Raw genomic sequence first — 56,956 nt, forward strand, 5'->3', positions numbered from 1 at the left:
CGTTGCGCATCCTTGACCACGTCGAGCCGCATGACCGTCGACGCACCGAGCCCGACCTGCGTCAATCGCCGGTCCATGCTCGTCGCCTCTCGTCGATGATCGACCGCGGCAGTCGACACCCGACGCCGCTGATTCACTGTCGTCAGCAAGCACTCTAAGCTTTAAGTCGACTTCAAGGTCAAGGCCCGGAATAGAGGAACACGTCGGACTTCGTTCGTGCGGCGCTCCGGCGCTCGGCGCCGCGCCGGGCGATCATGCGGCCGTCGTGCGAAAGCCGCTACCAAAGTTCGCGCAGAAACCCGGGAACGGCTTCCCCGATCGAAGCAAGATACGCCGCCATCGCACCGGCCACCTTGCGCACGGCGGGGCGAGCCGTCATCCGTTCGCGCCACGCGAGCAGGTTCGGCGTGTCGTCGGTCATCGGCGCGCCCTTGCGTGCGCCGAACAATTGCGCCATGTAGAACGCGATGTCGGCATAGGAGTAGGCGCCGGCCAGAAAATCCCGATCCGCGAGCACGCGCTCCATGCGTCGATAGTATTGCGCCGCCTCGGCACGCGCGGCCTGCGCCGCCGGGTCGTCCGGCGTGCGCTCGAGCCCCATCAGCCGGACGACGTGCGGGGAATAGACTTCGTCGCTGCCGTGTTCGAGCTGACGCGCCACGGCGCGCGCCGCCGGTTGCGCGGGCCACAACGCGGGCTGCGGCTTCAGGTCCTCGAGATACTCGAAGATTTGCGTGGAATCGAAGATCTCCAGATTGCCGTCGATCAGCACGGGCACCTGGCGCTTCGGGTTGATACGCAAGACGTCCGGATGCTTCGGTTCGTAACCGCGCTGTTGACTGAACGGCACCATCACCCGCTCGAAATCGATGCCTTTCTCGTGCGCCGCAATCTCGACCTTGGCGCCGAACATGCTCAGCGGTCCTGAAATGATCTTCATGGTTCGTCTCCGCTACAGTGGAACGGGTTCAGTGATGCGACGAAGCATATGCTTGAAAACATGACATCCAGTGTCAGGTATTTGAGGTAACGTGTCGCGTATGAAAGCGAGCCGCCTGTTGTCGATCATGATGATGCTGCAAGCGCGCGGCCGAATGACCGCGCCGGCGCTTGCCGAAGCGCTGGAAGTGTCCGAGCGCACGATCCTGCGCGATATCGACCAGCTCTCGACGGCCGGTGTGCCGATCTGGGGCGAGCGCGGCCGCAACGGCGGATTTCAATTGCGCGACGGCTGGCGCACCGATCTGACGGGGCTCACCGAACACGAAGCGCGCGCGCTGATCCTCGCGGGCTTGCCCGGGCCGGCGAGTGAACTGGGGCTCGACGGCATGGCGGCTTCCGCGCGGCTGAAGATGATCGCCAGCCTGCCGCCGGCCTCGCGCGAGCAGGCCGATCGCGTCGCGAGCCGGCTGCACGTCGACACCGTGGACTGGTACCGCGCGCAGGAAACGCCCGCGTTCCTGCGTGAAGCCGCCGATGCGGTGTGGGGTGCGTATTGCATCGACGTGACGTACCAGAGCTGGCACGGTGTGTCCCGCCGCGCGCTCGAACCGCTCGGCCTCGTGCTCAAGGGCGGGGCCTGGTATCTGATCGCGAGGGTAGTCGGCAAACCCGCCGCGCTCACTTTCCGGCTCGCGAACATCCGCGAATTCAACACGACGCGCCGCCGTTTCAGGCGCCCCGCGCGATTCGACCTGGCCGCGCACTGGCGTGACGCGATGAACCGGGTCGAAGCCGATCTCCACCGGCTCACCGCCCATGTCGCCCTATCGCCGCGCGGCGCAACCTGGCTGGCCAATGCGCGGATCGAGGCCGCGCCGGCCGGGCATGAGGCCGGCAACGCGGACGTACCGCCGGGATGGAACGCATTCCTGATGCCCGTCGAATCGATCGAGCACGGCGCGCGCAAGTTGCTGGGCTTCGGCGCGCACGTGAAGATCCTCGGGCCGCAGGCGCTCAAGGACCGGTTCCTCGACGAGTTGTCGCAGCTGAACGCGCTGTATCGATCCGTCGGCGATTGAAGCGGCGCCCTCAGATCTCGTCGAAAAACGCGTCGAGAAAGCGTTGCAACCGCTCGCGACGAACGTTCGCCATGCGCGTACCGGTGACGGTCTGGAAACCGGTTGCCAGCTTCAGCAGCTTCGTGCGGAAGTGGTCGATCGCGAATCGCGTGTCGTCGAGCGCCCGATTCGCGGCATGCGGATCGGCCGGGTCATACAACGCGCTGCCCATCCGGCCCGCGACATAAAAGCAGCGCGCGACGCCCACCATGCCGATCGCATCGAGCCGGTCGGCATCCTGCAGCACCTTGGCTTCCAGTGTCCTCGGCGCGATACGGGCAGAGTAACTGTGCGCTTCGACCGCGTGCGCGACGGCGTCGATCTTCGCATCCGGCCAGCCAAGCGACTTCAGCACCCGACGCGCCTTTTCCGCCGACAGCCGCGACGCCTGTGCGCGCAACGGGGCATCTTTCTCGACCGCGACGCAGTCGTGCAACAGCGTTGCCGCACACAGCACTTCGGCGTCGCCGCCCTCCTCGGCATGAATCGCGGCGGCATTCTTCCACACGCGCTGCAGATGCGACGTGTCGTGGGCGCCGTCGCCATGAGCGTCGGACCACTGAGCGAGCAAGGTATGAGCCAGATCCTGAAAGGGGGCGAACGCAGAAGTCGTCACGGGCGCGGAGGGTCGAAGAGGGGACGCCGATTATCCCCCATGCTCGGCACGTTCACGACCCGACGTCGAGTCCTGTTGCCTCGCCGCCCGCGCATCAGGCAAACGACTGCCTCCATCGGCAACGGCCGGCACGCGTACCGCTTCGGCCATGCATTACCCGGCAACGCGCAGTGTGGCGCTCACGGCGATACCGCCACACGATCCCGCCTCACGCGACGGCCTCGTCGCGCAGACGGAATTGCGCGACCGCCGCGCTCAGCCGCGAACCCTGTTCATCGAGCGACAGCGCCGCGGCGGCGGCCTCCTCGACCAGCGCCGCATTGCGCTGCATCGTCTGCTCCATCTGGATGACCGCGGCGTTCACCTGCTCGATCCCCGCCGACTGCTCTTCGAACGCATTGCTGGTCTCCCCCATGATCGCGTTGACACGCTCGACCGCGGCGACGAGCTCGCTCATCGCCGAGCCGGCCAGCGTGACGAGGCCGCTGCCGTCTTCGACCCGCCGCGCGGCACTGCCGATCAGGTCGCGAATTTCCTTCGCCGCCGACGCGCAGCGCTGCGCGAGCCCGCGCACCTCCGTCGCGACGACCGCGAACCCGCGCCCCTGCTCGCCCGCGCGCGCGGCTTCGACCGCCGCGTTCAACGCGAGGATGTTGGTCTGGAACGCGATGCTTTCGATCGTGCCGACGATGCCGGAAATCCGCGCGGAGCTGGTCGAAATCGCGGACATCGTCTCGACGACGCGCTGCATCGCCTCGCCGCCGCGCGACGCGATGCCGGCCGCCCCTTCGACGTAAGTCCGCGCATCGCGCGCGTTGTCCGCGTTCTGGCGCACGGCCGCCGTCAGTTGTTCGACGCTCGCGGCCGCCTGCTGCAGCGACACGGCCTGTTGCTCGGTGCGCGCGGACAGGTCGACGTTGCCGCTCGCGATCGTGCGGACGTCGCCGACGATCGTCTCGGTGCTCGCGCGCACCTGGTTCACGGTGTCGACCAGGCCGTCCTGCATCCGCTTCAGCGCATTCAGCAGGTAGGCCATTTCGTTTTCGCCCGCGACGACGACGGTGCCCGTCAGGTCGCCTTTCGAAATTTTCTCGAACTGGCCGACCGCGAGATGGATCGGTTCGATGATCGCCTTCGCGAGCAGGCGTTGCGCGAAAAAGCCGACGACGAGGGCCAGCCCGGCGACCGCCGCCATCCCCCACACGATCCGGTGGAAACGCACGCCGGCCGCCTCGTAGCGGGCCTTCTGGCGCGCGACCTGGAACGATTCGAGCGCGTCGATCGCATCCTGGTAGGCGGCGAACAGCGCCGGCGGCGCGGTGCGCTGCGTGTCGAGGAAGTTGAACGCGTCGTCGCCGTCGAGCTGCGACAGCGCTTTCAGGAACACCCGATCGAGCAGCGCGCGCCGGCGGCTCTGCAGCGCGTCGAACAATGCCTGCTCGTTCGCGTCGCGCGCATGCAGGCGCGTGTACGCCTCCAGTTCGTCATTGCTCTGCTTGAGGAGCGTGTGAAGCTGCGCGGTGCCCTCCTTGCCCGATTGACCCGCGCTGATGATCTGCGCCACGTCGCTCATGCGTTCGCGCAACACGAGCATCCGCTCGGAGCTGGTCTTCAGGTGCAGCAGCGAAGCGGTGTCGTCGCGGTACATCGCCTCGAGCGAATCGTTACCCATATAAAGGGCCGCGATACAGGCGCCGACCACCAGCACGAGCAGCACGGTATAACCGGCGATGGTCGCGACGAGTCCACCGCGGATGGTGAGTTGTTTTCGCATGACGTTCCCTTGCGCGGGCCGGGTGCGGGCCGCGGCGGATGTGGATTCCGGATCACGAACGACGAGCGCCGCGTCACGGCTCGTGAGCACGCGGCGCGGGGCTACGAACCGGATAACGGCGTGGGGAACGAGAAGGTTTTACCTGGACGCGACATGAATCTTGACGATTGCGACAGACTAGGCAGCAAAAATTGCGGCTATTCCCCGCCGGCGAGCCTTGCGCGGATCTCGTCGGCCGACAGGTCGCGCCGATGCGTGGCGATCTGCCAGAGGTTTCCCCACGGATCCTTCACCATCGCGCGCCGGTCGCCGTACGGCATGTCGGCGGGCGCTTCCAGCGAGATCGCGTGCGCCGCGACCGCTCGCCGATGGATCGCGTCGGTATCCTCGACGTACACGTACAGGAACGCCGGCATCGGATCGCGCAGACCGTCGCCGCCGCTGATCATCACGACCGAATCGCCGATGCGGATGTCGGCCGGCAAGCCGGCACGGTATTCGCCGCGGGCGTCGAACACCGTCCGGACGAATGCGATCAGGTTTTCCGGATCCGCTACGACGATCCGTGGCGTGACGGTATGCCATCCGCCGGGCTGGAATGTGGCCATGGTGCGCAACCTCCGATGCGTGCGTCAGCGGTATTGTCCTCCGCGCACCGGCAGCCTGCAAAGGAATCCGAAAGGTTGATCAGATACCGTCCGCTCTCTTCTCCGCTCGTCAAAGGCCGACGTTCGAATCCAGCCACCGCGGTTCATACGCGCCCAACGCGCGTGCCGGATGGAACCACGCGAGCGGCGCCCCCTCGATCCGCAACGGCGGGAGCAGCCGTGTTGCGGGGCCCCACGACGTCGCTTCGACGTGATTCGCGCGATCGTGCTCCGTCTCGGGAACCAACGCAACCACGTCGCTCATCGGCTCGGAACGCAGCTGCAACACGGCCGACGTACGCGCCAGCGAAGCGCGAACCTCGGTGCCCGCACCGTCCTTCAGTCGCGCCGTCAGGCCGCGTACGGCCGACGCCGCCATCAGGTAACCCGTCGCATGGTCGATCGCCTGGACGGGCAGATTCACCGGCGCGTCGCTTCCCGCCGCGCGCATGCCAGCGTCGGCGATTCCCGCGCTCATCTGGATAAGGCTGTCGAAGCCGCGCCGGCAACGCCAGGCGCCACTCCAGCCGTATGCATCGAGCGATACGTCGACGAGCGCGGGATTGAGCTCGCGCCGTCGCGCGGCATCGAGACCAAGACGCGCGAGCGCGTCGGAGCGGTAGCCGTGGACGACGATATCCGCGCCGCGCAGCAGCCGCTTGAGCGTAGCGAGATCCGCGGGCTGCTTCAGGTCAAGCCGGGCGCAGCGCTTGCCCAGAACGACGTCGGGCACCGTGCCCGGCTCTTCCCAGCCATACGGATCGATGCGCAGCACGTCGGCGCCGAGCCCTGCCAGAAATCGCGTCGCGACGGGACCGGCGAGAATGCGCGTCAGGTCGAGCACGCGAATGCCGCGCAACGGCCGGTCTCGCGCCGGCTGCCAGTCGCGCGACGCTACCGCCTTCGTGGCGTGAACGTGCAGCAACGGTTCGGCAGCAACGGCCTTGCCTTGCGGATGCGCGGCCCATTCCTCCCGCGAGTACATCACCGCCGCGCAACCGCCGCGCCCGACGATCGCGTCTTCGAGCGCCTCGGCGTCCCAGCGGCCGACCGCCCGGGCAACTGCCTGTGCATCCGCCGCGCAGCCGAGCACCGTCAACGCGGCTTGCCGGTGATGCGGTGCGTTGGTGTGCAGACGGATCCAGCGATCGCGCGCCCGATAGTTGCCGGCCACCGGATCCCACTGAGGCGGCAGCGTCCATCCCGACGGGCGCAGCGACGTGCCGAACCACAGCGACGCCATGCGCCGGTCGACGTGAACGGCCGGCGATGTGCCGGTCGATTCGCACACCAGTTCGGCAACGGCCGCACCTGCCGCGCCAATCGCCGCACTGGCCAGGTCGGTCACGCGAAACGCGGACGGCAGTTCGCCCGACCCGCTGAAGCGGCAACGCTCGAGAAAGTGCGGCGCGCCACCCAGCGCGGCCCAGAGTGCCTGCAGATGGCGCGATATCGGCCCCTCGCCGGCCGTCGTCGCAACACGGGAAATTTGATCGGCACGCATGTTCGCCTCGAATCGTTTCGGTGACGCAACGATCGGCTCGCTCGCATTTGTTGTCAACGTTGATTATCCTGATCAACCTGTCGAACGATTCGAGCCTGATGCCATGTCGCCCTACCTGAATTCGATCGAAGCGGCCGCAAAGCTGGGCGTCTCGCGGCAGACGCTTTACGCCTACGTCAGCCGCGGCCTGCTTCGCGCGGAGCCCTCGGGCAATCCGCGCGAAAGCCGCTACTTCGCGGCGGACGTCGACCGGCTCGCGGCCGAACGTGCGCGCGGCCGCAAACCGAAGGAAGTCGCGAAAGCCGCGCTGAACTGGGGGGCGCCCGTGCTCGAATCGAGCATCACGTTGATCGAGGGCGGCCAGCTTTTCTATCGCGGCGCGAACGCGCTCGATCTCGCCGGCCACGCGAGTCTCGAGGAAGTCGCCGCGCTGCTCTGGCAATGCGACGAGCGCACCGCGTTCGGTCCTCGCGTTCCCCGCGCACCCGCGGTGTTGCGCACCCTCTTCAAGCACTACGGCGATCAACGCGCGGAGCAAGCGCTCCTGCCGCTGTTCGCCGTCGCCACCGACGACGCACCGACGGCGGTGTGGCAGCAAGCGGCCGACAGCCGGGCGCAGGGTTGCGGCGATCTGGTACGGATCCTCGCCGCGTGCCTGTTGCGCACCGGGTTCGATGCGGCGCCCGTTCACGAGCAATGCGCGCGCGCATGGGGCGTGGGCCCGGCGGGCGCGGAACTCATCCGGATCGCGCTCGTCCTGTGCGCGGATCACGAACTCAACGCATCGAGTTTCACGGGCCGATGCGTGGCATCGACGAATGCGAGCCTGCGAGCGGTCGTGATCGGCGGCCTCGCCGCTCTGTCCGGCGGGCGGCACGGCGCCACCACCGCGCGGGTCGAGGCGATGTGGGATGAAATCGGCAACCGGGACGTCGCGCGCACGATGCGCGAGCGCCTGCACCGCGGTGACGACCTGCCGGGGTTCGGACATTCGCTGTATCCGGGTGGCGACGTGCGGGCGGCGGCCCTGTTGTCGCGCATGCTGCCGCGCCATCCGCAATGGAAAACGATGATCGAGGCGGGCAGTTCGCTGGTTGGCCAGAAGCCTTCGGTGGATTTCGCGCTCGTCGCGCTACGCCGGCATTTGCGGCTGCCTGTCGGCGCCGCGTTCGGCCTGTTCGCGCTGGGCCGCTCGATCGGCTGGATCGCGCACGGGCTCGAACAGCGCGAACATCCCGACCTGATCAGGCCTCGCGCGGTTTATACGGGAGTGCGGTCAAGCGAAACGCATGCCGGCTCGGGTCCGCTTCGATCGCGCGGGCGGCCGGAAAAGCGCACCGTGTCGCGGCAAGGGGCGCCGGAAAACGACATCCTTGCCACGTTTTTCAGCGCGCGATAGCGGAGCGTGTGACGCGGGCGTGGCGTGCCATGACATGCGCAAGCCCGCACTCTTCGCGGGAGCGGTCGCCGGCGCCGGACCATGACAAACCGACCTCGAAGCGGAGGATGGTTCGACGACCTTCTGTCAAAATATCAGCCCGATCCTTCTGACCAATCGCGGAATGGAACTCAGACAACTGCGCTATTTTCTCAGCGTCGTGGAACACGGAAGCATGGGCAAGGCAGCGCTGGAGCTCGGCGTGGTGACCTCGGCATTGAGTCAGCAGATCAGCCGCCTCGAAGGCGAGCTGTCCACGCGTCTGCTGCAACGCACCTCGGCGGGCGTCGTCCCGACCGACGCAGGTTTGGCGTTCTGGCGTCAGGCGCAACTCGCGCTGCGTCATATCGACGATGCCGCGCTAGCTGCACGCTCAGCCCGTCTGTCGGGCCACGTCAGCGTCGGCATGGCGCCGAGCACGGCGAGCGTGATGGGTGTCGCGTTCATGCAGGCCATGCGCGCGCGCTATCCCGATGTCCGGTTGCACATGGTCGAAAGTCTCTCCGGCTATCTGGCGTCCATGTTGAGCGCGCGTCAGATCGACCTCGCGGTGCTGTTCCGCGAGGAGTCCGCGCAACGCTGGAGCGTGCTGCCGCTGCTGGACGAGCGGCTGTTCCTGATCGGCGCGGGCGATCTCGATGGCATGCCGACGAGCGCATCCGTCCGGCTCAAGCATCTCGGCAGGCTTCCGCTGATTCTCCCCAGCGGCACGCACGGGCTGCGTTCGCTGCTGCTGTCCGCATTCAGGCGCGCCGAGTACGAGCCGAACATCGTCGCCGAAGTCGACGGCCTCGCGCTCCTGATGGACTTCGTCCGCGCCGGCATCGGCGCGACGATACAGCCGGGCGCGGCGCTCGCAAGGCCCGAGAACGTGATACTCACGAGCGTGCCCGTCGCCGAGAAATACGCCACGCGGCCCAACATGCTCGCCAGCATCTCCGATGACGAACTGTCTCCCGCCGGTCTCGCCGCGCGCGTGGTGCTCGCCGATGTCGCCCGTCAACTGGTGCGGGAAGGCCGTTGGCCCGGCGCACGGCTGCGGGAACCGCAGCCTTCACAAAAAGTGAACACCCGTTGACGGCTGGCTGGTAGCGGCGCGTGCACGAGGCCTTTACGATTTGCCCAAAAGGAGGCAAGTCTGATGGTCGATGTGCTCGTAATCGGAGGAGGCAATGCCGCGCTGTGTGCCGCATTGATGGCGCGCGAAGCGGGCGCCTCGGTCCTGCTTCTCGAATCCGCGCCGCGCGCATGGCGCGGCGGCAACTCGCAACACACGCGCAATCTGCGCTGCATGCACGATGCCCCCCAGGACGTTCTCGTCGATGCCTATCCGGAAGAGGAATTCTGGCAGGACCTGTTGAAAGTCACGGGCGGCATCACGAACGAGCATCTCGCGCGGCTGACGATCCGCGCGTCGTCGTCGTGCCGGCCGTGGATGCGGAAGCACGGCGTACGGTTCCAGCCGCCGCTGTCCGGTGCGCTGCACGTGGCCCGCACCAATGCGTTCTTCATGGGTGGCGGCAAGGCGCTCGTCAATGCGTATTACCGCAGCGCCGAAGCGCTCGGCGTCGATATCCGCTATGAAACGCCCGTCGATTCGCTCGAACTCGACGGCAGCCGCTTCATCGCGGCGCGCAGCGGCAGCCAGCGCTTCGAGGCGCGCGCCTGCGTGCTGGCGGCCGGCGGTTTCGAATCCAATCGCGAATGGCTGCGCGAAGCGTGGGGGCAAAACGCGCGCGGCGAATGGCCCGCCGACAACTTCCTGATTCGCGGCACGCGCTTCAACCAGGGCGTGCTCATCAAGCATATGGCCGACGCCGGTGCCGACATGATCGGCGACCCGTCGCAGTCGCATTGCGTCGCGATCGATGCACGCGCTCCGCTGTATGACGGCGGCATCTGTACGCGCATCGACTGCGTGTCGCTGGGCGTCGTGGTGAATCGCGACGCCCAGCGCTTCTACGACGAAGGCGAGGATTTCTGGCCGAAGCGCTATGCAATCTGGGGACGGCTCGTTGCGCATCAGCCGGGGCAGATCGGCTATTCGATCATCGATTCGAAAGCCATCGGCCGCTTCATGCCGCCGGTGTTTCCGGGCGAAAAGGCCGACACGCTGCCGGAACTCGCACGCAAGCTCGGGCTGCCGGAAGCACGCTTCATGGAAACGCTCACGCGCTATAACGATGCGTGCCGCGACGGCACCTTCGATCACACCGCACTCGACGACTGCCACACCGAAGGGCTCGCGCCGCCCAAGACGCATTGGGCGCGCCGCATCGAGACGCCGCCGTTCTACGGTTATGCGCTGCGGCCGGGCATCACGTTCACGTACCTCGGACTGAAGACCAACGACCACGCGCAGGTTCACTTCGGCGGCACCGCCAGCGAGAACCTGTTCGTGGCCGGCGAAATGATGGCTGGCAACGTGCTCGGCAAGGGCTATACAGCGGGCGTCGGCATGTCGATCGGCACGGCCTTCGGGCGCATTGCCGGGACGCAGGCCGCGCGCGCCGCACTCAAAACAACGGAGGCAACCCGTGCAGCAGTCTGACCCGCTCGCGCCCGAACACACGCGCACGGCCTTTTCGGTCGAGACGAAAAAAACGCCACGCGACAGCACGGCGCGCGTGATTCCCATTGTGCCGATGAGCGCCGGCGAAACCGAAGTCGCCCGGCAGATGCAGATCTGCAACGCCTGCCGCTACTGCGAGGGCTTCTGTGCCGTGTTCCCGGCCATGACGCGCCGCCTGGAATTCGGCAAGGCGGACGTCAACTATCTGGCGAATCTCTGCCACAACTGCGGTGCGTGCTATCACGCGTGCCAATATGCGCCGCCGCACGAGTTCGGCGTGAACGTGCCGAAAGCGATGGCCGAAGTCCGGCTCGAAACCTACACCGAATATGCGTTTCCCGCGTCGTTCGGCGCGCTGTACAAGCGCAACGGCCTGACCCTGTCGGTCGCGCTGGCGGCCGGACTCGCGCTGTTTCTGCTGCTCGGTACGGCATTGCACGGCGGCTTGCCCGGCGGTGTCGCGCCCGCGAACTTCTACGCGATCTTTCCGCACAACCTGCTCGCGGCGATGTTCGGCATCGTTTTCCTGTTCGCCATGCTCGCGCTCGGTATCGGCGTCACGCGCTTCTGGCGCGATGTGTCGGCAGGAACGGCGAGCGCGAGCGCGCCGGCCGTCGCGGAAGCGGCCCGGAACGCGCTGACGCTCAAGTACCTGGACGGCGGCCATGGCGACGGCTGCAACGAGGAGAACGATACGTTCACGCTGGCGCGGCGCCGGTTCCATCACCTGACGTTCTACGGCTTCATGCTGTGCTTCGCGGCGACCGCCGTCGCGACGCTCTATCACTACGCCTTCGGGCTGGAAGCGCCGTATCCGTTTCTGAGCGTGCCGGTGCTGCTGGGAACCGCGGGCGGCATCGGACTGATCGCCGGACCGGCGGGACTGCTGTGGCTGAACCTGAAACGCGCTCCGGCGCGCGGCGACGCCCGTCAGCGTCCGATGGACCGCGGCTTCATCGCGCTCCTGCTTCTGACGAGCACGTCCGGTCTCGCGCTGCTCGCACTCCGCACGACCTCGGCGATGCCGTCGCTGCTCGCGATTCATCTCGGCATCGTGATGGCGCTGTTCGCCACGCTGCCTTACGGCAAGTTCGCGCACGGCATCTTCCGTTCGGCGGCGCTGCTCAAATCGTCGATCGAGAAGCGTCAACGCAGCACACTGAGCCTCGGTTCGGATTAGCCAGTCACCCGGGCGCCCGTTGGGCGCCCATCACTACAGACAAGAAGCAGGAGACGCAATGAACCGTACCGAACCGATCGCCGCGACACCCGGCGTTTCGCCCACGACAAGGGCCGCCGCCGTGTTGCGTGTGACGAGCGGCAATTTCATCGAACAGTTCGATTTCTTTCTGTTCGGCTTCTACGCGACGTCGATCTCGAAGATCTTCTTCCCGTCCACCAGCGAGTTCGCGTCGCTGATGCTCACCTTCGCGGTGTTCGGCGCGGGCTTTCTGATGCGTCCGCTCGGTGCGATCTTTCTCGGCGCGTACATCGACAAGGTCGGACGGCGCACCGGGCTGATCGTTACGCTGTCGATCATGGCGAGCGGCACCATTCTGATCGCCTGCGTGCCCGGGTACGCGACCATCGGCCTGCTCGCGCCGGCGCTCGTGCTGCTCGGGCGTCTGTTGCAGGGCTTTTCGGCAGGCGCCGAACTCGGCGGCGTATCCGTCTATCTCGCGGAAATGGCGACGCCCGGCAACAAGGGTTTCTACACGAGCTGGCAGTCGGCGAGCCAGCAGGTGGCCATCGTCGTGGCGGCGGCCATCGGTTACAGCCTGAACGCGTGGTTGTCCGCACAGCAGATCGCCGCATGGGGCTGGCGCGTGCCGTTCTTTATCGGTTGCGCGATCGTGCCGTTCCTGTTCGTGTTGCGCCGCTCGCTGCAGGAGACCGCGGCATTCGAAGCGCGGCGGCATCATCCGCAGGCACGCGACATTTTCGCGATGCTGCTCGCCAACTGGCGCACCGTGATCGGCGGCATGCTGCTGACCGCCATGACCACCACCACCTTCTATCTCATCACGGTCTATACGCCGACCTTCGGCAAGTCGGTACTGAAGCTGTCCACCTCCGACAGCTTGATGGTGACGCTGCTCGTGGCTGCATCGAATTTCATCTGGCTTCCGATCGGCGGCACGATCTCCGACCGCATCGGCCGCAAGCCGGTGCTGCTCGCCATTTCCGTGCTGGCGATCCTCACGGCTTATCCGGCGTTGTCCTGGCTTGCCGATGCGCCGAGCTTTGCGCGCATGCTGATCGTGCTGCTGTGGTTCTCGTTCTTCTTCGGCATGTATAACGGCGCGATGGTCGCCGCGCTCACCGAAGTGATGCCGGTCGAAGTGCGCGTCGCGGGTTTCTCGCTGGCGTTCAGTCTCGCGACGGCGCTGTTCGGCGGCTTTACGCCGGCGGTATCGACGTATCTGATTCAGGTCCTGCACGACAAGGCCGCACCCGGCTACTGGCTGAGCTTCGCCGCGCTCTGCGGCTTGTGCGCGACGCTCGGGCTGTACCGTCGCCGCGCCGACGGCAACGCGTCGGCGGCATCGTCGGCCTGACAGCGATTGCATCGGCGCGTGCCGGTCACCCCGGCTTCGCGCCGGGCTTTCGTTTTTCCAGCGGCGGCAAGAACGGGCGACGCGCGCCCGCTTGCGCGGCAACGCAGGCCGCGCCCGCTTGCCGTTGGAGCGGCATGTCCGGGCGCGGGCAAGCCGGTGTGATACAGGTTGCTTCAACCGCCGTTGGGAAACACGCCCCTGCTCATCGCATCGAGCTGGCGCACGATCTCCGCGCGCAGCTCGGCCGATACCTCGACGCTGTCCAGCAATTCCGAAATCCACAGCCCGTCGGCCGCGAGCCGGCAGATCATCAGCGTCGCAGCCTGCTCGAGCGGCACCGGATCGGGCCGCGTCCATTCGCGCATCGGCACCGACCATCGTTCGCGCGTGTCCTGCTCGGTAATCATCGACGCGACCAGCACGCGCAGCACGTCGGTACTCGCGGCCGGATTGGCCGCATCGAGCACCGCATGCAGATAAGCGCGCGCCGCCGCGCCGTCGCCGCTCGGATCCGCCGCCATGCGCGCGTCCATCTGCGCGCCGAACCGCGCGGTCGCCTGGCCGAACAACGCATCGAGCAGCCCCTGCTTGTTCGCGAAGTGATATTGCAACGCGCCTTTCGTCACGCCGGCACGCTCGGCCACCGCATCGAGCGTCAACGCGGCCACGCCGTGATGTGTCGCGATTTCCGATGCGGCCGCCAGCAATTGCGCGCGCACCTGATCCGGCGCTTTTTTTCGCCGCACGCCGGCGGCGACGGCGGCGGGCGCTGACGATCCTTCAGACGCCCGCACACCGGCCGTTCCAGCCGGTTCGACGGGCGCGGACACATCGTGCGGCGCGGGTTCGAGACGTTTTTTCATGGTGCGGATGGTAGCACCCGGGTGTCTCGATATAAACATTCCGGCTGGATGGTATGATCCGCCGCATGAACAAAACCGCCCCCTCTTCCTGGTCCGCGCTCGACACCGCGATCGCCCGTGGACGCGATGCGCTCGCGCGCCTTCAGCAGCCCGACGGCAGCTGGTGTTTCGAACTCGAATCCGACGCGACGATCACCGCGGAATACATCCTGATGATGCATTTCATGGACAAGATCGACGACGACCGCCAGGAGAGGATGGCGCGTTACCTGCGCGCGAACCAGCGGCTCGACACGCATGGCGCCTGGGCACTGTACGTCGACGGCGCGCCGGACGTGTCGTGCAGCGTGAAGGCGTATTTCGCGCTGAAGGCGGCCGGCGACAGCGAACACGCACCGCACATGATCCGTGCGCGCGAGGCGATCCTGACGCTCGGCGGCGCGGCGCGCGCGAACGTGTTCACGCGCATCCTGCTCGCGACGTTCGGCCAGGTGCCGTGGCGCGCGGCGCCGTTCATGCCGATCGAATTCGTGCTGTTCCCGAAGTGGGTGCCGATCTCGATGTACAAGGTCGCGTACTGGGCGCGCACGACGATGGTGCCGCTGCTCGTGCTGTGCTCGCTGAAGGCCCGCGCGCGCAATCCGCGCAACATCTCGATCCGCGAGCTGTTCGTCACGCCGCCGGACGAGGAGCGCCGGTACTTCCCGCCCGCGAGCGGCATGCGCAAGGTATTCCTCGCGCTCGACCGCACGGTCCGCCATGTCGAGCCGCTGATGCCGAAGCGCCTGCGGCAGCGCGCGATCCGGCACGCGGAAGCCTGGTGCGCGGAACGGATGAACGGCGAGGACGGGCTCGGCGGCATCTTCCCGCCGATCGTGTACAGCTACCAGATGATGCAGGTGCTCGGCTACCCGGACGACCATCCGCTGCGGCGCGATTGCGAACACGCGCTGGAAAAGCTGCTGGTCACGCGGCCGGACGGCAGCATGTATTGCCAGCCGTGCCTGTCGCCGGTGTGGGACACCGCGTGGAGCACGATGGCGCTCGAACAGGCACGCGGCGTCGCCGTGCCGGACGCCGGCGAGACGGCGTCGGGCGCGCTGCGCGAACTCGACGCACGCATCGCACGCGCGTACGACTGGCTGGCCGAGCGTCAGGTCGACGACCTGCGCGGCGACTGGATCGAGAACGCGCCGGCCGATGTCGAACCGGGCGGCTGGGCATTCCAGTACGCGAACCCGTACTACCCCGACATCGACGACACGGCGGTCGTCACCGCGATGCTCGATCGCCGCGGCCGCACGCACCGCAACGCGGACGGCACGAACCCGCACGCGCCGCGCGTCGCACGCGCGCTCGACTGGATGCGCGGGCTGCAATCGCGCAACGGCGGCTTCGCGGCATTCGACGCCGACTGCGACCGCATGTACCTGAACGCGATCCCGTTCGCCGATCACGGCGCGCTGCTCGATCCGCCGACCGAGGACGTGTCGGGCCGCGTGCTGCTGTGCTTCGGCGTGACGAACCGCCCGGAAGAACGCGCGTCGCGCGCGCGCTGCATCGACTACGTGAAGCGCACGCAGCAACCCGACGGCAGCTGGTGGGGCCGCTGGGGCACGAACTACATCTACGGCACGTGGAGCGTGCTGGCCGGCCTCGCGCTCGCCGGCGAGGACAAGTCGCAGCCGTATATCGCACGCGCGATCGACTGGCTGCGCGCCCGGCAGCATGCGGACGGCGGCTGGGGCGAGACCAACGACAGCTATCTCGACCCGAAGCTGGGCGGCACGAACGGCGGCGAAAGCACGTCGAACTTCACCGCGTGGGCGCTGCTCGCGCAGATGGCGTTCGGCGACCACGAATCCGATTCGGTGAAACGCGGCATCGCGTACCTGCTGTCGGTGCAACAGGACGACGGCTTCTGGTGGCACCGCTCGCACAATGCGCCGGGTTTCCCGCGCATCTTCTACCTGAAGTATCACGGCTATACCGCGTACTTCCCGCTGTGGGCCCTCGCGCGTTACCGGCGGCTGGCGGGCGCCGCCGCCCCGGCTCGCGCCGCGGCGGAAGCCACCGACACGGCAATCGCTTGAACGATCACGCGCCGCAGTGCCCCGGGGTACCCGGCGCGGTCGTGACGGATCATCCTCCGCCCTGCTCCCGCATCCTGACGAACGCGTCGCGCAGATCCGCGCAGAACGCGTCGCCGACCATCGACAGCGGCTGCGACGCAGACGTCACCAGATAGAAGTGATCGGGCACGGCCGGCTCGAACGGCTTGACCGCCACGCGCCGGCCCGCGTACGCGGCCGTCACCGGATCGATCAGCGCGACGCCCGCGCCGTTCGCGACGAACGCGACGATCGTCTGCGACAGTTGCGCCTCGATCGACAGCACGCGCGGCACGCCGGCCTCGACGAACACGCGGTCGATCGCGCTGCGCGCCTCGAAGCTCGGCGGAAACGAGATGAACGATTCGTCGCGCAGGTCGGCCGGCTGCACGATGCGCTTGCGCGCGAGCCGGTGCCCGCGCGGCACGATGCAGCACATCGCGCTTTCCGCGAGCCGCTCGCCGCGCACGGCCGGATGCGGGACGGGTTCGGCGATCAGCCCGACATCGCACTGCCCTGACGCGACCTTGTCGACGACGGTGGATGCGCTGTGCGCGAGCAGCGTGATGTCGACGCCCGGATGCGCATGCGAGAAACGCGTGACGAGCGCCGGCAGCAGGTCGAGCGCGACGGCCGGCGAGCCCGCCACGCGCAGCGTGCCGCGCCGCATCGCGCGGATCTGTTCGGCGGCCTGCGCGACGCGATCGAGCCCGACGAACGCGCGCTCGACCTCCTCGTACAGCACGCGCGCCTGCGCGGTCGGCGTGAACCGCCCCTGCTGCCGCTCGAACAACACGAAGCCGATCCGGTCCTCGAGATCGGCGATCAGCCGGCTCACGGCCGGCTGCGAGATATGGAGATCGCGTGCGGCGCGCGTGACGGTATGGCGCTGCATCACCGCACGGAACGCTTCGATCTGACGGATTCTCAGCGATGGCATGGTCATAACACTGGATTATGGAGCATTGATCAAGCTGTATTGGACAGTGCATTTTGCCTGCCCGAACATCGGTTCCACAACGTATTGAACGTAGGGAGCCGCACCGTCATGGGATATAACACGGAACCGTCTTGCCCACGACACCGGAGCCGCGCATGACCGTGCGCCGCTTCGACGTCGTGGTGGCCGGCGGCGGCCTCGTCGGCATGGCCATCGCGTGGGGCGTCGCGCGTCTCGGCAAGCGCGTCGCGGTCTGCGACGGCGACGACATCGCGTTTCGCGCGTCGCGCGGCAATTTCGGGCTCGTGTGGGTACAGGGCAAAGGCAGCCGTTGCCTGCCGTATGCGCGCTGGTCGCGCGAATCGTCCGAGCGCTGGCACGCGTTCGCCGCGCAGTTGCAGCGCGCAACGGGCGTGAACTGCGGTTTCGAACGCCCTGGCGGCATCGAGCTGTTCGAGCATCGCGCCGAGCTCGACAGCGCAACGGCTCTGCTCGAATCGCTGCACCGGCAGGAAGCGGCGCTGTCGTACGAAGTGCTCGATCCGGCGGCGCTGCGCCGGCGCATCCCGTCGGCATCGCGAGCGCTGGCCGGCGCGCTGTGGTCGCCGAACGACGGCCACGCGAATCCGCTCTACACGCTGCGCGCGATGCTGCAGGCATTCCAGCAGTGCGGCGGCGTCTATCTGCCGCGCAGCGAAGTCACCGAGATCCGCCCGCGCGCCGGGCGTTTCGAGATCGACACGCGCGACGCGCGGCTCGACGCCGGGCGCGTGGTGCTCGCGGCCGGCCTCGACAATGCACGGCTCGCGCCGATGGTCGACCTGCTCGCGCCGATCGCGCCGTTGCGCGGCCAGATCATGGTCACCGAGCGCCTCGCCCCGTTTCTCGACTACCCGACGCTCGTCGTCCGTCAAACGCCGGAAGGCACGGTGCTGCTCGGTGACTCGGCCGAAGACGTCGGCTTCGACGACGGCCAGACGCGCCCCGCGATGGTCGACATCGCACGCCGCGCGCGCACCGCGTTCCCGGCGCTCGTGCATGCGCGCATCGTGCGCGCGTGGGGCGCGCTGCGCATCATGACGCCCGACGGGCTGCCCGTCTACGAGGCGTCGGCCACGCATCCCGGCGCGTTCATCGCGATCTGCCACAGCGGCGTGACGCTCGCGGCGGCCCACGCCGATCTCGTCGCGCCGTGGATCGCGGGCGGCGCCGCGCCGGCCGACCTGTCCGCCTTTACCACCGCGCGCTTCGCCGCGCCCACGGAAGTCCGGCATGTTTGAATCCCTCATTCCCGCCGCCGCGACGGTCGAACGCGTGCGCATCCATATCGACGGCACGCCGCACGAGGTGCCTGCGCACTACAGCGTCGCGGCCGCGCTGCTCGCCACCGGTCCGGCCGCGTGCCGCGCGAGCGCCGTGAGCGGCGCGCCGCGCGGCCCGTTTTGCATGATGGGCGTGTGCTTCGACTGTCTCGTCGAAGTCGATGGCGTACCCAACGTGCAAGGCTGCATGACACCCGTTTCCGACGGCATGCAGGTGCGCGCGATGCAAGGCAAGGCGAGGCTCGCATGACGCGCCGCCAGTGCGACCTGCTGATCGTCGGCGCCGGGCCGGCCGGGATGGCGGCGGCTGCCGCCGCGCGCTCGGCCGGACTGTCGGTCGTCGTCGCGGACGAAGGCCGCGCGCCCGGCGGCCAGATCTACCGCAACGTGGCCGATGCGCCGGCGCCGCTCGCGCAATGGCTCGGCACCGACTACACGGCCGGCCGGCCGCTCGTCGACGACCTGCTCGCGAGCGGCGCGCACTACCTGCCGCGCAGCGTCGTCTGGCAGGTCGCGTTCGAGCCTGAACCCGTCGCGATGCTCACGCAAGGCGGCCCGTCCGGCGGCACGCTCGAAGTCGGCGCGCGCGCCGTGCTGATCGCGACCGGCGCGCAGGAGCGTCCGTGGCCGGTGCGCGGCTGGACGCTGCCCGGCGTGATGGGCGTCGGCGCCGCGCAGACGCTGCTGAAATCGTCGGGCCTCGCGCCGTCGGCCGACGCCGTGCTCGCGGGCAGCGGCCCGCTGCTGTGGCTGTTCGCCGCGCAATTGCTGAATGCGGGGCGGCGCGTGCGTGCGCTGATCGACACGACACCGCGCGACGCCTGGCGTCGTGCGCTCCCGCATGCGCTGCCGGCGCTGCGCGGCGCCGACTATCTGCTCAAGGGCTGGCGCATGCTGCGCGCGATACGCCACGCCGGGATTCCCGTCTATCGCGGTGCGACCGATATCGGCATCGACGGCGACGAGCGCGCCGAACGCATTCGCTTTCGCGATGCTCGAGGCGTCGTGCACATGCTCGACACGTCGCTCGTGCTGCTGCATCAGGGCGTCGTTCCGTCGACGCAGCTCGCGCGCGCGCTCGGGTGCGCACACGAATGGGACGAACGGTCGGCATGCTGGCGGCCGCAATGCGACGCGCGCGGCCGCAGCAGCGTGCCGCACGTCTGGATCGCGGGCGACGGCGCGGGCATCGGCGGCGCGCGAGCGGCGGCACTCGCCGGCGAAGTGGCGGCGCTCGGCATCGCCGCGGAACTCGGCACGCTCGACGCGCAGCGGCAGGCCGCACGCGAGCGCCCGGTACTGCGCGCGCTGCATCGTCATCTCGCGGTGCGCCCGCTGCTCGATGCGCTGTACACACCGCCCGCCGCGCTGCGCCGCCCCGACGACGATACGATCGTGTGCCGCTGCGAGGAGATCACGGCCGGCGAGATCCGCCAGCTCGCCGCGCTTGGTTGCCAGGGACCGAACCAGATGAAGGCATTCACGCGCTGCGGCATGGGCCCGTGCCAGGGCCGCTGGTGCGGCACGACGGTCGGCGAGCTGATCGCCGAGGTGCAGCGGCGCAGCGTCGGCGACGTCGGTTACTACCGGATCCGCGCGCCGATCAAGCCCGTCACCGTCGGCGAGATGGCCGACGCCCTCGAACTGTCGAACGATTTCCAGCGCGGCGATTTCCCAAGCTGATGCGCATGCCTACTCTTCCTTACACGAACGGAGCCTGACCATGAAGACGCGCCTCACGATTCTCCTTTCCGCCGCCGCGATGGCCTTCGCGTCGCTGGCGTCGGCGAAGGAATGGACGACCATCCGCATCGGTGTCGACCCGACCTACCCGCCGTTCGAATCGACCGCGACCGACGGCAGCGTGCAAGGCTTCGACATCGATCTCGGCAACGCGCTGTGCGCGAAGCTGAAGGCGAAATGCGTGTGGGTGTCGAGCAGTTTCGACGGGCTGATTCCGGGGCTGCAGGCGCGCAAGTTCGACGTGATCCTGTCGTCGATGGCCGCGACCGAACAGCGGCGCCAGCAGATCGACTTCACCGACCGCCTGTACCGCAACCAGACGCGGCTGATCGCGCGCACCGGCTCGGGGCTATTGCCGGACGCGGCGAAGCTCGCCGGCAAGCGCGTCGCGGTCGAACAGGGCACGATCCAGGAAACCTATGCGCGAGAGAAGTGGGCGGCCGCGAAGGTCGAGGTCGTCCCGTATCCGAGCTACGACCAGGCGTATGCGGACCTCGTCACCGGGCGCGTCGACGGCGTGCTGATGGATGCCGTGCAAGGCCAGCTCGGGTTCCTGTCGACGCCGCGCGGCAAGGGCTTCTCGTTCGCCGGCGGCGTCGTGTACGACCCGAAGATCATGGGCAACGGCGACGCGGCCGGCGTGCGCAAGGCCGACGGCGACCTGCGCGACGCACTCAATCGCGCGATCGCGCAGATCCGCAGCGACGGCACCTACAACACGATCCAGTCGAAGTATTTCGATTTCGACCTGTACGGAAATTGACGAGGCGCGCCGGCGGCGCCGCGCATGCGACGCCTGACGCGCGATCGGCGGCATGTCGTCGAGGCTCGCACGCCTCCCCGGGTTTGAAGGAAAATTGCATCCGGCCAGGTTGCACGAATAAGTCCACCAGGGACATAATTACAAACACTTGAGTCCCCGAAGGTCTTATATGCTCGACATCCGCCAGCTTCAGTATTTCATCGCGGTCGCGGAAGAAGAACACGTCGGCCGCGCGGCCGAGCGCCTGCACATTTCGCAATCGCCGCTCAGCCGCCAGATCGCGCAGCTCGAGGAAAAGCTCGGCCTGACGCTGTTCGAACGCAGCCAGCAGCGCATTCGTCTGACGCGCGACGGGCGCACGTTCCTCAGCGAAGCGCATGCGTTCCTGCGCCATGCGAACCGGCTCGAATCGCTCGCGCGCCGGCTCGGCCGCGGCGACGAAGGCGGCCTGTGCATCGGTTACCTCGAAACGGCCACGCACTCGGGCGTGCTGCCGCGCGCGCTGAAGACGCTGCGCGCCGATCGTCCCGCCGTTCATATCGCCTTGTACAACTATCAGTCCGCCGCGCAGCTCGAAGGCTTGCGCGAGCGCAGCCTCGACATCGCGCTCGTCACCGAGCCGCCCGCGCCCGACGATCCCGAACTCGATTCGGCGATGGTGCTGAACGATCCGATGCTGCTCGCGATGCCCGACGGGCACCCGCTCGTGAAGAAGAAGGCGCTCGTCGCCGGCGATCTCGCCGCCCAGGCGTGGATCGGCGTGACGCAGCAGGAAAGCGCGCCGCGTCACGGCGCGTTCGTCGCGGCCTGTGCAAAGGCCGGCTTCTCGCCGGACATTTCGGTGGAAGCGACCGAGCCGCTCGCGGCGCTCGGCCTGGTTGCCGCCGGGCTCGGCGTGACGATGATCCAGCAGAGCCTGCGACACCAGGTACCGGAAGGCGTCGTGTTGCGCGAGCTGCCGTGGTTCAGCTACCGCACGCCGCTGTGGGCCGCGTGGCACAAGGTCAACCTGCGGCCGCTGGTCGGCATCTTCCGCGAGATCCTGACCGGCGAGGACGTCGTCGCGGCGGTTGAGAAATAAGACCGGCACCCCGCGCGCAGGTGGCGGGCGCGCACCTGCTTCGCATACCGAACGGCATGGACGCGCCCCCGCCTTCACACACGATGCGACACACTGCCGTCAGTCCGCCGCGAACCGCTTCGCCAGTTCCTCGAGGCCGTCTTCGTAGATCCCGCGGAACAGCCGGATGGTTTCGTCGTCGGTCGCGCCGCGTGGCGTAAACGTGCCCGACCACTCGACGGTCGACGCGTTCGATCCGTTTTCGCGCACGCGCAGCGTGGCGCGATAGTTCACGACCGGGAACGGCGCTTCGAGGATCGCGTACGTGTAGCTGCGTGCCGCTTCGTCGAACGCGACCAGCCGCTCGACGATCGTCTCGCCGACCGGGTTCGCGAGACGCCTCACGCGCCCGCCTTCGCCCAGCTCGCTGGCAGGAATGTACGACAGCCAGTCGGGCAGCGACCCGAAGCCGCCGATCAGTTGCCAGACGGTTTCGGCCGAAGCCGGGAGTTCGATGCTTGCATTTGCCTGTGCCACGTCATCACCCGTCAGGATCAACGACCGGTCGGTAGCGGCGCATTGGCCGCGATCAGGCCTTGTTCACGCATGTCACGCCAGAAATCGGCCGGAATCGCCACGTTCAGCGCAGCCTGGTCTTCCGCGATCCGCTCCGGACGGCTCGCGCCCGGGATCACCGCGACGGTAGCCGGATGCGACATCGAGAACTGCAGCGCGGCGGCCTTGATCGGCACGTCGTGGCGCGCGGCGATCGCCTTGATCCGCTCGACCTTCGCGAGGATTGCCGGCGAAGCCTTCTGGTATTCGAAGTGCGTGCCGCCTGCGAGCACGCCCGAGCTGTACGGGCCGCCGACGACGATCCCGACGTTCTGCGCGGCAGCCGCCGGCATCACGCGTTGCAGCGCACGTTCGTGATCGAGCAGCGTGTAGCGGCCGGCCAGCAGCATGCCGTCCGGTTGCGGTTCGGCGAGGTCGAGCACCAGCTCGATCGGTTCGACGCGGTTCACGCCGAGGCCCCATGCGTCGATCACGCCTTCTTCGCGCAGCTTGCTCAGCACGCGGAATGCGCCCTTGCGCGCGACCTCGAATTGCGCGAGCCATTCATCGCCGTGGAAGTCCTGGGCGATGTCGTGCACCCAGACGATGTCGAGGCGGTCGGTACGCAGGCGCTTCAGGCTGTCCTCGATCGAACGCAGCGTCGCGTCGGCCGTGTAGTCGTTGACGATGCGGTTCGGCCGGCCGTGTTCGAACAGGCCGCCCTTTTCGCCGAGATCGCGCGCCGACACGTCTTCGATTTCATCGAGGATCACGCGGCCGACCTTCGTGCTCAATACGTATTCATCACGCGCATGGTTCGCCAGCGCGTCGCCGAGGCGGATTTCCGCGAGACCGGCGCCGTAGAACGGTGCCGAATCGAAATATCGGATGCCGTGTTGCCATGCCGCTTCGACGGTGGCCGCGGCTTCCGCGTCGGGAATGTTGCGGAACATGTTGCCGAGCGGGGCAGTACCGAAACCAAGGATCTTGTTGCCGGGCAGCTTGTCTTCGAGACTCATGATTTTCTCCAGGGAGTATGGGAAAGCGAGTTCAGTCTAGGGACGCCGGTTAAGTCTGTCCAAGACGGAATTCGACACACTTGAGTCCCACGAGGTCTGATCGACCTGTTTGACGCGCGTACCGATGTCCCTCCCCGCCCCCGTTCCGGCGAAACGCCTGACCGGCAAGGCCGTCGACCGAATTCGCTCCCGATTCGTGATTCCAGCTCAAAAATCAATTGGGCCGGAGGCCGTTTTTCCCGGGCGTGGCGATACCTATATTGGCTGCACTCGCAACGACATCGACGTGGTTGCGGTTCACCCAACCTGACAGGGACCCATGATGAAAACGCTGATTTCTTCCACGCTTGCCGCACTGATCCTTTCCGCACCGGCGCTGTCGTTCGCGCAACAGGCCGACCGCCCGCTGACCCGCGCCGACGTGAAGACCGAAATGGCCCGCCTCGCGGCCGTCGGCTACACCCCGGCGCTGGACCACAACCGGTATCCGGTCGCGATCCTCGCCGCCGAAAAGCGCGTGCGTGAAAATATCGTCGCACCGGAAGCCGACCAAGCGGGCTACGGCAGCGAAGCCCGCACCACCGGCGAATCCGGCCGCGCGACGACGATCGACAGCCGCCACTCGATCTATCGCGGACATTGAGCCGCGGCGGCGCGCAGGAGAGCACGCCTCCCGACACGCGCAACGGTTCGCCCCTCCCCTGCGCCTTGCCGGCCCGAATCGCCCGAACAGGCATTCGGGCCGCGCGTCATTCGGGTTTCGAGCGCGACGGGACGATCGGCCGCGTCAGACGAACCCTTCTTCGACCAGCGTGCAGCCATGCGCGGTGATCTCGTGTCGCTGGCCCGACCCGCCGACCACGCGGCTCCAGCTCTCCGACACGAGCACGGTCGTCTCGCCGTCCGTGCGCAACGCATAACCGAAGCCGCCGTACATGCCCGGCACGGCGAACCACGTGTTTCCGGCCTGCGCGTCGAGTTCGAGCAGCGGTTCGAGTTCGGGCAGGCGCAGTGCGTCGACGCGCAGGTGAGCGATGCGGCCGAGAATCATCTCGTGGAAACGGCGCTGGATGGCGCGCAGCGTATCGTCGGGCACGAAGCGCTGCGGCTGCGGCGTCAGCAACTCGACCAGGTGCCGATGCCCGAACCGCGTGGCGATGTCGACCGCACGCTCGCGTCGTGCATCGCGCAGCATGCGCGATGCACCGAGGCGCAGCAGCTCGGCAACGACCGTTCGCGGCGCGCCGCCGAAAGCGGCCTGATGCAGCGGCGTGTAAAACGACGTGCCGCCGAGCCGCGTCGCATTGACGAGGTCGGGCTGGCGTGCCACGAAGTCGAGCACCGTCGCCCATTCGCCGCTGCGCGCCGCGTCGGCCAATGCGTGCCGGCTTTCGACCTGCGCGTCACCGAGCACATCGGCGCCCGTGATTCCATCCCAGACCATGCTCAACGGGCGCTCCTTGCGTATCGCGGGTGCGTCACGGCGGCGCCGTCACGCGTCGCTCCTGCGCGCCGCCGACGACGCGTCGAGCGCATCGTGATCGACCAGCAGGTTCAGCAGCTGGCGCCGCGATTCGATGCCGAGCTTCGCGAACGCGCGCCGCGCGTAGGTGTCGATCGACGACGGACGAATGCCGAGTTCGTGCGCGATATCCTGCGTCTTCCGGCCGCGAATGAGGCGGGCACACACTTCCGACTCGCGCGACGTCAGCTTCTCGAACACGTCGTGCAGTCGCTGCGTGACGACGCCCTCGCGCGCACGCGCCGCGCCTGCATCCGCCGGCCGGTCGCCGACGATGCGTCGATGCGCGACCGCCAGCGGCAACACGATCAGCGCGACATGCCGGACGATGCTCAGCTCCTTCAGCGAAAACGGCGGCAGCCGGCGCGCGCGGCATACCGACAGCGCGTAGGTCAGCTCGTCCACGCGATACGTGACCACGCATTCGTCGTGAATGTCCTCGGTATCGTAAAACGCGCGCCGGATCTCCGGGTTCAGCCGCAGCGTCGACAACTGCAGCAACTGCGTATCGCGCTCGCCGCGGATGCAGTCGAAGGTCGTGTCGATCCGCGCGAAATCGCGGTAATAGCGCGTCATCGTGCGCTCGATCTGGTCCGGATACGTGCCGTAGCTGCCGATCCAGCCGACGCGCCGCTCGAGCAGCGACTCGTCCTCGTAATCCAGATGAATGGAATCGCAATCGACGATGCGCGTGAGGTTCTCGAACACGACCGCGACGAAATCCGGCGATCCGATCGCGCCGGCCACGGCTGACAGCGCGTCGGACAGGAACACGAGCTGGTTCAACTGGATATCGGTCGCCGCGGCGGTGTCATGGTCGGTCATACGATGCACGGGAGAAGGAGACGACCACCGTTACCACGCCAAAAGTGCGTTGCCAATTCCCTCGCGCCGGGTTCCGGTGCACGCGGCCGCCCGGCTGTACGGATTTCATGGACAGACATCCGGCCGGCCGCCCCCTACAGTCATCTCCGATATCCGGCGAGGTCCGTCGGCGCGTTCGCGGTTCGAAGCGAACCGGCGCGCGCCTCGCCGACCGTCCCGCGGCGCGCATGCGCCACGCAGTGCGCCGCCCTCGTTCCGAAAGGGAGTGACCATGATCGTCCGCGTTTTTCGTCTCGCCTTCCCCGTTGCAATCGCGACCGTTGCGTGCTTCGCGCCGCTGTCGGTGTCGCCGGCCCGCGCGGCCGACGCCGAACTGAACGTCTACAACTGGTCCGAGTACATTGCGAAGACGACGATCCCGGACTTCCAGAAACAAACGGGCGTGCACGTGCGCTACGACGTCTACGACAGCGACGACACGCTGCAGTCGAAGCTGCTGGCCGGCAGTTCGGGCTACGACATCGTCGTGCCGACGTCGAACTACATGGCCAAGCAGGTCCAGGCCGGCGTGTACCAGAAGCTCGACAAGACGAAGCTGCCGAATCTCGCGAACCTCGATCCCGCGCTGATGAAGAAGATCGCCGAATCGGACCCGGGCAACCAGTACGGTGTGCCGTGGGCCTACGGCACCGACGGCGTCGGCTACAACGTGCAGGCGGTCAGGAAGGCACTCGGCGACGGTGCGCCGCTCGACAGCTGGGCGCTGGTGTTCGATCCGGCCAACGTGTCGAAGCTGAAAAGCTGCGGCGTGTCGTTCCTCGATGCGCCGGACGACGTGTTTGCGGCCGCGCTCCAGTATCTCGGCAAGGACCCGAACAGCAAGAACCCGGCCGACTATCACGCGGCGTTCGACATGCTGAAGAAGGTGCGCCCCTACATCACGCAGTTCAACTCGTCGGGCTACAACAACGACCTCGCGAACAACGACGTCTGCGTCGTGCTCGGCTGGTCGGGCGACGTCAGCGTCGCGCGCCGCGAAGCGGCCGCGGCGAAACGCGGCTACGAGATCCGCTACGCGAACCCGAAGGAAGGCGGCATCCTGTGGTTCGACGTGATGGCGATTCCGAAGGATGCGCCGCATCCGGAGGCCGCGTTGCAATGGATCAACTACATCCAGGACCCGAAGGTCAACGCGGACATCACCAACGAGATCTACTACCCGAGTGCCAACCGGGCGGCCCGTCAGTACGTGACGCCGGCCGTCGCGCACGACCCGAACGTGTACCTGTCCGCCGACGTGCTCGACAGGATGACGCTCTCGAAGCCGCGTTCGGCCGACATCGCGCGCCTCGAGAACCGCCTGTGGCAGCAACTGAAAACCGGCAACTGACGCAACCGCCCGCAAGTATGAAATCATGCGAACGCGCCGACGGCGCGTTCATTTCAATTCGACGCAACCTGACCATCATGATCGACGTTTCATTGATTACCGACGCGCTCCGCCCGAGCGGTGCGCCCACGCAGTACCGCGTGTCGCCCGAGAAGCTGATCTCCGGCGATCCGCTGCAGACGCTCACGCCGGGCTTCGCGAGTCCGTGCGGGCGGTTCTCGACCGGCATCTGGGAAAGCACGCCGGGATGCTGGCATGTCGCCTATACGGAAGCGGAGTACTGCGAGATCCTGGAGGGCACGTCCGTGATCACCGACACCGAGGGCAACCGGAAGACCGTGCGCGCGGGCCACCGCTTCGTGATTCCCCCCGGCTTTCGCGGCACCTGGGAAGTCGTCGAACGCACGCGGAAGATCTTCGTCGCCTACGACGAGCAACCGGCCGGGTAAGCGACGGCGACACGGCTCGCACGCGCCATCGCGCCCCACCCCTGTCGCCGCCGCTCGCGGAAGCGTTACCGCCCGGCGCCAAGGGACCCGAGAATCCCGTACGCGGCCTTCACGCGGTCCTCGATGGGCACGCTGCCGTTCGCGAGCATCACGATCGCGATCCGCTTCGACGGCACGAATGCGACATACGTGCTGAAGCCGCCGGTCGAGCCGGTCTTGTTGATCCACGTATCGGGGTTCGGCGCCAGCGGCGGCTTGATCGCGCTGGCCGGTACCGCGTCGTACAGCATCTTCGGTGCGTTGCCTTCGAGCAGCGTCGGCAGCGCGACCGGGTACGGATACTGTTCCCAGATCAGGTCCTGCGTCAGCGGCCCCGCGCGGAAATAACCGGCGTGCGTGCGGTCGATCGCGCGCTGCAGGCGCGGCGCCGTCTGGATCATCCCCATGTTCGCCTGCACGAAGCGCAACAGGTCCGCCGCCGTGGTCCGCACGCCGTAGGCCGGCTGCCACAGCATGCCTTGCGTCATCCGGACCGGCCTGCCGTCCTTCGTATAGCCCTGCGCGTAATCGGCCATGCGTGCGTCGGGCACGTTGATGTACGTGTGCGTCATGCCGAGCGCGGGAAAGAGCCGCTGCTCCATCAGCGCCGCGAAGTCCTTGTGCATGGCCTTCGCGGTGAGCCACCCGAGCATGCCGATCGCGACGTTCGAATACTTGCGGTGCGTGCCCGGCGCATACTCGGGCCGCCACGCGTCGAGATAGCGGATCAGGCCGGCGTCGTCGCGAATGCTGTCGGGCACCTGCAGCGGCGTCCCGCCGGGCGTGTGCGTGCCGAGCTGGAGCAGCGTGACGACGCCGAACGGCTTGCCCTGCAGTTCGGGCAGATACTTGGCGACCGGGTCCGCGAGCGACAGCTCGCCGCCCTCCTGCGCGTCCGATGCGAGCGTCGCGGTCAGCGTCTTGCTGACCGAGCCGATCTCGAACAGCGTGCCGCCGGTGACGGGCTTGCCGGTCTGCTTCGACATCACGCCGTAGTCGAACACGTAAGGCTTGCCGTCGGCGACGATGCCGATCGCCATGCCGGGAATCGCGTACTGCTTCATCAGCGGGGCGACGTGGCGGGTCACGGTGTCGCGGATGTCGTCCTGCACGGCGGCGGCCGCGCGGCCGGCCGCGGTGGTGGCGCAGGCGGCGACGAGCAGCGTCGCGGCGAAGCGGGTCATGGTGAATCGCATCGTTGCGGTTCCTTTGGTATCGGATGGTTGCATGAGCAACAGGCCGCTACGCGCCGCACGGCGATCGTTCTGGCCGGCCTGTCGATGCAGGACTATCCGCCGCCGGCCGGCCGCCAACAATCGACGATATGTTGCGCGAGCCTAAAGAAATTCTTATGAGACCCGCGGCATCACGCATCGTCACGGGTGCCGCCGCGCCTGCCGCGATCGAGGCTCGACCGCGATGCGGGTCAAGGCTGGTGTGCGGAAGGAAAGCCGTGATGCTCGAGAAATTCGGACACGACGGGTTGCCAGAGGTCGATGCCACGCGAGAACAGCAGGTGTCCGTTGTCGGAAAACGGCGGCAGCAGCCGATAATCCGCGTCGCCGCCCGCACGGACGAAGGCCTTGTACCACGCGCCGCTGTAGGTCGGATCGAAGTACCGGTCGTTCTCCGTGTAGATCCACAGCATCGGGACACGCGCCGTGGTTCCGAAGCTTGAAAACATCGCTTCCATCAGTTCGCCCTGACACGGCGCCCCGGGGTGCTGGACGGGATCGCCGCCGGCGCCGCCGGCGAAATTGATCGCCGCGACCACGCCGTCCGGATTGTCGGCCGCCATCGCCGTCGTGATGAGGCCGCCTACCGATTGACCGACGATGACGATGCGATTCGGGTCGACGTTCGGTTGGTGTTTCGCGTAGTCCAGTACCGCGCGCTCCTCGGCGCGTGCCGCGTCGACCAGCGGGTGATAATCCTTGTGGCGACATGCGCCGCTGTATTCCGGATCGAACTGCGTGCCGAATCGCCCGTATCCGATCCGCGTCGGTTCGAATACGGCAAATCCTTTGCTGACGAAGAACCTGGCCTGTTGCGTATAACGAAATCGCGCCGGTGAGACACGATCCTGCGCATTGCGCCCGTGATTGAGAAGCAGGATCGGGAATGGGCCGTTCCCGCTCGGCATGAACCGCGTGATCGCGACCGTGCCGGTATCTTCCTTGCCGTAGAAATCCTTCACCTTGACGTCGACCGTATCCACCGATTCGTGCAGGTCGGATGCAAACGGCCCGGCGTGGGCATCGCCAATCAGGAATGCAAGGCAAATCAGGATGACGCGCATGATCTGAGTCCCGAACGATTGTTTTTCTGGAACGACGGAGTACGACGGCCGGCGAGAAGAATCCGCATCGGCCGGACGACGCATGCGGCCCGGCGGGCGCGTACGATCACCGCGGCAGCCGGTCGAGAAACGCCAGCATCGCCGCGTTGAATTGCGCGGGGCGCTGCAGCGGCGCGAAATGGCTGACGCCGGGCAGGATCGTCAGCGTCGCGCCCGGAATCGTGTCCGCCAGATACGCGGCATGCTCGGGGCGGATGAATTCGTCGTGCTCGCCCTGCACGATCGCGACCGGCACGGCAATCGCCGCGAGATCCCCCGCCGTGTAATTCGGTTGCGTGCGCATCATTTCACTGACGGCCGCGACGAATGCGTCGAACTGATCGGGTGTCGCGGACAGTTGCGCGTAGTCCTTGCGGTGCCGCACGAAACAGCGGTCGATCAGCGGGCCCGGCACCACCTCCTTCGTGCCGCTCGGGTCCATGTTGCACGCGAAGAAAAACACGCCGGCCGCGCGGGCCGGTGCACGGGCCGCCAGCACGAGCGCGACGCACGCACCGTCGCTCCAGCCGACGAAGCGCGCGCGGTCGACATGCAGCGCGTCGAGCACCGCCAGCACGTCCGACGCCATGCGTTCGTAGGAATAGGGTTGCGCGTCGCGCGTGCTGCGGCCGTGGCCGCGGCTGTCGATCAGGATCGCGCGGTAGCCGGCCGCGAGCAGCGCCGGCACCTGGTTGCCCCAGTTGCCGCCGTGACCGAGGCCGCCGTGCAGCAGCACGACCGGCGGCCCATGGCCGAACGACGCGTGCCAGATGCGCGCGCCGTCGTGTTCCAGCCAGCCTTCGACCTCGGCCGCCGGCAGCGGCGTGCCGCCGTGGGCGTCGAAGCGGACGAGTTCGTCGTCGTCGGGTTCCGCATGCATCGTTTTGCCGTCCTTTCGAGGGAGACGCGCTTGCGATTGTAATGCGTGCGGGCCGCGCGGCCCGAAGCCGTCAGGCTTGGGTCGACACCAGCCCGCCCGACGACGCGTTGCCCGACTTCTGGAGCGCCGCCGCGAGTTGCGAGATCGCCGTCGACAGCGCCGCCGAGATCGAGCTGGCTTGCGCGCCCAGCGTCTGCTGCTCGATGACGGCGGACGGATCGTCCTTCGCGCGCCGGGCCGCGTCCGCCATCTGCCGTTCCAGCGTCGCGAGCTGCTTCTGCAGCCGCTCGATCAATGCCTTCAACTGCGTGACGGCCGGGTCCTCCGCCGACGACGCACCCGATGCGCCGAGCGTTTCGCCGGTATCGCCGGCCGCCTTCGCGCCGGTGGTACTGCTCGTCCCCGTCGTGCCGGTGCTGCCCGGGGCAGCCGTCGTGCCGTCGGCGGACGAGGTCGCGGCCGCGGCGGCCGATGGGTTTGCGCTCACGCCGCTGTCCGCCAGCGAGGCGCGCGCGGTCGTGGAGAAATCGATCTGCATCGTGTCGGTCCCTGGGTCGGTAAACGAATCGTGACGGGGCGGGAAATGCCTTCCAATTCGTTTACGGCATTCGTCACACGAAACTTGAGTATCGGGGTCGGACGGATGCGCCGACCGATCGCCGTTTCAGTCGCGAAAGGGCCAGAATGGCACCACCGCGGCGCTGGTAAAATCGCGGCTTCGCCGGCCGGAACCGCGCGTCGACCGCCTTCGGGCGTTCGCGTGCTACCGCGCCGGTATCGACTCCCGCCCTGTCGGGCGCGGCATGCCACGCGTGCCGACGCCGCCATCGCGGCGCAGCGGGTCGCCTGTTCCGCCTGCCTCCGTGACCCGCTCGCCGGTTCGAGCGGCGAGCGCCGTGCGGCGCGCGCTTCATTCATCATGTATTCGAGGAACACACGATGGCCCGCATCGGCGCCTTCTGCATCACGACGTGGCTTGCCGCCGCGATTCTCTACTTCGGCCAGCACTCCGTCGCGATGATCGCGCTCAGCGGTGTCGTCGTGTTCGGCGGGTTCGATCTGCTGCGTCCGTAACGCCCGTCGGCACGCCGGCGGCACACCGCCGAGCCCCGATCCGCGGTCGGGACGGTCGAGCCGCCACGCGCACTCCGTGATGGCGCCACCGTCAGTGCGCGCCAGCCGTCATGCGCGTGTAGTCCGCGTTCGGCCCGGACGGCGGCGTCAGGTTGTCGGCAGCCGCCCATTGCGTCGGCGTCGCGGACAGCGTGTAGCGCATCGTCCCGCCGTTGGCGATCGTGCCGAGCGGCAGCCACGACCCGGCATAGTCCGCACCGTTGACCTTCAGCGACTGGATGTACGCGAACGACGGACGACCCGACGCGTCCATCGCGACCTGCTTGTCGCTGTCGAGCCGCAGTGTCTTGCCGTTGCCGAGCCAGACGGTGATCCCGCTGAATTGCGGCGTGGACAACGCGAGCCCGGCTTCCGACGGAATGACCGGGAACATGCCGAGCGCCGCCCACACGTACCAGCTCGACGTCGCGCCCATGTCGTCGTTGCCCGGCAGGCCGTCGCGCGCGGTCGTGAACGCCTTCGACATGATAATCGGCAGGACGTACTGCGCGCCGCTCGGCTGGCCGGCCCAGTTGTATCCCCACGGCGACTGGAACGACGGTTCGTTGCCGATGTACAGGCGGGTGGACGATTCGCCGCCGTTCAGGTCGGCGGAGCCCGGCACGGTCGAGAATGGCGTCGTGATCGCAAACAGGTTGTTCAGCCGCGCGACGGCCGCCTGCTTGCCGCCGATCGCGTTGATCAGCGCGGTCCAGTCCTGCGCGAAGGTCCAGAAGTAGTTCGGCTCGGTCGACTCATGGAACGCGCCCGGCACGAGCGTGCCCAGCGTGCCGGGCGCCGAACCGGACGGCGGTGCGTTGCGCGCGGCGATCACCTTGTTCGTGTAGTCGAAGAGGTTGCGCCACCATCCGGCTCGCGTGTACAGCGCGCCGATGTTGTCGGGCGTCACGCCGACCGACGGCGCGTTCAGCACGCTCGCCGGTAGCGCCTGCAGGAACGCGGCGGCCGAACGATCGCTCAGCACGCGCTCGATGGTCGCGGACGACGAATGGCCGTCGTCGCTTTGCGACAGGTAATGGGCGGCCAGGAAATTGGCGAGCCCCGCCGCGCTCGTGCGGTCGTTGCATGCGCTCGAAGGATCGAATACCGACTGCTTCGTCAGCCGCGCGGCCGACACCAGGTCGAAATCGGTCGCGCCGAACTTGTACGCGCCGGCAATCACGTTCAGTGCGTTGTCGCCGGCCATCGGCGTCGAGTCGTCGCTGCCGTCGACCCAGTGCGGAAAGGCGCCGCACTGCAATGCGTCGACGACGAGCGACTGCATCATGTCGCTCGATTCCTTCGGCGCGAGCATCGCCAGCAGCTGCACCTGCGACCGGTAGGTATCCCACAGCGAGAAGCCGGTGTAGTGTGCGCCTGCGCCGCCCTGTGAGCCGTCGGCGCGCCGGAACGCGTAGTCGCCGACCTTCGCCGTCGCGCGCGGCGGAATCGTGCCGGTCTGGTCGACCGATTTCGGATAGCTGCCGTCCGCGTTCCTCGGCTGACGCATGCTGCGGAATTCGCCGTTCGCGTCGCTGTAGAGCGTCGGTGTGCCGAACACGCGGTAGAGCGCGGTGTAGAACTTCGTGAGGTTGGCCTTCTGTGTCGCATCGAGCGAGGACGGATTCGCGGCCTGGTCGATCTGGATCGTGTTGAGCCGGTCGTTCCACAGGCCGGACGCGTTCGCCCGCGCGTCGTCGAACGTGAGCTTGTCACCCTCGCCTTTCAGGTTCGCCCGCGCATTCCGGAGGCTGACGGACGAGATCCCGATCTTCACGGTCACCGTCCGGTCCGCGTCGGTCAGGTCGAACTGCAGCGTCGCCGCGCCGTTGCTGGCCGTGTTCACCGACGACGTGCCGGTCTGCCTGCGCAGCGGCTTGTCGAAGGTCGCGTGGAAATACACGGGCGCATTCCAGACCGTACCGTACGGCGTGCAGAATGCCGGCGCCACGGCCTGTCCGCTCAGCGACTTGCCGTCGCTCGCGACCGCCAGCGCGACGTTGTTCGCGGTGACCTTCGTGCTGCCCGAATCGCTGTTGCCGTTCAGCTTCGCATCGATCGAGAAAAAGCCCTTGTCCTTGTTCGTGTACGTGAAACGCGCGATGCCGGCGCGCGCCGTCGCGCTCAGCTCCGTCACGATGCCGTTCGCGAGGCGCACCTTGTAGTAGCCGGGCTGGGCCGTTTCATCGGCATACCTGTACCCGATACCGATCGGCCGGCCGCCCGATGCCACCGCCGTCGCCGCATCGGTCGGCAGCATCGCGACCGCGCCCTGCCCCGGGCAGCCGACGCCGCTCAGATGCGTCACGCTGAAGAAGTCGATCGTGCCGCCCGAGCCGCCCGACGACAGATAGCCACCCGAGCCGTTGAAGTCGCGGCGCGGCGTGTTCGGCCCGAAGTTCACCATGCCGAACGGCACCATCGCGCCCGGGCTCACGTTGCCCGCATAACCCGAATCCGGGTTGACCTGCGTGCCGATGAGCGGGTTGACGAACCCGGTCAGCTGCATGTCGGTACGCTTGGGCGCGGTCGATCGACCGGGCTGCGGCTGCGGGGACGGCACCGAAGTCGCCGGCGGCACCATCGACAGCGTATCGCCGGCTGTGTTCGTGGCCGTCGAAACACCGTTCACGTCGTCGCCGCCACATGCGGCAAGCGCTGCACAGGCCAGTGCAGCGACAAGCATGAGTCGCGAATTTTTCATTTTTTTGATTAGTACCGTTGATTAAAATGATTAATCCGGCGATGGAGATCGTTGCTGTCGCAACCGTCGCGCCCTCCAGTTTCCGGGAATGCCACCCGCTTCCCGAGGGCTTACAGTGCCGCAACGACTGTTTATGCACTACAGGAAGTTTCCCGAATTTTCAGTTTGTTTAACTAAACAATCTGAAGCCAAGTGCTTCGGGCATGAATTGCCGCCATTTGTTGCATTGCGGCGGCGGCGTGAACGAGTGTGGGCGACGGACGCCCGGCGAAGCCGGGCGCCGCATGAACTCGCGGAGAAGAACGAGCGGGCATGCCGCGCGCGTCAGCGCGGCAGCGTCCTCAACGACGACGGCCCGCCCGTCAGCGCGATCCGCTTGCCCGTGTCGCGCAGCTTGCCGCCTTCGACCACATACAGCGCAAGCTGCCGTTCGATGTTGAACTGCACGATCACGTGCCGGCTGTCGGCGGTAAACGCGATGCCCTGCGCGGCTTCGCCGCCGGGCACCTCGTTCACCTTCACGGCCTGGCCGTCGCGGATCGCGAACAGCAGCACCTTGCCGTGCGCGTGGCGGCCCGGGTTGTCCGGTGTCAGGTTCGAGCCGTCCATCGCCTGCACGGCGATCCATTTGCCGTCCGGCGAGATCGCGACGCCTTCCGGCAGCGACGGCACCGTCAGGTACTGGACCGTGCGGAACGGCACGCGCGACACGTCGACCAGTGCGACCGAATCGGCGTCGCCCGCGAGCGTGCCCGTATAACCCGGCAGCCCCGCCAGCCCCACGTTGCTGACGACGGCCCAGCGATTGTCGCTCGACACGTCGATCGTGTAAGGCGCGACGCCCGTGCTCAAACGCGTGCCGCTGTCGGTCACCTTGCCGTCGTCGACGTTCAGCACCGCGACGCCCTGCTCGTCGCGCAGCGACACGAGTGCATGCTTGCCATCGTGCGTGAAGCTGATCCCGGCCAGCCGCTTCTTGCCGATCTTCAGGCTGCCGTCGAGCGTCACCTGCGTGCCGTCGATGCGCAGGATCGACACGCTGCCGTCGACATTGGCGACGAGCGCGAGCCGGCCCGAGCGGTCGATCGCGATCCCTTGCGGATGCGTGCCGAGCTCGATGCGCGTGATCGCGGGCGGTGCGGCGCCGAGATTCACGACCTGCAGGAACGTGTCGAACACGAGCTGCTTCGCGGCCGTGTCGTAGCGCGTCGGTGCGCCGACGAGCGCGAGCTTCGCGTCGGGCGTGATCGCGACGGCCTGCGGCGGCCCCTGGATGCCGTTCTCGACGTCGACCTGCAGCGCGACCTTCGGCGGGAACGTGCTCGCATCGAGCAGCGTCAGCGTGTCGGCCGGCGGAGACGGCAGATAGGTGTCGCGGCCCTCGACACGCTGGTACTTGCCGTCGTTGCCGGACACGATCCAGTCGGCGGCGTGCGCGGCAACGGCCGTCGTGGCGAAGGTCAGCGCGGCGAGCAGGCGCGCGCTGCGCAGGCGGAAGGGATTCGAATGCATGGCGGTCGGTTCTCCGGATCGGTTGCGGACGCAATGGATTGCCCGGCCCTGCTGCTCGACGGGCCGGAGCCATCGCATGATGCCCGAAAGCGCGCGAATCCGGCGTCTCGCGCGCCGGCCCGTCACGCAGCCGATCGCGCGCCCGACTCCCACCGTGCCACGTCGTCGAGCGGATACACCGGCCGCGCGAGCCGCTCGTAGCGGAACAGCCCGTAGTCCGAGCTCGTCACGCCGCGGCTGTCGCATTCGACCAGCGCGGCCGCGATCGGCACGAATACCGGCCGGCAATACATCCGCGACTTCAGCAGCAGGAAGCGGGCCCGGCGCGGATCGACGCCGACGCTCTCGAACACGCCGAGATCCCACGGCTCCTGCGTACGCTCGGTGACGACGAGCGTGGCCGCGCCGATGTCGAGCACGGCAGCCCGCCCCATGTATGCGCGCTGCCCCGTGTACGTCGGCCCCGTGATCACGTATTCGCCGTCGGTGATCGCGCGCACGACGCCCGTCGCACGGAACGGCTCGCGCCGCACGCCGCCGTGCGACGGCAGCCGGTTGCCGACCGGCACCGTGACGGTTGCGCCGACGCCCGCGTCGATCAGCGCCGCCACGGCTTCGGGGTCGCACAACGGCCCGCTGACGATGCCGTCGAGCCCCTGCGCGAGCGCGGCCTCGAGCAGGTCCATCGTGTCGCACGGGCCGCCCGACATGCAGTTGTCGCCGTGATCGAGCAACAGCACGGGGCGGTCCGCGCCGCGCGCGAGCGCCGCGGCCTGCGCGACCGAGTCGGCAAGCGGTGCGCTGCGATAGACGAATTCGTCGCGCGCGTCCCAGATCTGCCGCGCGATGCGCTCGGCAACCGCGTCGGCCGCGGCACGGTCGCCGTCGGCCACCACCACGACGCTGATGCACGGTGCGGGAATATCCGCGAGCGAAAAGCCGGGCAGCACCGATACCGCCAGCATCCCGTCGGCTTCGGCCGCACGCGCGGCCTCCACCGCGCGCCGCATCGCGCCGTCCGCGCTCGCGCTGCGCAGCGTCGACGTCATCAGCGGCGGCTGCCGCCATGCGAGCACAGGCCGCGCGCGGCCGTGAAGCCGGTCGAACAGCAACCGTGCCGCATGCTCGCCGGTCTCGTACATGTCGACGTGCGGATAGGTCTTGAAACTGACGATCACGTCCGCGTGATCGACCATCTTCTGCGTGACGTTCGCATGCAGGTCGAGCGCGACCGCGATCGGCGCATCGGGCAGCGCCGCGCGCACGCGCGCGAGCAGGTGGCCCTCGCCGTCCGCGCTCTGCTCGGCGACCATCGCACCGTGCAGGTCGAGCATCACCGCGTCGCAACCGGGCGCGGCCGCGACGATCGCATCGCAGATCGCCGCATACGCGTCGGCCGCGACCGGCCCGCTCGGGTTCGCGGCCGCCGACACGGGCGTCACGATGTCGGCGCCTTCGCGCGCGGCCGCGTCGATGAACGCGGCCATCGCGGTGCGCATCCCGCGGTTCGCACGATACGCGTCGTCGCCCCAGTCGGGGCCGTTGCGGCCGAATGCGGCGAGCGGCGTCGGCACCGGCGAGAACGTGTTGGTCTCGTGGTTCATCCGGGCGATCAGGATCTTCATCGCGCAGCGCCCTCCGCGATCCCGGCAGCGCCCAGCATCGCCTGCAGCAGCACGTTGCAGCCGGCTTCCAGATGCGCCGGATCGGCGTCCTCGATCTCGTTGTGGCTGATCCCGTCCTTGCACGGCACGAAGATCATCGCGGTCGGCGCAACACGCGCGAGATACACGGCGTCGTGGCCCGCGCCGCTGATCACGTTCATCGACGACAGCCCGAGCGCGCTCGCACCGGCGCGAACCTGCTCGACCAGCGCCGCGTCGAACGGCTGCGGCGGAAAGTACACGACCTGCTCGACGTCGATCCGCATGCCGGTTGATGCGTACAGGTCCGCGCATGTCGCACGCAGTTCCGCATCCATCGCCGCCAGCGTCGCGTCGTCGGCCGCGCGCAGGTCGACGGTCAGCGTCACCCGGCCGGGAATCACGTTGCGCGAATTCGGATGCACGTCGACCCAGCCGACCGTGCCGCGGCCGTGCGGCGGATGTGCGCGCGCGATGCCGTTCACCGCACGCACGAGATCGGCCGCCACCAGCAGCGCGTCGCGCCGCAGCTCCATCGGCGTCGGGCCCGCATGCGCTTCCATGCCGTGTACGGTCACGTCGTACCAGCGCTGTCCGAGCGCGCCCTCGACCACGCCGATCGTCGTGTCGTGCGCCTCCAGCACCGGCCCCTGCTCGATATGCGCTTCGAAATACGCGCCGACCGGATGCGCGCCGGTCGCATCGCCCGCATAGCCGATCGCGGCCAGCGCGTCGCGCACCGACACGCCATCGCGGTCGCATTGCACGAGTGCATGATCGAGCGTGAATGCGCCCGAGAACACGCCGGACCCCATCATCACCGGAACGAAACGGGAACCTTCCTCGTTGGTCCAGACGGCCACCTCGAGCGGCGCGCGCGTACGCACGCCGGCGTCATCGAGCGTACGCAGCACCTCGAGGCCGGCAAGCACGCCGTAGTTGCCGTCGAACTTGCCGCCCGTCGGCTGCGTGTCGATATGACTGCCCGTGGCCACGGGCGGCAGGTCGTCGCGTTCGCCCGCCCGCCGCGCAAAGATATTGCCGATCGCGTCGACACGCACCGTGCAGCCGATTTCCTTCGCCCACGCGACGAACAGGTCGCGTGCGTCGCGATCGAGTTCGGTGAGCGCGAGACGGCACACGCCGCCCTTGTCGGTCGCGCCGATCCGCGCGAGCCGCATCAGGCTGTCCCACAGCCGTGCGCCATCGACGCGCAAGCCGGACGCCGCGACGCCCGGAGTCAAATGCTCTACTTGCATCGTTGCCATTCCTCGCATTGAAAGGGTACGGCGTTCATGCGACGCCGACGCCCAGGTACCGGTCCTTCACGTCATGATCGGCCGCGAACGCGGCATTGCTGCCTTCGTAGACGATCACGCCCTGCTCGATCACGAAGTGGCGGTCCGCGAGCTGCGTGCACACTTCGAGGTTCTGTTCGACGAGCAGGATCGCGACGCCGGCGGCCTTGATCTGCTTCAACTGCTCGACGATCTCCTCGACGATCACCGGGGCGAGCCCCTCGACCGGCTCGTCGAGCATCAGCAGCCGCGGATGATTCATCAGCGCGCGGCCGATCGCGAGCATCTGCTGCTCGCCGCCCGACAACTGCCCGCCGCCGTTGCGGCGGCGCTCCTTCAGGCGCGGAAAGATCCGGTAGATGTCGTCGAGCTGCCACGGCGAATCGCGGCGCGCGCCGAGCCGCAGGTTTTCCTCGACCGACAGCAGCCGGAAAATGCCGCGATGCTCGGGCACGAAGCACAGGCCGCGCGCGGCGATCCGGTGCGCCGGCTGCCCGGACACCGGCCGGCCGTCGAACGTCACCGTGCCGGCGGTCGGCACGACGACGCCCGCGATCGTCTTGAGCGTCGTCGACTTGCCCGCGCCGTTGCGGCCGAGCAGCGTCACCGTCTCGCCTTCATTGACGTTCAGCGAAATACCCTGCAGCACGTGGCTCTTGCCGTAGCAGGCGTGCACGTCCTTCACGTCGAGCATCATGCGCGGCCTCCCGTGATCATGTTGCCGAGATAGGCGCTGCGCACGCGCGCGTCGCCGCGAATCGCATCGGGCTTGCCTTCGACCAGGACGCGCCCCTGCTGCATCACCGTGATCGTGTCCGAGATGTCCATCACGATGCCCATGTTGTGTTCGATCAGCACGACCGTGTAGTCGTCGCGCAGGCCGCGGATCAGTGCCTTCATGTCGTCGAGATCGTCGATCCCCATGCCCGACGTCGGCTCGTCGAGGAAGATCGCACGCGGCCGCGCCGCCAGCGCCATGCCGACCTCGAGCCTGCGCTGCTGGCCATGCGACAGCACGCCGGACGCGGTGTCGGCGAACCGCTGCAGGCCGAGCCGCTCGAGCACCTCGTCGACGATGCCGTCGTGCGCGAGCGCACCGCGCGGCGGCGTCCACGGATTCAGCGCGCGACGCGAATCGACGCCCTGCGCGGCAACCCGCAGGTTCTCGCGCACGCTCAGGTTCGGAAACAGGCTCGTCACCTGGAACGAGCGTGCAATCCCGCGCCGCACGCGCTTGTGATCGGGTTCGCGCGACACGTCGTGACCGTCGAACAGGATCGAGCCCGACGTGATCGGCAGCGTGCCCGTCAGCGTATGGAACAGCGTCGTCTTGCCTGCCCCGTTCGGGCCGATCACCGAATGCACAGTGCGCGGCATGATCCGCAGGTCGACCCCGCCCAGCGCGGTGAACTTGCCGTAGCGCTTGACGACGCCGCGCGCTTCGAGAATCGCTTCGCTCATGGCTGCTCCTTGACCGTGGCCGCAGTGCGATCGTTACGCCGCAGCGATGCGATGACGCGTTCGCCGAGCCCCCACAACCCGCGCTGCATGAACAGGCTGACCGCGATCAGCACGAGGCCGAGCAGCAGCAGCCAGCGCGGCCACAACGTCGACAGCCAGTCCGCGAACAACACGTAGAACGCCGCGCCGAGCACCGACGCGAACAGGTTGCCCGTGCCGCCGATCACCGTCATCACGAGGATCACCTCGCTCGTGTGGTAGTCGATGTTCGACAGCGGCGCGATGCCCGTCATCAATGCATGCAGCGCCCCCGCGAGGCCCGTGACCGCGCCCGAGATCACGAACGCCGCGAGCTTGAAGCGCTTCACGTCGTAGCCGGCCGCCGCCGCGCGCGCCTCGTTGTCGCGAATCGCGAGCAGCGTCCGGCCGAACACCGAGCGCGACACGCGCAGCAGCAGCCAGAACACCGCGACGAACAGCACCGCGACGAAACCGTAGTAGCGCCACGGCGAATCGAGCACGACGAGCGGATGCCCGAACGCGGACAGCGCGGGGCGCGGGATGTCGAGCAACCCGTTGTCGCCGCCCGTCACATCCGGCGTCGTATACGCGAGGAAGTAGAACAACTGTCCGAACGCGAGCGTCAGCATCACGAAATAGGTGCCGCGCTGCCGGATCGAGAACCAGCCGACCAGCGCGGCCGCGACGGCGCCGAGCACCGCGGCCGCGGCCAGCGCGGCCGTCACCGACTCGACGCCGCGCGTCAGCACCAGCCCCGCCGTGTAACTGCCGAGCCCGAAGAAGATGCCCTGCCCGAACGACAACAGTCCCGTATAGCCGAGCAGCAGGTTGCAGCCGAGCGCGGCAAGCGCGAACACCAGCACTTCGGTCGCGAGCGACCCCGAACTCAACACGAGCGGCAGCACGCACGCGGCGATCACCGCCAGCCAGCCTTCCGGCCGCTGCAGCATGCCGCGCCACGGCTGCGGGCGTTGCGACGCCGCCGCGCCCGGCGGCAGCGGTTTCGACGACTGGATCATGCGGCCCTCCCCAGCAAACCGTTCGGACGCAACAGCAGCACGGCCGCCATCGCGACATAAATCATCAACCGCGCGCCTTCCGGCCACAGCGTGCTCATCAGGCTCTGCACGATGCCGACCAGCAGCCCGCCGACCAGCGCGCCGAGAAAATTCCCCATCCCGCCGACGACGACCACGACGAACGCGACACCGAGCGCCTCGATACCCATGAACGGATCGACGCCGCGGATCGGTGCGGCTAGCACGCCGGCCAGCGCGGCCGTCGCCGCACCGAGCGCGAACACGAGGCTGAACACGCGCGTCACGTTGATGCCGAGCAGCGACACCATCTCCGTCGACTCGCTGCCCGCGCGCACCGTGCTGCCGAGCCGCGTGCCTTCGAGCACCCACCACAGCAACGCGGCGAGCACGGCCGTGAACCCGATCACGAACAGCCGGTACTTCGGGTAGACGAAGCCGCCCCAGATCACGACGCCGTTCAGCGCGTCGGGCGGCGGCACGTTGTCGCCGAGCGGCCCCCACGCGAGGATCGCGCACTCCTGCAGCACGAGCGCGAGCCCGACGGTCGCGAGGATGTGGAATTCGTGCTGCTGCGCGTACACATGGCGCAGCACGAGTTTTTCGACGCCCCACGCGAACGCGCCGACGACGAGCGGCACGATCGCGAGCGCGACCCAGAAATTCGCCGACCATTGCAGCGCCTGGTAGCAGAGATACGCACCGAGCAGGTAGAACGCGCCGTGAGCGAAATTCACGAAGCGCAGCAGGCCGAACACGATCGACAGGCCGACGGCGAGCAGGAAATACAGCATGCCCACGCCGATGCCGTTGACGATCTGCAGCAGATAGACGTTCATGGCTTCCGTGTCGGAAAGGAAGGTAACGGACGCCCGCGGCACACGAGGCGCCGCGAACGCATGCACTGCGTCACGCGAGCTTGCAGCCCGTCTTGTCGACCGGCAGGAACGACTGGCCCGAGCTGACGATGTCGGCATAGTCGTCCGCGTTCTTCATCCGGCTCTTCGGCTTGCCTTTCAGCAGGTAGTAGTTCTTCAGGACCTGGTGATCGCCCTTGCGGATTTCCTCCGGCCCCGTGAGGCCGTCGTACTTCATCCCTTCCATCGCCGCAACAACCTTCTTCGGATCGGCGCTGCCGGCCTTCACCATCGCGTCGATCAGGATCTTCGTGCAGATGTACGAACCCGCGAGGCTGTAGTTCGGGTTCGCCTTGAACGCGTCATTCGCGCGCTTCACGAGATCGCGGTTCAGCGGCGCATCGATGCCGTGCCAGTACTGCGCGCCGAAATACACGCCGTCGCAGATGTCCGGACCGAGCGCCTCGAACTGCTCGAGGCCCGATGCCCACGCAAGCAGGATCGTGCAGTTGCGCTTCATCCCGAAGCTGACGGCCTGGCGCAGCGTGTCCGACGATTGCGAGCCGAAGTTCAGGATCAGCAGCACGTCGGGCTGCGCGGCCGCCGCATTCGTCAGATAACCGCTGAACTCCTTTTCGGCGAGCGAGTGGTAGCTGTTGCCGACGTGCTCGATGCCCTTCTCCTTGAAGATCGCCTTCGCGGCCGACAGCAGGCCGTCGCCGAACACGTATTGCGGCGTGATCGTGTACCAGCGCTTCGCCTTCGGCAGCATCTGGACCAGCGGGCGCACCGTCTGCTCGATCGCGCCGAAGGTCGGCACCGACCAGCGGAAGGTCGCCGCGTTGCAATCCTTGCCGGTGATCTCGTCCGCGCCGGCCGTCGTGATGAACACGCCGCCCGCCTTCTGGACTTCCTTGCCCATCGCCAGCGATTCGGACGACAGGATGCCGCCCGCGAAGAAACGCACGCCCTTCTGCTGCGCGATCTCCTGCACGCGCCGCACGGCGGTCGCGGGCTTGCCCTCGGTGTCGAGCGACGTATAGGCGAGCGGCGCGCCGAGCACCTTGCCGTATTGCTTGACGGCCAGTTGCATGCCGAGATCGGCGTACTTGCCGTTGGCCGCGAACGGGCCGGACATCGGCACCGGGCACGCAAGCTGGATGGGCGAGCCCTGCGCGAACGCGACACGGGACGACATGCTGCCGAGCGCGCCCGGCACGGCCGACAGCGCGGCCAGTTTCAACAGTTCTCGGCGATTCAAGTTGACGCTCCTGATAAAGGGGGACACACGATGCGACCGACTGCCAAACCGTACCCACGCCCTGCAGGATGCGCGTCGCCGGTTGATCCTATTTATCATGATAAATAGAATGAACCTGATGCTAGAGTTGATCAAAATTGGTGTCAATCAGGCAAAATTCCGTACCCGCGCCGGGACCGATCGTCGACGATGACCCGGCGCGCAGTCAGACAAAGGAGTCGTGAAGATGGTCATGGACCGAGCCAGGGCGGGCCTCGCGGTCGAAATCAAGCAGCCGAAGCGGGCCGATCTCGTCGCCGAGGAGATCAAGCGGCTGATCACCGAGAAGGACCTGAAGCCCGGTGACCGCCTGCCGCGCGAGGCCGAGCTGCAGCAGCTCTATGCGGTGAGCAAGAGCACGATCCGCGAGGCGCTGAAGTCGCTCGAGGTGCAGGGGCTCATCAAGGTCACGACGGGGCCGTCGGGCGGCGGGATGGTCGTCGAGGTGCCGCTCGACCGCACGCTGCAGCTCCTGCAGAACTACCTGTTCTTCAAGGACGTGTCGATCGACGACATCTATACGGTGCGCAAGCTGCTCGAACCCGAGCTGGCCGCCGGCGCCGTACCGCACCTGACGGAGCGCGACTTCGCGGCGCTGGAAGCGAACATCGCGTGCTGCGACGGCGGCTCGGGCGTGCACGATCGCGGCCACATGCTGCGCCAGCGGCAGGAGGACACGACGTTCCACGACATCCTTGCGGCCGCGAATCCGAATCCGTTCCTGCGCTTCAGCTGCGAACTGATCAACGAGATGATCCGGCAGTTGATCGAGTTCCGGAACGATACGCCGCTCGTCGAGCACAAGCGCTTCGGCGAGGCGAACGTGTCGATTCACAAGGCGATCCTGCAGGCCGCGCGCGAGCGCGACGTCGAGCGCGTCCGCGCGCTGATGGTCGAGCACATGACCGAGGCGCCCAAGCATGTGAAGCGGATGAAGGGCAAGCTGCGCGGGCGGTTGATCCTCGATTCCGAGATTCGCCGGCGCGCCGCCGCTCCCGTTGCGGGCGCCGATGCGGCCGTGGCCGATCCCGAAGACCGCTGAGCGGCGGCACACGCGGCGTGGAATCAAGGCCGACCGCTTCGTGGCGGCCCGGGGACTGCTGCCGCACCCGCGGCGGGCGGCCACGTGCCGTTCCGATCGAACGCCACGCGAGGCGCCGCCATCGGCAGGAACCGGTTCGCCGCCCCGGTCCCCAGGGCGATCAGGGCATCATCACGCGCTGCCGTCCGTGTACCCCGTCGTCCCCTTCGTTTCCAGATACTCGACGAGGCCGAACTCCGCATACTCGCGCCCGTTGCCCGAACGCTTGTAACCGCCGAACGGCGCGGCCGGGTTCCACGCCGGATAGTTGATGTGAACGTTGCCGACCCGCAACCTCGCCGCGACGCGACGTGCGCGATCGAGATCCTTCGACTGCACGTAGGCCGCGAGCCCGTACACCGAATCGTTCGCAAGCGCGATCGCTTCTTCCTCGGTCCGGTAGGTCATGATCGACAGCACCGGCCCGAAGATTTCCTCGGTCGCGATCGTCATGTCCGGCGTGACGTTCGAGAATACCGTCGGCCGCACGTAGAAGCCGTCGCCTAACCCTTCCGGCCGGCCGGGACCACCGGCGACGAGCGTCGCGCCTTCGTCGATCCCGAGCCGGATGAAGTGCTGGATGCGGTCGAACTGCGTGCGGCTGACGACCGGCCCGATGCCTGTTTCCGTCGAACGCGGATCGCCGACGACGGTACGCTCCGCTTCGCGCCGCGCCGCCTGCTCGGCCAGCGCCAGATGATCCGCATGCACGAGCATGCGCGTCGGCGCATTGCACGACTGGCCGCTGTTGCTGAAGCAGCTGCGCGCGCCGCGCGTGACGGCATCCTCGATGTCGGCATCCGGCAGGATCAGGTTCGGGCTCTTGCTGCCGAGCTCCTGGTGCACGCGCTTCACGGTATCGGCGGCCGCCTTCGCGACCTCGACACCCGCGCGCGTCGAGCCCGTGAACGACACCATGTCGACATCCGGGTGTCGCGACAACGCATCGCCCACTTCATGCCCGTAGCCGTGCACGAGGTTGAACACGCCGGGCGGCACGCCTGCCTCGTGCAGGATTTCCGCGAACAGGATCGCGCTGAACGGCGCGACCTCGCTCGGCTTGAGCACCATCGTGCAGCCGGCGGCGAGCGCCGGTGCGACCTTGCACACGATCTGGTTGATCGGCCAGTTCCACGGCGTGATCAGCGCGCACACGCCGATCGGCTCGTGCGACACCAGCAGCGAACCGGTCTGCGTGCTGAAGCGGAACGACTGCAGCGCGCGGATCGTCTGTTCCAGGTGCGCGGTGCCGACCGCGGCCTGCGCCGCGCGCGCAAACGCGATCGGCGCGCCCATTTCCCGGCTGATCGTCCGTGCGACCTCTTCGTAGCGGCGCTGGTAGATCTCGAGCACGCGCCGCAACAGCGCGACACGCTCGTCCACCGGCCAGCGCGAATACGTGTCGAAGGCCCGTTTCGCCGCGCCGACCGCGCGATCGACGTCGGCCGCGGCGCCGATCCTGAGCTGCGCATAGGGCCGCGCGGTGGCCGGATCGATCACGTCGATCGACCGGGCGTCGGCCGGATCGAGCCACTGGCCGTCGATATAGGACTGTTGTGACGTTCGCATCGGTTGCTCCTTCTGAAATGAACGACGCCGCGCTCAGCGCGTCGCCCGGGCATAGGTGTCGGCGAGGATGTCGCGGATCTGCGCGACGAACCACACGATCTCGTCGCGCGACATCACGAGCGGCGGCGAGAACTGCACGATCGGCGTGCCTTCGTGATCGACGCCCGCACGGCACAGCAGCCCCGCGTCGAAGATCGCGGGCGCGAGCATCGTCGACACGAACGCCTGCGCGCTGATACCGGCCGCCCGGCGGCGCGCGGCCTTGTCCGTCACGAGTTCGAGCGAGTAGTGGTAGCCGTCGCCGCGCACGTCGCCGACGCACGGCAGTTCGAGCAGCCCGTCGAGCGTCTGGCGGAATACGGCTTCGTTGTCGCGGACGTTCTCGAGCACCCCTTCACGCGCCATGATCGCGAGGTTCGCGAGCGCGGCCGTGCAGGCGACCGGATGGCCGCCGTACGTCGCGCCGTGCAGGAACATCTGCTGCGGCCCGTCGAGCACCGTGTCGACCACGGCGTCGCTCGCGATCACGCCGCCGAGCGGCACGTAGCCCGACGCGATGCCTTTCGCGAACGTGATGATGTCCGGCTTCAGCCCGTAGCGCGCCGACCCGAAGTATTCGCCGAGCCGGCCGAACCCGCAGATCACCTCGTCCGCGACGAGCAGCACGCCGTGCCGGTCGCAGATGTCGCGCAGCCCGGCCGCATAGCCGGCCGGCGGCGTCAGGCTGCCGCCCGCGTTCTGCAGCGGCTCGACGACGAGCGCGGCGACGGTATCCGGCCCCTCCTGCACGATCAGCGATTCGATCTCGTCGAGCAGATGGCGTGTGAACTGCGCTTCCGTCTCGCCCGCCGGGCGGCCGTAGCGCTTCGTGTTGCTCACGTGCCGCACGCCCGACATCAACGGTTCGAAGTGCTTGCGGAAATTCGTCATCCCGTTCAGCGCGAGCGCGCCGAACGACGTGCCGTGATACGCGACGCGCCGCGCGATGAACTTGCGCCGCTGCGGTTCGCCGCGCGACTGGTGATACTGGCGCACCAGCTTGATCGCCGATTCGTTCGACTCCGAGCCGCTCGACGTGAAGAACACGCGGTTCAGGCCTTCGGGCGCGAGCGCCGCGAGCTGGTGCGCGAGCCGGATCGCCGGTTCGTGGCCATAACCCCAGTTGGTCGCGAACGGCAGCCGGACCATCTGCTCGCGGATCGCATCGCCGATCTCCGCACCGTGGCTGTAGCCGACCTGCACGCAGTACAGCCCGGCCAGCCCGTCGAAATAACGCTTGCCGTAGCGATCGACGAGCCAGCAGCCTTCGCCGCGGTCGAACACGGTGAGCGCGTTCTCGCGGTACGCATCGGCATGCGTGAAATGCATCAGCAGGTGGCGCTTGCCGAGCACCTGCAGGTCCGCACCGGGATTGACGTCAACAGCGTTCATGGGTCACTCCTCCTTCAGGGTTTCAGAACCGGCGACATGCCGCCGGTCATTCAATGCATCGACAGCGTCGGCGCCGGGCGCGTGAAGCCGCGCGTGAGCCACACGAGCTGGCAGAGGCCGAGCACGAGCCAGCCGAAGCCGACGTAGAACGTCTGGCGCGACAGTCCCGACCAGAGCCATACATTCATCGCGAAGCCGATCGCCGGCATCGCGCCGAACGTGATCCAGCCCGCGACATGACGGTGCCCGCGCTGGCCCAGGTAGCTGCGCATCACGCACAGGTTCACGACCGCGAACGCGACGAGCGCACCGAAACTGATCATCGTCGACGCGAGGTCGAGCGTGACGAACAGCGCGGACAGCGACACGACGCCGACCGCGAGCGTCGCGCGCACCGGCGTATGCAGCCGCGCATGCAGGTGGCCGAACACGCATTCGGGCAGCACGCGATCGCGGCCCATCGCGAACAGCACGCGCGTCACGCTCGCCTGCCCGGCCATCGCGCTCGCGAAGCAGCCCGCCACGTACACCGCGACGAAGAACGCCGACAGCGTGCCGCCGCCAATGCGCCGCATCAATTCGAAGCTGGCCGAATCGAGATCCTTGAACGCGTGCCAGTCGGGAAACACCACTTGCCCGGCATACGCGATCAGCATGAACAGCAGGCCGCTCGCCAGCGTGCAGAGCAGGATCGCGCGCGGCACCGTGCGCCGCGGCTCGCGCGTCTCTTCCGACAGCGTGGTGACCGCATCGAAACCGAGAAACGACAGGCACAGGATCGCGGCGCCCGCGAAGATCGCGCGCGCGTCGCCCGACGACGGCAACGCGACGGTCATCGACAGCCCTTCGCCGGCCGCGACGCGCGCCGATGCGACGACGAAGATCGCGATGAACACGAACTGGCTCGCGATCAGGATCAGGTTCACGCGGTTGACGAGCCGGATCCCGACGATATTCAGCCCGGTGACCAGCGCGATGCTGCCGACGATCCATACGCTGGCCGGCACGCCGGGGAAAATCTGCTTCATGTAGATGCCGATCGCGAGGTAGCTGATCATCGGGATGAACAGGTAGTCCATCAGCAACGCCCAGCCGACCATGAAGCCGGCCGAGGTGCCGAAGTTGCGGCTCGCGAACGTGTACGCGGAACCGGCGCTCGGCATCAGCCGCGCCATGTGGCCGTAGCTGCGCGCGGTGAACAGCATCGCGACCAGCGTGACCGCATAGGCGGCCGTCAGATGCCCGTTCGTCTCGCTCGTGACGAGGCCGTAGGTCGTGAACACCGTCATCGGCAGCATGTACGCGAGGCCGAAGATCACCAGCGTCGAGAGGCCGAGCAGACGCGGCGTGCGGCGCTCGTCCGGGTCGCCTCGATGCGCGCTCGCGCCGACGTCGTGCGTCGCGGCGGCCGATACGGTTCGGCCTGGCCTGTCGTTGTCCATGCTGTCCTCACGTGGGTGGGTGGCGTTCATGACTTCAACTCTCGATCGCCCGGCGCCGACGGCGGCGCGCGATCGGAAGAAAGTGTGGTGCGCCAAAAAATCCCGGACGAATGAGAAATACGGACGTAATCGGGGGATATTTCAGGACACAGCGTCACGCATCGCATCGTCCGGCCATGCATGCTGCTGTGCCGCACTGGCATTTTTCGGACATTCCGGCTATGTTCCGTGCACGCCCGTCACCGTATCGGCACCATGGACAGCCGCTCCCAACGCAACCAGAGCCGGGCCGAGCGCAGCCTGCGCACATCGCTCGGCCTCGCCCGCCCGGCCGGACGCCAGGAAGATATTCCGGCCACCGTTCACGCGATCGCGGTCGCGCTGGACGAGTGCCGCGTGCGGCACATCGACGGCGCCGCGCTGCTCGAAGGCACGGGGCTCGGCGCGGACGAGGTCGCGTCGCCGAACCTGCACGTGAATCGCGGCCAGGAGCAGCGCTGCTTCCGCAACCTGCTGCGCTGCAGCGGCGTACCGTCGATCGGGCTGTCGATCGGCGCGCGGCTGCACGTGTCGACGCTCGGTCTCGCCGGCTACGCGATGCTGATCAGCGGCTCCGTGACGCAGGCGTTCCGCTGCATGGGCCAGTTCCCGCTGTTCATGGGGCTGTATTTCGACGTGCGCGTCGACGCGCACGCCGGCGGCATGAGCGTGACCATCAGCCGCTACAACGGCGAACCCGATCTCGAGGTATTCCAGGTCGACATGTGCCTGTCGAGCCTGCGGCTGATCGTGTCCGATCTCGTCGGCAAGCCGGTATGGCCGGAACAGTTGCAGCTCGCGCGCCGCACGCCGCGCAATGCAGCCGACTACGCACGCCACTTCGGCTGCCCGGTCGCGTTCAATGCGGCCGACAACCGTCTCGTGTTCACGTCGGTGAACGGCACGGAAACGCCGCGTCTCGCGAACGAAGTCAGCTTCAATGCGCTGCACGGCCAGTGCGAGGTGCTCGAACGGCAGTGGGCCGCGTCGGTCGGCACGCGCTTCGCCGATCGGGCGAAGGAGCTGATGGCGCGCGACCTCGTGCGTTTCAAGTCGATGACGGCGCTCGCGAATGCGCTGCACCTGACGGAGCGCACGCTGCGCCGGCGGCTCGACAAGGACGGCATCACGTTCCAGTCGCTGCTCGATGAAGTCCGTCACGACGAAGCCGTGCGGATGCTCGACGACCACACGCTGACGGTCGCGGAGATCGCCGAACGGCTCGGCTACAGCGAGCCGCGCAGCTTCCGACACGCGTACCGGCGCTGGACCGGCAAGACGCCGCGCGCGGACGCCGGTATCGACATGTAACGTCGATCGCGCATGCCGATTCCGAACGGCGCCCCCGCCTGTTGGTTTGGAATTCGAATCATTTCCACGAAAGCCGCCGGCGGCGTCCGTCTCGACGCCGCCGCACGACCGCGTGCCGTGCCCAAGCTGGACGCGCTCATTCGATTGCTCTATACTCGCTCCAACTTCATCACAAAACGCATGATCTCGTGCGCAACGTGATGTCATTTCGCACTTTGTTGCGCATGCATCCGTTTCGCCACGTCAAAGGGGCCACCGGCCCCAGCGGTCGGCGCCAAGCCGCCCGCATCCATGCCGTCTTCGCAGGACGGTGCCCTGCTCGAACGCGCCTTGCCGTTACGGCGCCGCCGGGCTGAACCTGACAATCAGACGAACGCAACATCGCGTTCACCCGACCGCCAGCCGCACTTCGGTGCAGCCGGCAGCACTGTTTCCGTCAGTTCAATCGCGGCCATGCCGGGATCACGAACTTCCATCGCGACGCCATCCGGCGTCATCGCGGCGCGTGCCTGCGCGCGTGCCGCATCGGGATCGAGGAGGGGTATCTTCATGACTCGACGCACTGTCCAGCTGGTGGGCAGCCTGGTAGCCATCATCGCGGTCGGATGGGCGCTGGCGCGCGGCATCGGCGCCGACACGTTCCGCCAGCGCGCGGACGATCTCGCGTACTACGCGGGCCAGCACATGCTGCTGGTCGTCTACTCGATGACGCTCGCGATCGTCGTCGGCGTACCGGCCGGCGTGCTGCTGAGCCGGCCGCGGTTTCAGCACCGGGCCGAGCGCTTCATGCAGGTCTTCAACATCGGCAACACGGTCCCGTCGCTCGCGGTGCTGGCCATCGCGCTCGGCATCTTCGGCATCGGCGACGTACCTGCGATCATCGCGCTATTCCTCGCATCGCTGCTGCCCATCACGCGCAATGCCTATGAAGGCATGAAGAACGTGCCGGCCGCGCTGCGCGAAGCGGCCAAGGGCATCGGCATGACGGGCTGGCAATCGCTCGCCCGCGTCGAACTGCCCCATGCGGTGCCGATCATCGTCGGCGGCGTGCGCACCGCGCTCGCGATCAACGTCGGCACGGCGCCGCTCGCGTACCTGATCGGCGCGGACAGCCTCGGCTCGTTGATCTTCCCCGGCATCTATCTCGACAACCAGCCGCTGCTGCTGCTCGGCGCGTCGCTCACCGCGATCCTCGCGCTCGTGCTGGACGGCATCGTCGCAACCGGCAGCCGCCGCTGGCTCGCGCGCCACGGAGGTGCCGCATGATGCGCCCGCTTCGATCGATCGCCCGCCTGTGCGCCGCCCTGGCCGTGTGCATGGCAGCCGGCACACCGGCATTCGCCGCCAGGCTCGTGCTCGGCGCGAAGAACTTCACCGAGCAATACGTCCTCGCGGAAATCACGTCGCAATACCTGCGCTCGCGCGGCTACGACGTGGACGTCCGCGCGGGGCTCGGCAGCACGCTCACGCGCAGCGCGCTGGAAAACGGCCAGTTCGACCTGATGTGGGATTACACGGGCACCGCCGCGCTCGTCTACAACAAGATCCAGGACAAGCTCTCGCCCGAGGAGATGTACCGGCGGGTCAAGGCGCTCGACGTACCGCGCGGGCTCGTGTGGCTCGACGCGTCGCCGCTCAACGACACCTACGCGATCGGCCTGCCGAGCCAGCTCGCGCAGGCCACCGGCATCCGCACCGTGTCGCAGCTCGCCGAGCACCTGAAGACCGATCCGGCCGCGAAGCACTACGTGTTCGGCATGGATGCGGAATTCGCGAACCGTCCGGACGGCCTGAAGCCGCTGCTCGCCGCGTACGGCATGCAGTTCAGCCGCGCGCAGTTGAAGCAGATGGATCCGGGGCTCGTCTACACGGCGCTGCACAACAACCAGCTGAAGATCGGCCTCGTCTACACGACCGACGGCCGCGTGAAGGGCTTCGGCATCGTGCCGCTCGAGGACGACAGGCATTTCTTCCCGCCGTACAACGCGACGCCCGTGGTGCGCAAGGACACGCTCGAGCGCAATCCGGGACTCGCGACGCAGCTCAACGCGCTGTCCGCCGCGCTCGACAACGACGCGATGCAGGCCATGGCCAAGGCCGTCGACCTCGACGGCAAATCGCCGCGTGACGTCGCCGACGCGTTCCTGCGCACGCATCCGCTACCTTGAAGGAGACCCGATGAGCGTATTCGACTATCTCGCTTCGAGCTGGCCCGAGCTGTTGCAGCTCACGCTGCAACACATGTGGCTCGTCGCGATCGCCGTGGGCTGCGCGATCGTCGCGGGCGTACCGCTCGGCATCCTCATCAATCGCCACGAATGGCTCGCCGGGCCGCTGCTCGGCATCGCCACGATCGTGCTCACGCTGCCGTCCATCGCGCTATTCGGCCTGATGATCCCGTTCTTCTCGCGCTTCGGCCAGGGCATCGGCGCCGCGCCCGCGATCACGGCCGTGTTCCTGTATTCGCTGCTGCCGATCATGCGCAACACCTACCTCGCGCTGCGCAACGTGGATGCGGGCATCAAGGAAGCCGGCACCGGCATCGGCATGACCGCGTGGCAGCGCCTGCGTCTCGTCGAGCTGCCGCTGGCGGTGCCCGTGATTCTCGCGGGCGTGCGCACCGCGGTCGTGATGAACATCGGCGTGATGACGATCGCCGCCGTGGTGGGCGCGGGCGGGCTCGGCACGCTGATCCTGCGCGCCATCGGACAGAGCAGCATGATGAAACTACTGGTGGGCGCGGTGCTCGTGAGCCTGCTCGCGATCGTCGCCGACCGGCTGCTGCAGAGGCTGCAGCGGGCATTGACACCGAAGGGAGTGCAGAAGACATGATCGAACTCGACCAACTGACCAAGACCTTCACGCGCAAGGACGGCCAGACCGTACGCGCGGTCGACTCCGTGAGCCTGTCGGTGCCCGAGGGGGAAATCTGCGTGTTCCTCGGCCCGTCGGGCTGCGGCAAGACGACCACGCTCAAGATGATCAACCGGCTGATCGCCGCGACATCGGGTCGCGTGCTCATCAACGGTGAAGATACGGCGCGGCTCGACGAAGTCGACCTGCGGCGCCACATCGGCTACGTGATCCAGCAGATTGGGCTGTTCCCGAACATGACGATCGAAGAGAACATCACCGTCGTGCCGCGCCTGCTCGGCTGGGACAAGAAGCGCTGCGCCGAACGCGCACGCGAGCTGATGTCGATGGTCGCGCTCGATCCGAAGCTGTACCTGAAACGCTATCCGCGCGAGCTGTCGGGCGGGCAGCAGCAGCGTATCGGCGTGATTCGCGCGCTGGCCGCCGATCCGCCCGTGCTGCTGATGGACGAACCGTTCGGCGCGGTCGATCCGATCAATCGCGAGTCGATCCAGAACGAGTTCTTCCAGATGCAGCGGCAACTGAACAAGACCGTGATCATGGTGAGCCACGATATCGACGAAGCGATCAAGCTGGGTGACCGCATCGCGGTGTTCCGGCGCGGCCAGCTCGTTCAGTACGATCACCCCGACACGCTGCTCGCACGCCCGCGCGACGAATTCGTCGCGCAGTTCGTCGGCCAGGACAGCACGCTCAAGCGCCTGCTGCTCGTGAAGGCCGGCGACGCGGCCACGCAACCCGACACCGCGCGCGTCGATACGCCGCTCGCGCACGCACTCGCGGTGATGGACGAAGCCGACTGCCGCTACCTGACCGTGCTCGACGACGCGGGCCGCGCGCTCGGCTACGTGACGCGCCGCGCGGCGCGCGGCGACGGCGGCACATGCGGCGAACGCGTGACGCCGTTCCCGGCCGGTGTCTCGGCCGACGACAACCTGCGCATCGTGCTGTCGAAGATGTACCAGTACAGCGTGTCGTGGATGCCCGTGCTCGACCCGGACGGCGTGTGGCTCGGCGAGGTCACGCAGGACTCGATCGCCGCGTACCTGAGTTCGGGCCGATCGCGCCGGCAAACGGGGCAGCCGCCGGGCAGCCCGGTCGATCGGGTTGAGGCGGCCGCGCCGCATTGATGCATCGTCCTCGTCACGCCGGTGCGCGATCGGCGTGACGCCGTTCTTGACCAACACACCGTGGGCGACGAGCGCAATCGATCCCGCCGCACCCCGGCTTCCTGTCACTGTCTTCCGTTGAATCCTGCCTGGCGGATTCCAGTGGCTTGATCCTGCGTTCCGCGCTCGCGCGACAAACGCGCAGCGAAAAATCCGGCCCCGGCAATCAAGCGCGAATCGCACGGAATCGACTCGCGTAAAATGCCCGCAACCATCCATCCGAGCGGGCTGCCCTTCCATTCCACTCGCATCGGCATAACACCCATACCAACGAGAGCCGTGGCATCCGCCGACGTCGCCGCCCCGATCGGGTCGACCGCGACCGCGACGATCGTCGACCGGCGAAGCATCGATGAGCAAACCGATCCTGTACCTTCTCGCCGGCAACGGCAGCGCGGCCGACTGGTGGGACGATGCGCTGCCCCACTTCCGGCGCTACCGGCCGGTGCCGCTGGAACTGCCGGGCTTCGGCGATCATCCCGCGCCGCCGTGCGAGGATCTCGCCGCGTACGCGCAGGCGCTGCTGGACGCCACCGAACCGGGCCACGCGATCATGGCGGTCGGCGTGAACGCGCTGCTGGTGCTGCACGCGTTGCAACGGCGCCCCGGCCACTTCGGCCGCAGCGTGCTGCTCGCGCCCGTCGGCGCATTCCTGTGGGAACGTCGGCTGCCGAAACTGATGGCGCCGAAACCGCTGCGCAAGACGATCCACTGGCTGCTCGCGCACCATCCGACGCTGTTCGCCCGCCAGTTCTCGAACCAGACCTGGACGCCCGCGCAATATCGCCGCATGGGCGCCGGCTACGCGCGCTGCCGCGCGTTCCTGCCGCACTGGGATCTCGTGCGCGCCGATACCGCGCTGCCGCTGCTCGAGTGGGTCACCGACCGCATCGAGCTCGTATGGGGCGACCAGGATGCCGTGCTCGGCGTGCGCCAGGCCGCCGCGTGGTCGGCGATCCTCGCGCGCGCCGACCTCACCGTCACGCTGCAGCGCGGCTGGGGACACTATCCGTGGATCGATGCGCCGGCCGCGTTCGCGCAGTGGCTCGAAGCCGGCGACACGGGTTTCGTCGCGCACACGAAGGGCGGACGTCTGGCACTCGCCGTGATGGCCGGCCTGCCGGTGCCGCCCGCCTTGTCGCTGACCCGCGCCGACGATCCGCGCCTGCCCGCCTTTCTCGCGAGCCAGCCCGGCGCCGAGTGGGCGGTCCGCTCGTCGAGCCACGGCGAGGACCAGGCCGACGCAGCCAACGCCGGCCTGCACACGACGTTCCTGCGCGTGCCGGCATCGGATGCCGCCGCACGCGTGGCTGAACTGCTCGACGGCGGCCTCGAGGAAGCGGTCGTGCAGCGCTTCGTCGCGCCCGTGCTGTCCGGCATCGCGTTCGTGCGCCATCTGTCGGTGGAAGTCGAATGGGTGGAAGGCCACCTCGAATCGCTCGCCGACGGACAGGCAAGCCCGCGGCGCGCGATCCTGTCGCGGCTCGGCGAGCCGTGGCGGCGCGGCACGTTCGCGGCCGCGCACGGCCTGACTTCGCAACGGCTGTGGGCGTTCCTGCAACGCGTGCTGCGCGCGTTCCACTACGTACCCGGCGATGTCGAATGGGCATGGGACGGCACGCAGCTGTGGCTCCTGCAATATCGCCCGATCAGCAGCTACGGCTGGCACCGGCACCTGACCTCGGCCAACATCGCCGAGATCCTGCCGCCGCAGCCGAGCCGGCTCGTCGAATATGCGCAACGGCGCGCGGCCGGCAGCATCCCGGCCATCATGGCGCGCTGGGATGCGCGCGTGCTGCGCGACAACGAGCCGTTCACCGCGCTGTACGGCGGCGCGTCGTACATCAACAACGACCTGTTCCTCGCGCGTCTCGCGGACTGGGGCGTGTCCGCCGCGAACTACAGCGGCGAGATCGGCGGCGCGACGCCGCCGCTGCGCTGGCGTCCGCTGCGCCTGCTGCGCGCACTGCCGGTGTTCTGGCGCATGCTGCGCGTCGCGCGCGGGCACCTGCCGACGCTCGCGCGCGGCTTGCAGCGCTTCGACCGGGAACTCGCGACGCTCGTCGAACGGCGCGCGGACGGCCAGCAACTGGCCGACTGGTTCAC

The 56,956-nt window shown here is 67.8% G+C and carries 51 protein-coding genes and 1 pseudogene (2 of these 52 running past the window's edge); 23 read left to right on the top strand and 29 right to left on the bottom strand.

Annotated features, from left to right (window positions below):
- Positions 1-53, bottom strand: a pseudogene (locus HWX00_RS36625) (acetoacetate decarboxylase); its annotated part reaches 58 nt to the left of the window's first position; the annotation flags it as partial.
- A 224-nt stretch (positions 54-277) separates the two neighbouring features.
- Positions 278-940, bottom strand: a complete 663-nt coding sequence (locus HWX00_RS13400) for a glutathione S-transferase family protein (protein ID WP_175026834.1) — start codon at positions 938-940, stop codon at positions 278-280.
- Between the two features lie 100 nt (positions 941-1,040).
- On the opposite strand from HWX00_RS13400, the gene HWX00_RS13405 reads away from it, so the two are divergent.
- Positions 1,041-2,021 (top strand): helix-turn-helix transcriptional regulator, encoded by a 981-nt coding sequence (locus tag HWX00_RS13405; RefSeq protein WP_175026835.1) that lies wholly within the window; start codon positions 1,041-1,043, stop codon positions 2,019-2,021.
- 10 nt (positions 2,022-2,031) lie between these two features.
- Here the strand turns inward: HWX00_RS13405 and HWX00_RS13410 are convergent, their stop codons facing one another.
- From HWX00_RS13410 to HWX00_RS13425, 4 genes are all read right to left on the bottom strand, one after another.
- Positions 2,032-2,676, bottom strand: coding sequence for an HD domain-containing protein (locus HWX00_RS13410; protein WP_175026836.1), 645 nt, complete (start codon positions 2,674-2,676; stop codon positions 2,032-2,034).
- Between the two features lie 208 nt (positions 2,677-2,884).
- Complete coding sequence (locus tag HWX00_RS13415) at positions 2,885-4,450, bottom strand: methyl-accepting chemotaxis protein (protein WP_034191892.1); 1,566 nt, start codon at positions 4,448-4,450, stop codon at positions 2,885-2,887.
- Between the two features lie 197 nt (positions 4,451-4,647).
- Complete coding sequence (locus HWX00_RS13420) at positions 4,648-5,058, bottom strand: VOC family protein (protein WP_175026837.1); 411 nt, start codon at positions 5,056-5,058, stop codon at positions 4,648-4,650.
- A 109-nt stretch (positions 5,059-5,167) separates the two neighbouring features.
- On the bottom strand, positions 5,168-6,601 hold the full coding sequence (locus tag HWX00_RS13425; protein WP_175026838.1) for a CoA transferase: 1,434 nt from the start codon (positions 6,599-6,601) through the stop codon (positions 5,168-5,170).
- A gap of 103 nt (positions 6,602-6,704) precedes the next feature.
- On the opposite strand from HWX00_RS13425, the gene HWX00_RS13430 reads away from it, so the two are divergent.
- The 5 genes from HWX00_RS13430 (at position 6,705) to tcuC (ending at position 13,169) form a co-directional block, all read left to right on the top strand.
- Positions 6,705-8,000: a citrate synthase family protein gene (locus tag HWX00_RS13430; RefSeq protein WP_175026839.1), complete on the top strand. Its 1,296-nt coding sequence runs from the start codon at positions 6,705-6,707 to the stop codon at positions 7,998-8,000.
- A 163-nt stretch (positions 8,001-8,163) separates the two neighbouring features.
- Positions 8,164-9,117: a LysR family transcriptional regulator gene (locus tag HWX00_RS13435; protein ID WP_049035751.1), complete on the top strand. Its 954-nt coding sequence runs from the start codon at positions 8,164-8,166 to the stop codon at positions 9,115-9,117.
- Positions 9,118-9,180: 63 nt separating this feature from the next.
- Positions 9,181-10,590, top strand: coding sequence for an FAD-dependent tricarballylate dehydrogenase TcuA (tcuA, locus tag HWX00_RS13440; RefSeq protein ID WP_059562434.1), 1,410 nt, complete (start codon positions 9,181-9,183; stop codon positions 10,588-10,590).
- Positions 10,577-11,791 (top strand): tricarballylate utilization 4Fe-4S protein TcuB, encoded by a 1,215-nt coding sequence (gene tcuB, locus HWX00_RS13445; protein WP_175026840.1) that lies wholly within the window; start codon positions 10,577-10,579, stop codon positions 11,789-11,791. The genes tcuA and tcuB overlap by 14 nt, the downstream gene beginning before the upstream one ends.
- Before the next feature lie 58 nt (positions 11,792-11,849).
- The gene (gene tcuC, locus HWX00_RS13450; RefSeq protein ID WP_049035746.1) at positions 11,850-13,169 is read left to right on the top strand and encodes an MFS transporter; all 1,320 of its coding nucleotides are present in this window, start codon (positions 11,850-11,852) and stop codon (positions 13,167-13,169) included.
- A gap of 173 nt (positions 13,170-13,342) precedes the next feature.
- Here the strand turns inward: tcuC and HWX00_RS13455 are convergent, their stop codons facing one another.
- Positions 13,343-14,032, bottom strand: coding sequence for a TetR/AcrR family transcriptional regulator (locus HWX00_RS13455; protein ID WP_034191900.1), 690 nt, complete (start codon positions 14,030-14,032; stop codon positions 13,343-13,345).
- Between the two features lie 53 nt (positions 14,033-14,085).
- On the opposite strand from HWX00_RS13455, the gene shc reads away from it, so the two are divergent.
- On the top strand, positions 14,086-16,125 hold the full coding sequence (gene shc, locus HWX00_RS13460; RefSeq protein ID WP_059562426.1) for a squalene--hopene cyclase: 2,040 nt from the start codon (positions 14,086-14,088) through the stop codon (positions 16,123-16,125).
- Between the two features lie 49 nt (positions 16,126-16,174).
- Here shc and HWX00_RS13465 read toward each other — a convergent pair whose 3' ends face one another.
- Positions 16,175-17,089: a LysR substrate-binding domain-containing protein gene (locus HWX00_RS13465; RefSeq protein WP_059562424.1), complete on the bottom strand. Its 915-nt coding sequence runs from the start codon at positions 17,087-17,089 to the stop codon at positions 16,175-16,177.
- A 149-nt stretch (positions 17,090-17,238) separates the two neighbouring features.
- Between HWX00_RS13465 and HWX00_RS13470 the strand changes: the two genes are divergently transcribed.
- The 5 genes from HWX00_RS13470 to HWX00_RS13490 all read left to right on the top strand — a co-directional run bounded on the left by HWX00_RS13470 (position 17,239) and on the right by HWX00_RS13490 (position 21,992).
- Positions 17,239-18,363 (top strand): NAD(P)/FAD-dependent oxidoreductase, encoded by a 1,125-nt coding sequence (locus HWX00_RS13470; RefSeq protein WP_059562422.1) that lies wholly within the window; start codon positions 17,239-17,241, stop codon positions 18,361-18,363.
- Positions 18,356-18,655, top strand: coding sequence for a (2Fe-2S)-binding protein (locus HWX00_RS13475; RefSeq protein ID WP_175026841.1), 300 nt, complete (start codon positions 18,356-18,358; stop codon positions 18,653-18,655). The genes HWX00_RS13470 and HWX00_RS13475 overlap by 8 nt, the downstream gene beginning before the upstream one ends.
- A complete protein-coding gene (locus HWX00_RS13480; protein WP_175026842.1) occupies positions 18,652-20,088 on the top strand; it encodes an FAD/NAD(P)-dependent oxidoreductase in 1,437 nt (478 codons plus the stop codon). Before HWX00_RS13475 ends, HWX00_RS13480 begins: the two co-directional genes overlap by 4 nt.
- A 40-nt stretch (positions 20,089-20,128) precedes the next feature.
- Complete coding sequence (locus tag HWX00_RS13485) at positions 20,129-20,911, top strand: ABC transporter substrate-binding protein (protein ID WP_034191906.1); 783 nt, start codon at positions 20,129-20,131, stop codon at positions 20,909-20,911.
- A gap of 169 nt (positions 20,912-21,080) precedes the next feature.
- Positions 21,081-21,992 carry a LysR family transcriptional regulator gene (locus HWX00_RS13490; RefSeq protein ID WP_175026843.1) on the top strand — a complete coding sequence of 304 codons (912 nt, stop codon included), beginning with the start codon at positions 21,081-21,083 and terminating at the stop codon, positions 21,990-21,992.
- A 99-nt stretch (positions 21,993-22,091) separates the two neighbouring features.
- Here the strand turns inward: HWX00_RS13490 and HWX00_RS13495 are convergent, their stop codons facing one another.
- Complete coding sequence (locus HWX00_RS13495) at positions 22,092-22,508, bottom strand: SRPBCC family protein (protein WP_175026844.1); 417 nt, start codon at positions 22,506-22,508, stop codon at positions 22,092-22,094.
- Positions 22,509-22,525: 17 nt separating this feature from the next.
- Complete coding sequence (locus HWX00_RS13500) at positions 22,526-23,545, bottom strand: aldo/keto reductase (protein ID WP_034191908.1); 1,020 nt, start codon at positions 23,543-23,545, stop codon at positions 22,526-22,528.
- A gap of 319 nt (positions 23,546-23,864) precedes the next feature.
- On the opposite strand from HWX00_RS13500, the gene HWX00_RS13505 reads away from it, so the two are divergent.
- Positions 23,865-24,188 carry a DUF4148 domain-containing protein gene (locus HWX00_RS13505; RefSeq protein ID WP_175026845.1) on the top strand — a complete coding sequence of 108 codons (324 nt, stop codon included), beginning with the start codon at positions 23,865-23,867 and terminating at the stop codon, positions 24,186-24,188.
- Positions 24,189-24,332: 144 nt separating this feature from the next.
- On the opposite strand, the gene HWX00_RS13510 is transcribed toward HWX00_RS13505, so the two are convergent.
- On the bottom strand, positions 24,333-24,989 hold the full coding sequence (locus HWX00_RS13510; protein ID WP_226193867.1) for an ankyrin repeat domain-containing protein: 657 nt from the start codon (positions 24,987-24,989) through the stop codon (positions 24,333-24,335).
- Positions 24,990-25,037: 48 nt separating this feature from the next.
- Complete coding sequence (locus HWX00_RS13515) at positions 25,038-25,892, bottom strand: helix-turn-helix transcriptional regulator (RefSeq protein ID WP_175026846.1); 855 nt, start codon at positions 25,890-25,892, stop codon at positions 25,038-25,040.
- A gap of 271 nt (positions 25,893-26,163) precedes the next feature.
- Between HWX00_RS13515 and HWX00_RS13520 the strand changes: the two genes are divergently transcribed.
- Positions 26,164-27,282, top strand: coding sequence for a polyamine ABC transporter substrate-binding protein (locus HWX00_RS13520; RefSeq protein ID WP_069704892.1), 1,119 nt, complete (start codon positions 26,164-26,166; stop codon positions 27,280-27,282).
- Positions 27,283-27,359: 77 nt separating this feature from the next.
- A complete protein-coding gene (locus HWX00_RS13525) occupies positions 27,360-27,731 on the top strand; it encodes a cupin domain-containing protein (protein WP_082744791.1) in 372 nt (123 codons plus the stop codon).
- 65 nt (positions 27,732-27,796) lie between these two features.
- On the opposite strand, the gene ampC is transcribed toward HWX00_RS13525, so the two are convergent.
- The 4 genes from ampC to HWX00_RS13545 all read right to left on the bottom strand — a co-directional run bounded on the left by ampC (position 27,797) and on the right by HWX00_RS13545 (position 31,526).
- Complete coding sequence (gene ampC / locus HWX00_RS13530; RefSeq protein ID WP_175026847.1) at positions 27,797-28,966, bottom strand: class C beta-lactamase; 1,170 nt, start codon at positions 28,964-28,966, stop codon at positions 27,797-27,799.
- A 230-nt stretch (positions 28,967-29,196) separates the two neighbouring features.
- Entirely contained in the window at positions 29,197-30,069 is an 873-nt protein-coding gene (locus HWX00_RS13535) for an alpha/beta hydrolase family protein (protein WP_124608684.1), read from the bottom strand.
- A 106-nt stretch (positions 30,070-30,175) separates the two neighbouring features.
- On the bottom strand, positions 30,176-30,988 hold the full coding sequence (locus HWX00_RS13540; RefSeq protein WP_175026848.1) for an alpha/beta fold hydrolase: 813 nt from the start codon (positions 30,986-30,988) through the stop codon (positions 30,176-30,178).
- A 70-nt stretch (positions 30,989-31,058) separates the two neighbouring features.
- A complete protein-coding gene (locus HWX00_RS13545) occupies positions 31,059-31,526 on the bottom strand; it encodes a hypothetical protein (protein ID WP_034191915.1) in 468 nt (155 codons plus the stop codon).
- Positions 31,527-31,927: 401 nt separating this feature from the next.
- On the opposite strand from HWX00_RS13545, the gene HWX00_RS37150 reads away from it, so the two are divergent.
- On the top strand, positions 31,928-32,062 hold the full coding sequence (locus tag HWX00_RS37150) for a hypothetical protein (protein WP_006405345.1): 135 nt from the start codon (positions 31,928-31,930) through the stop codon (positions 32,060-32,062).
- A gap of 91 nt (positions 32,063-32,153) precedes the next feature.
- On the opposite strand, the gene HWX00_RS13550 is transcribed toward HWX00_RS37150, so the two are convergent.
- The 9 genes from HWX00_RS13550 to HWX00_RS13590 all read right to left on the bottom strand — a co-directional run bounded on the left by HWX00_RS13550 (position 32,154) and on the right by HWX00_RS13590 (position 43,895).
- Positions 32,154-34,805, bottom strand: a complete 2,652-nt coding sequence (locus HWX00_RS13550) for a GH92 family glycosyl hydrolase (RefSeq protein ID WP_226193800.1) — start codon at positions 34,803-34,805, stop codon at positions 32,154-32,156.
- 324 nt (positions 34,806-35,129) lie between these two features.
- Positions 35,130-36,317 (bottom strand): beta-propeller fold lactonase family protein, encoded by a 1,188-nt coding sequence (locus tag HWX00_RS13555; protein WP_124608682.1) that lies wholly within the window; start codon positions 36,315-36,317, stop codon positions 35,130-35,132.
- A 122-nt stretch (positions 36,318-36,439) separates the two neighbouring features.
- Positions 36,440-37,942 carry a M81 family metallopeptidase gene (locus HWX00_RS13560; protein ID WP_124608681.1) on the bottom strand — a complete coding sequence of 501 codons (1,503 nt, stop codon included), beginning with the start codon at positions 37,940-37,942 and terminating at the stop codon, positions 36,440-36,442.
- On the bottom strand, positions 37,939-39,219 hold the full coding sequence (locus tag HWX00_RS13565; protein ID WP_034192036.1) for a Zn-dependent hydrolase: 1,281 nt from the start codon (positions 39,217-39,219) through the stop codon (positions 37,939-37,941). The genes HWX00_RS13560 and HWX00_RS13565 overlap by 4 nt, the downstream gene beginning before the upstream one ends.
- Before the next feature lie 34 nt (positions 39,220-39,253).
- Positions 39,254-39,955, bottom strand: a complete 702-nt coding sequence (locus HWX00_RS13570) for an ABC transporter ATP-binding protein (RefSeq protein ID WP_059562383.1) — start codon at positions 39,953-39,955, stop codon at positions 39,254-39,256.
- Positions 39,952-40,719, bottom strand: coding sequence for an ABC transporter ATP-binding protein (locus HWX00_RS13575; protein ID WP_124608679.1), 768 nt, complete (start codon positions 40,717-40,719; stop codon positions 39,952-39,954). Before HWX00_RS13575 ends, HWX00_RS13570 begins: the two co-directional genes overlap by 4 nt.
- A complete protein-coding gene (locus HWX00_RS13580; protein ID WP_059562380.1) occupies positions 40,716-41,759 on the bottom strand; it encodes a branched-chain amino acid ABC transporter permease in 1,044 nt (347 codons plus the stop codon). The genes HWX00_RS13575 and HWX00_RS13580 overlap by 4 nt, the downstream gene beginning before the upstream one ends.
- Positions 41,756-42,616: a branched-chain amino acid ABC transporter permease gene (locus HWX00_RS13585; protein ID WP_034191922.1), complete on the bottom strand. Its 861-nt coding sequence runs from the start codon at positions 42,614-42,616 to the stop codon at positions 41,756-41,758. The genes HWX00_RS13580 and HWX00_RS13585 overlap by 4 nt, the downstream gene beginning before the upstream one ends.
- Positions 42,617-42,686: 70 nt before the next feature.
- Positions 42,687-43,895, bottom strand: a complete 1,209-nt coding sequence (locus tag HWX00_RS13590) for an ABC transporter substrate-binding protein (protein WP_034191923.1) — start codon at positions 43,893-43,895, stop codon at positions 42,687-42,689.
- Between the two features lie 226 nt (positions 43,896-44,121).
- Between HWX00_RS13590 and HWX00_RS13595 the strand changes: the two genes are divergently transcribed.
- On the top strand, positions 44,122-44,976 hold the full coding sequence (locus HWX00_RS13595; RefSeq protein WP_034192037.1) for a FadR/GntR family transcriptional regulator: 855 nt from the start codon (positions 44,122-44,124) through the stop codon (positions 44,974-44,976).
- 171 nt (positions 44,977-45,147) lie between these two features.
- Here HWX00_RS13595 and HWX00_RS13600 read toward each other — a convergent pair whose 3' ends face one another.
- From HWX00_RS13600 to HWX00_RS13610, 3 genes are read right to left on the bottom strand one after another with little or no spacing between them, the layout of a single operon-like run.
- Positions 45,148-46,584 carry an aldehyde dehydrogenase family protein gene (locus HWX00_RS13600; RefSeq protein WP_175026849.1) on the bottom strand — a complete coding sequence of 479 codons (1,437 nt, stop codon included), beginning with the start codon at positions 46,582-46,584 and terminating at the stop codon, positions 45,148-45,150.
- Positions 46,585-46,617: 33 nt separating this feature from the next.
- Positions 46,618-48,015 (bottom strand): aspartate aminotransferase family protein, encoded by a 1,398-nt coding sequence (locus HWX00_RS13605; protein WP_175026850.1) that lies wholly within the window; start codon positions 48,013-48,015, stop codon positions 46,618-46,620.
- A 50-nt stretch (positions 48,016-48,065) separates the two neighbouring features.
- Positions 48,066-49,457, bottom strand: a complete 1,392-nt coding sequence (locus HWX00_RS13610) for an APC family permease (protein ID WP_049036710.1) — start codon at positions 49,455-49,457, stop codon at positions 48,066-48,068.
- A gap of 255 nt (positions 49,458-49,712) precedes the next feature.
- Here HWX00_RS13610 and HWX00_RS13615 point away from each other — a divergent pair, with 255 nt between their 5' ends.
- On the top strand, positions 49,713-50,807 hold the full coding sequence (locus tag HWX00_RS13615; RefSeq protein ID WP_049036713.1) for an AraC family transcriptional regulator: 1,095 nt from the start codon (positions 49,713-49,715) through the stop codon (positions 50,805-50,807).
- Positions 50,808-51,172: 365 nt separating this feature from the next.
- Here the strand turns inward: HWX00_RS13615 and HWX00_RS13620 are convergent, their stop codons facing one another.
- Positions 51,173-51,358 (bottom strand): hypothetical protein, encoded by a 186-nt coding sequence (locus HWX00_RS13620; RefSeq protein WP_034191928.1) that lies wholly within the window; start codon positions 51,356-51,358, stop codon positions 51,173-51,175.
- Here HWX00_RS13620 and HWX00_RS13625 point away from each other — a divergent pair.
- The 5 genes from HWX00_RS13625 to HWX00_RS13645 all read left to right on the top strand — a co-directional run.
- The gene (locus tag HWX00_RS13625) at positions 51,357-52,073 is read left to right on the top strand and encodes an ABC transporter permease (RefSeq protein ID WP_034191929.1); all 717 of its coding nucleotides are present in this window, start codon (positions 51,357-51,359) and stop codon (positions 52,071-52,073) included. The two genes, HWX00_RS13620 and HWX00_RS13625, sit on opposite strands and share 2 nt — an antisense overlap.
- On the top strand, positions 52,070-52,975 hold the full coding sequence (locus HWX00_RS13630) for a glycine betaine ABC transporter substrate-binding protein (RefSeq protein WP_175026851.1): 906 nt from the start codon (positions 52,070-52,072) through the stop codon (positions 52,973-52,975). The genes HWX00_RS13625 and HWX00_RS13630 overlap by 4 nt, the downstream gene beginning before the upstream one ends.
- A 10-nt stretch (positions 52,976-52,985) precedes the next feature.
- The gene (locus HWX00_RS13635; protein WP_049036718.1) at positions 52,986-53,639 is read left to right on the top strand and encodes an ABC transporter permease; all 654 of its coding nucleotides are present in this window, start codon (positions 52,986-52,988) and stop codon (positions 53,637-53,639) included.
- Complete coding sequence (locus HWX00_RS13640) at positions 53,636-54,811, top strand: osmoprotectant ABC transporter ATP-binding protein OsmV (protein ID WP_049036719.1); 1,176 nt, start codon at positions 53,636-53,638, stop codon at positions 54,809-54,811. Before HWX00_RS13635 ends, HWX00_RS13640 begins: the two co-directional genes overlap by 4 nt.
- A 391-nt stretch (positions 54,812-55,202) precedes the next feature.
- A protein-coding gene (locus tag HWX00_RS13645) for a PEP-utilizing enzyme (protein ID WP_175026852.1) crosses the window boundary here: on the top strand, positions 55,203-56,956 show its 5' portion. Its footprint extends 682 nt past the window's final position; the window shows 1,754 of its 2,436 coding nt (coding positions 1-1,754); its start codon is at positions 55,203-55,205; its stop codon lies beyond the right edge, outside the window.

Origin of the sequence: Burkholderia seminalis DSM 23518 (genome assembly GCF_902832885.1) — a bacterium.
In the GTDB taxonomy this organism is placed as follows: domain Bacteria; phylum Pseudomonadota; class Gammaproteobacteria; order Burkholderiales; family Burkholderiaceae; genus Burkholderia; species Burkholderia seminalis.

Bases quoted from the DNA above. Each gene is read 5' to 3' on its own strand.
- HWX00_RS13400 (WP_175026834.1), bottom strand. From the start codon at position 940: ATGAAGATCATTTCAGGACCGCTGAGCATGTTCGGCGCCAAGGTCGAG.
- HWX00_RS13405 (WP_175026835.1), top strand. From the start codon at position 1,041: ATGAAAGCGAGCCGCCTGTTGTCGATCATGATGATGCTGCAAGCGCGC.
- HWX00_RS13415 (WP_034191892.1), bottom strand. From the start codon at position 4,450: ATGCGAAAACAACTCACCATCCGCGGTGGACTCGTCGCGACCATCGCC.
- HWX00_RS13420 (WP_175026837.1), bottom strand. From the start codon at position 5,058: ATGGCCACATTCCAGCCCGGCGGATGGCATACCGTCACGCCACGGATC.
- HWX00_RS13425 (WP_175026838.1), bottom strand. From the start codon at position 6,601: ATGCGTGCCGATCAAATTTCCCGTGTTGCGACGACGGCCGGCGAGGGG.
- HWX00_RS13430 (WP_175026839.1), top strand. From the start codon at position 6,705: ATGTCGCCCTACCTGAATTCGATCGAAGCGGCCGCAAAGCTGGGCGTC.
- HWX00_RS13435 (WP_049035751.1), top strand. From the start codon at position 8,164: ATGGAACTCAGACAACTGCGCTATTTTCTCAGCGTCGTGGAACACGGA.
- tcuA (WP_059562434.1), top strand. From the start codon at position 9,181: ATGGTCGATGTGCTCGTAATCGGAGGAGGCAATGCCGCGCTGTGTGCC.
- tcuC (WP_049035746.1), top strand. From the start codon at position 11,850: ATGAACCGTACCGAACCGATCGCCGCGACACCCGGCGTTTCGCCCACG.
- HWX00_RS13455 (WP_034191900.1), bottom strand. From the start codon at position 14,032: ATGAAAAAACGTCTCGAACCCGCGCCGCACGATGTGTCCGCGCCCGTC.
- shc (WP_059562426.1), top strand. From the start codon at position 14,086: ATGATCCGCCGCATGAACAAAACCGCCCCCTCTTCCTGGTCCGCGCTC.
- HWX00_RS13465 (WP_059562424.1), bottom strand. From the start codon at position 17,089: ATGACCATGCCATCGCTGAGAATCCGTCAGATCGAAGCGTTCCGTGCG.
- HWX00_RS13470 (WP_059562422.1), top strand. From the start codon at position 17,239: ATGACCGTGCGCCGCTTCGACGTCGTGGTGGCCGGCGGCGGCCTCGTC.
- HWX00_RS13475 (WP_175026841.1), top strand. From the start codon at position 18,356: ATGTTTGAATCCCTCATTCCCGCCGCCGCGACGGTCGAACGCGTGCGC.
- HWX00_RS13480 (WP_175026842.1), top strand. From the start codon at position 18,652: ATGACGCGCCGCCAGTGCGACCTGCTGATCGTCGGCGCCGGGCCGGCC.
- HWX00_RS13485 (WP_034191906.1), top strand. From the start codon at position 20,129: ATGAAGACGCGCCTCACGATTCTCCTTTCCGCCGCCGCGATGGCCTTC.
- HWX00_RS13490 (WP_175026843.1), top strand. From the start codon at position 21,081: ATGCTCGACATCCGCCAGCTTCAGTATTTCATCGCGGTCGCGGAAGAA.
- HWX00_RS13500 (WP_034191908.1), bottom strand. From the start codon at position 23,545: ATGAGTCTCGAAGACAAGCTGCCCGGCAACAAGATCCTTGGTTTCGGT.
- HWX00_RS13505 (WP_175026845.1), top strand. From the start codon at position 23,865: ATGATGAAAACGCTGATTTCTTCCACGCTTGCCGCACTGATCCTTTCC.
- HWX00_RS13510 (WP_226193867.1), bottom strand. From the start codon at position 24,989: ATGGTCTGGGATGGAATCACGGGCGCCGATGTGCTCGGTGACGCGCAG.
- HWX00_RS13515 (WP_175026846.1), bottom strand. From the start codon at position 25,892: ATGACCGACCATGACACCGCCGCGGCGACCGATATCCAGTTGAACCAG.
- HWX00_RS13520 (WP_069704892.1), top strand. From the start codon at position 26,164: ATGATCGTCCGCGTTTTTCGTCTCGCCTTCCCCGTTGCAATCGCGACC.
- HWX00_RS13525 (WP_082744791.1), top strand. From the start codon at position 27,360: ATGATCGACGTTTCATTGATTACCGACGCGCTCCGCCCGAGCGGTGCG.
- ampC (WP_175026847.1), bottom strand. From the start codon at position 28,966: ATGCGATTCACCATGACCCGCTTCGCCGCGACGCTGCTCGTCGCCGCC.
- HWX00_RS13535 (WP_124608684.1), bottom strand. From the start codon at position 30,069: ATGCGCGTCATCCTGATTTGCCTTGCATTCCTGATTGGCGATGCCCAC.
- HWX00_RS13540 (WP_175026848.1), bottom strand. From the start codon at position 30,988: ATGCATGCGGAACCCGACGACGACGAACTCGTCCGCTTCGACGCCCAC.
- HWX00_RS13545 (WP_034191915.1), bottom strand. From the start codon at position 31,526: ATGCAGATCGATTTCTCCACGACCGCGCGCGCCTCGCTGGCGGACAGC.
- HWX00_RS37150 (WP_006405345.1), top strand. From the start codon at position 31,928: ATGGCCCGCATCGGCGCCTTCTGCATCACGACGTGGCTTGCCGCCGCG.
- HWX00_RS13550 (WP_226193800.1), bottom strand. From the start codon at position 34,805: ATGAAAAATTCGCGACTCATGCTTGTCGCTGCACTGGCCTGTGCAGCG.
- HWX00_RS13555 (WP_124608682.1), bottom strand. From the start codon at position 36,317: ATGCATTCGAATCCCTTCCGCCTGCGCAGCGCGCGCCTGCTCGCCGCG.
- HWX00_RS13560 (WP_124608681.1), bottom strand. From the start codon at position 37,942: ATGAAGATCCTGATCGCCCGGATGAACCACGAGACCAACACGTTCTCG.
- HWX00_RS13565 (WP_034192036.1), bottom strand. From the start codon at position 39,219: ATGCAAGTAGAGCATTTGACTCCGGGCGTCGCGGCGTCCGGCTTGCGC.
- HWX00_RS13570 (WP_059562383.1), bottom strand. From the start codon at position 39,955: ATGATGCTCGACGTGAAGGACGTGCACGCCTGCTACGGCAAGAGCCAC.
- HWX00_RS13575 (WP_124608679.1), bottom strand. From the start codon at position 40,719: ATGAGCGAAGCGATTCTCGAAGCGCGCGGCGTCGTCAAGCGCTACGGC.
- HWX00_RS13580 (WP_059562380.1), bottom strand. From the start codon at position 41,759: ATGATCCAGTCGTCGAAACCGCTGCCGCCGGGCGCGGCGGCGTCGCAA.
- HWX00_RS13585 (WP_034191922.1), bottom strand. From the start codon at position 42,616: ATGAACGTCTATCTGCTGCAGATCGTCAACGGCATCGGCGTGGGCATG.
- HWX00_RS13595 (WP_034192037.1), top strand. From the start codon at position 44,122: ATGGTCATGGACCGAGCCAGGGCGGGCCTCGCGGTCGAAATCAAGCAG.
- HWX00_RS13600 (WP_175026849.1), bottom strand. From the start codon at position 46,584: ATGCGAACGTCACAACAGTCCTATATCGACGGCCAGTGGCTCGATCCG.
- HWX00_RS13605 (WP_175026850.1), bottom strand. From the start codon at position 48,015: ATGAACGCTGTTGACGTCAATCCCGGTGCGGACCTGCAGGTGCTCGGC.
- HWX00_RS13610 (WP_049036710.1), bottom strand. From the start codon at position 49,457: ATGGACAACGACAGGCCAGGCCGAACCGTATCGGCCGCCGCGACGCAC.
- HWX00_RS13615 (WP_049036713.1), top strand. From the start codon at position 49,713: ATGGACAGCCGCTCCCAACGCAACCAGAGCCGGGCCGAGCGCAGCCTG.
- HWX00_RS13625 (WP_034191929.1), top strand. From the start codon at position 51,357: ATGACTCGACGCACTGTCCAGCTGGTGGGCAGCCTGGTAGCCATCATC.
- HWX00_RS13620 (WP_034191928.1), bottom strand. From the start codon at position 51,358: ATGAAGATACCCCTCCTCGATCCCGATGCGGCACGCGCGCAGGCACGC.
- HWX00_RS13630 (WP_175026851.1), top strand. From the start codon at position 52,070: ATGATGCGCCCGCTTCGATCGATCGCCCGCCTGTGCGCCGCCCTGGCC.
- HWX00_RS13635 (WP_049036718.1), top strand. From the start codon at position 52,986: ATGAGCGTATTCGACTATCTCGCTTCGAGCTGGCCCGAGCTGTTGCAG.
- HWX00_RS13640 (WP_049036719.1), top strand. From the start codon at position 53,636: ATGATCGAACTCGACCAACTGACCAAGACCTTCACGCGCAAGGACGGC.